This is a genomic window from Candidatus Allofontibacter sp., from assembly GCF_038145245.1.
Lineage (GTDB): Bacteria > Pseudomonadota > Alphaproteobacteria > Pelagibacterales > Pelagibacteraceae > Fontibacterium.
Map to the genome: position 1 here is coordinate 1 of NZ_JAYQPI010000003.1, position 57,671 is coordinate 57,671.

61 protein-coding genes (1 of these 61 running past the window's edge) are annotated in these 57,671 nt (G+C 28.8%); 25 read left to right on the forward strand and 36 right to left on the reverse strand.

The features are described 5' to 3' along the window. The coding region (locus AC8IGH_RS01060) for an AAA family ATPase (RefSeq protein ID WP_507418862.1) at positions 1–2,072 on the reverse strand (2,072 nt) is incomplete at its 3' end. Positions 2,073–2,203: 131 nt separating this feature from the next. Between AC8IGH_RS01060 and AC8IGH_RS01065 the strand changes: the two genes are divergently transcribed. Further along, positions 2,204–2,437, forward strand: coding sequence for a DUF6356 family protein (locus tag AC8IGH_RS01065; protein WP_507418863.1), 234 nt, complete (start codon positions 2,204–2,206; stop codon positions 2,435–2,437). Here the strand turns inward: AC8IGH_RS01065 and AC8IGH_RS01070 are convergent. Continuing rightward, positions 2,425–2,820: an MAPEG family protein gene (locus AC8IGH_RS01070; protein ID WP_507418864.1), complete on the reverse strand. Its 396-nt coding sequence runs from the start codon at positions 2,818–2,820 to the stop codon at positions 2,425–2,427. The two genes, AC8IGH_RS01065 and AC8IGH_RS01070, sit on opposite strands and share 13 nt — an antisense overlap. A gap of 101 nt (positions 2,821–2,921) precedes the next feature. Between AC8IGH_RS01070 and AC8IGH_RS01075 the strand changes: the two genes are divergently transcribed. Beyond that, a complete protein-coding gene (locus tag AC8IGH_RS01075; RefSeq protein WP_507418865.1) occupies positions 2,922–3,158 on the forward strand; it encodes a DUF2061 domain-containing protein in 237 nt (78 codons plus the stop codon). 10 nt (positions 3,159–3,168) lie between these two features. On the opposite strand, the gene AC8IGH_RS01080 is transcribed toward AC8IGH_RS01075, so the two are convergent. The 3 genes from AC8IGH_RS01080 to AC8IGH_RS01090 form a co-directional block, all read right to left on the reverse strand. Further along, positions 3,169–3,579 carry a hypothetical protein gene (locus AC8IGH_RS01080; protein WP_507418866.1) on the reverse strand — a complete coding sequence of 137 codons (411 nt, stop codon included), beginning with the start codon at positions 3,577–3,579 and terminating at the stop codon, positions 3,169–3,171. A gap of 82 nt (positions 3,580–3,661) precedes the next feature. Beyond that, positions 3,662–4,513 (reverse strand): D-amino acid aminotransferase, encoded by an 852-nt coding sequence (locus tag AC8IGH_RS01085; protein ID WP_507418867.1) that lies wholly within the window; start codon positions 4,511–4,513, stop codon positions 3,662–3,664. A 71-nt stretch (positions 4,514–4,584) separates the two neighbouring features. Further along, a complete protein-coding gene (locus AC8IGH_RS01090; protein ID WP_507418868.1) occupies positions 4,585–4,782 on the reverse strand; it encodes a hypothetical protein in 198 nt (65 codons plus the stop codon). Between the two features lie 122 nt (positions 4,783–4,904). Between AC8IGH_RS01090 and AC8IGH_RS01095 the strand changes: the two genes are divergently transcribed. Next, positions 4,905–5,600 (forward strand): alpha/beta hydrolase, encoded by a 696-nt coding sequence (locus AC8IGH_RS01095; RefSeq protein ID WP_507418869.1) that lies wholly within the window; start codon positions 4,905–4,907, stop codon positions 5,598–5,600. A 1-nt stretch (position 5,601) separates the two neighbouring features. On the opposite strand, the gene AC8IGH_RS01100 is transcribed toward AC8IGH_RS01095, so the two are convergent. Genes AC8IGH_RS01100 through AC8IGH_RS01120 form a run of 5 tightly spaced genes read right to left on the reverse strand, consistent with a single transcriptional unit; the run spans position 5,602 to position 8,300 of the window. Then, a complete protein-coding gene (locus AC8IGH_RS01100) occupies positions 5,602–6,138 on the reverse strand; it encodes a cytochrome b (RefSeq protein ID WP_507418870.1) in 537 nt (178 codons plus the stop codon). Position 6,139: 1 nt separating this feature from the next. Next, positions 6,140–6,871 (reverse strand): LrgB family protein, encoded by a 732-nt coding sequence (locus AC8IGH_RS01105; RefSeq protein ID WP_507418871.1) that lies wholly within the window; start codon positions 6,869–6,871, stop codon positions 6,140–6,142. After that, entirely contained in the window at positions 6,868–7,239 is a 372-nt protein-coding gene (locus AC8IGH_RS01110; protein WP_507418872.1) for a CidA/LrgA family protein, read from the reverse strand. Before AC8IGH_RS01110 ends, AC8IGH_RS01105 begins: the two co-directional genes overlap by 4 nt. Positions 7,240–7,291: 52 nt before the next feature. Further along, positions 7,292–7,603, reverse strand: a complete 312-nt coding sequence (locus AC8IGH_RS01115; RefSeq protein ID WP_507418873.1) for an AzlD domain-containing protein — start codon at positions 7,601–7,603, stop codon at positions 7,292–7,294. A gap of 1 nt (position 7,604) precedes the next feature. After that, positions 7,605–8,300: an AzlC family ABC transporter permease gene (locus AC8IGH_RS01120; RefSeq protein WP_507418874.1), complete on the reverse strand. Its 696-nt coding sequence runs from the start codon at positions 8,298–8,300 to the stop codon at positions 7,605–7,607. 183 nt (positions 8,301–8,483) lie between these two features. Between AC8IGH_RS01120 and AC8IGH_RS01125 the strand changes: the two genes are divergently transcribed. Then, entirely contained in the window at positions 8,484–10,349 is a 1,866-nt protein-coding gene (locus AC8IGH_RS01125) for a potassium transporter Kup (RefSeq protein ID WP_507418875.1), read from the forward strand. A gap of 65 nt (positions 10,350–10,414) precedes the next feature. On the opposite strand, the gene AC8IGH_RS01130 is transcribed toward AC8IGH_RS01125, so the two are convergent. From AC8IGH_RS01130 to AC8IGH_RS01145, 4 genes are all read right to left on the reverse strand, one after another. After that, positions 10,415–11,677 (reverse strand): ammonium transporter, encoded by a 1,263-nt coding sequence (locus tag AC8IGH_RS01130; RefSeq protein WP_507418876.1) that lies wholly within the window; start codon positions 11,675–11,677, stop codon positions 10,415–10,417. Further along, positions 11,674–12,012, reverse strand: a complete 339-nt coding sequence (locus AC8IGH_RS01135) for a P-II family nitrogen regulator (protein ID WP_507418877.1) — start codon at positions 12,010–12,012, stop codon at positions 11,674–11,676. The genes AC8IGH_RS01130 and AC8IGH_RS01135 overlap by 4 nt, the downstream gene beginning before the upstream one ends. A 112-nt stretch (positions 12,013–12,124) precedes the next feature. Beyond that, positions 12,125–12,382, reverse strand: coding sequence for a LysR family transcriptional regulator (locus tag AC8IGH_RS01140; protein ID WP_507418878.1), 258 nt, complete (start codon positions 12,380–12,382; stop codon positions 12,125–12,127). A 60-nt stretch (positions 12,383–12,442) separates the two neighbouring features. Then, on the reverse strand, positions 12,443–12,994 hold the full coding sequence (locus AC8IGH_RS01145) for a histidine phosphatase family protein (protein WP_507418879.1): 552 nt from the start codon (positions 12,992–12,994) through the stop codon (positions 12,443–12,445). Positions 12,995–13,203: 209 nt separating this feature from the next. On the opposite strand from AC8IGH_RS01145, the gene AC8IGH_RS01150 reads away from it, so the two are divergent. From AC8IGH_RS01150 to mbfA, 3 genes are all read left to right on the forward strand, one after another. After that, a complete protein-coding gene (locus AC8IGH_RS01150) occupies positions 13,204–13,872 on the forward strand; it encodes a hypothetical protein (RefSeq protein WP_507418880.1) in 669 nt (222 codons plus the stop codon). Between the two features lie 132 nt (positions 13,873–14,004). After that, complete coding sequence (locus tag AC8IGH_RS01155; RefSeq protein WP_507418881.1) at positions 14,005–14,652, forward strand: FTR1 family iron permease; 648 nt, start codon at positions 14,005–14,007, stop codon at positions 14,650–14,652. Between the two features lie 31 nt (positions 14,653–14,683). Further along, positions 14,684–15,661: an iron exporter MbfA gene (mbfA, locus tag AC8IGH_RS01160; protein ID WP_507418882.1), complete on the forward strand. Its 978-nt coding sequence runs from the start codon at positions 14,684–14,686 to the stop codon at positions 15,659–15,661. Here mbfA and argJ read toward each other — a convergent pair whose 3' ends face one another. Further along, on the reverse strand, positions 15,662–16,924 hold the full coding sequence (argJ, locus tag AC8IGH_RS01165; protein ID WP_507418883.1) for a bifunctional glutamate N-acetyltransferase/amino-acid acetyltransferase ArgJ: 1,263 nt from the start codon (positions 16,922–16,924) through the stop codon (positions 15,662–15,664). It lies immediately after the preceding gene. An 82-nt stretch (positions 16,925–17,006) separates the two neighbouring features. Here argJ and secA point away from each other — a divergent pair, with 82 nt between their 5' ends. Next, a complete protein-coding gene (gene secA, locus AC8IGH_RS01170) occupies positions 17,007–19,592 on the forward strand; it encodes a preprotein translocase subunit SecA (RefSeq protein WP_507418884.1) in 2,586 nt (861 codons plus the stop codon). Here the strand turns inward: secA and AC8IGH_RS01175 are convergent. Next, positions 19,578–20,684, reverse strand: a complete 1,107-nt coding sequence (locus AC8IGH_RS01175) for an acetyl-CoA carboxylase carboxyltransferase subunit alpha (RefSeq protein ID WP_507418885.1) — start codon at positions 20,682–20,684, stop codon at positions 19,578–19,580. The two genes, secA and AC8IGH_RS01175, sit on opposite strands and share 15 nt — an antisense overlap. Before the next feature lie 63 nt (positions 20,685–20,747). Here AC8IGH_RS01175 and aceB point away from each other — a divergent pair, with 63 nt between their 5' ends. Continuing rightward, positions 20,748–22,355, forward strand: a complete 1,608-nt coding sequence (gene aceB / locus AC8IGH_RS01180; RefSeq protein ID WP_507418886.1) for a malate synthase A — start codon at positions 20,748–20,750, stop codon at positions 22,353–22,355. Positions 22,356–22,360: 5 nt separating this feature from the next. Here aceB and AC8IGH_RS01185 read toward each other — a convergent pair whose 3' ends face one another. Then, the gene (locus AC8IGH_RS01185) at positions 22,361–22,519 is read right to left on the reverse strand and encodes a hypothetical protein (RefSeq protein WP_507418887.1); all 159 of its coding nucleotides are present in this window, start codon (positions 22,517–22,519) and stop codon (positions 22,361–22,363) included. 59 nt (positions 22,520–22,578) lie between these two features. Here AC8IGH_RS01185 and AC8IGH_RS01190 point away from each other — a divergent pair, with 59 nt between their 5' ends. Further along, complete coding sequence (locus AC8IGH_RS01190) at positions 22,579–23,103, forward strand: shikimate kinase (RefSeq protein ID WP_507418888.1); 525 nt, start codon at positions 22,579–22,581, stop codon at positions 23,101–23,103. Beyond that, positions 23,084–24,190, forward strand: a complete 1,107-nt coding sequence (gene aroB, locus AC8IGH_RS01195) for a 3-dehydroquinate synthase (protein WP_507418889.1) — start codon at positions 23,084–23,086, stop codon at positions 24,188–24,190. Before AC8IGH_RS01190 ends, aroB begins: the two co-directional genes overlap by 20 nt. Here aroB and AC8IGH_RS01200 read toward each other — a convergent pair. Continuing rightward, entirely contained in the window at positions 24,183–24,440 is a 258-nt protein-coding gene (locus AC8IGH_RS01200) for a BolA family protein (protein ID WP_507418890.1), read from the reverse strand. The genes aroB and AC8IGH_RS01200 overlap by 8 nt on opposite strands. A gap of 35 nt (positions 24,441–24,475) precedes the next feature. On the opposite strand from AC8IGH_RS01200, the gene AC8IGH_RS01205 reads away from it, so the two are divergent. Genes AC8IGH_RS01205 through AC8IGH_RS01215 form a run of 3 tightly spaced genes read left to right on the forward strand, consistent with a single transcriptional unit; the run spans position 24,476 to position 27,885 of the window. Further along, a complete protein-coding gene (locus AC8IGH_RS01205; protein WP_507418891.1) occupies positions 24,476–25,123 on the forward strand; it encodes a J domain-containing protein in 648 nt (215 codons plus the stop codon). Further along, positions 25,113–26,108, forward strand: coding sequence for an AAA family ATPase (locus AC8IGH_RS01210; RefSeq protein WP_507418892.1), 996 nt, complete (start codon positions 25,113–25,115; stop codon positions 26,106–26,108). The genes AC8IGH_RS01205 and AC8IGH_RS01210 overlap by 11 nt, the downstream gene beginning before the upstream one ends. Next, positions 26,098–27,885: a cobaltochelatase CobT-related protein gene (locus AC8IGH_RS01215; RefSeq protein WP_507418893.1), complete on the forward strand. Its 1,788-nt coding sequence runs from the start codon at positions 26,098–26,100 to the stop codon at positions 27,883–27,885. Before AC8IGH_RS01210 ends, AC8IGH_RS01215 begins: the two co-directional genes overlap by 11 nt. Here the strand turns inward: AC8IGH_RS01215 and AC8IGH_RS01220 are convergent. Together AC8IGH_RS01220 and rpmB are read right to left on the reverse strand one after the other, a co-directional pair. Further along, positions 27,882–28,412, reverse strand: a complete 531-nt coding sequence (locus AC8IGH_RS01220) for a queuosine precursor transporter (protein ID WP_507418927.1) — start codon at positions 28,410–28,412, stop codon at positions 27,882–27,884. The genes AC8IGH_RS01215 and AC8IGH_RS01220 overlap by 4 nt on opposite strands. Positions 28,413–28,436: 24 nt before the next feature. Beyond that, entirely contained in the window at positions 28,437–28,772 is a 336-nt protein-coding gene (gene rpmB / locus AC8IGH_RS01225) for a 50S ribosomal protein L28 (RefSeq protein ID WP_507418894.1), read from the reverse strand. A 138-nt stretch (positions 28,773–28,910) separates the two neighbouring features. Here rpmB and AC8IGH_RS01230 point away from each other — a divergent pair, with 138 nt between their 5' ends. Continuing rightward, positions 28,911–29,969 carry a sulfite exporter TauE/SafE family protein gene (locus tag AC8IGH_RS01230; RefSeq protein ID WP_507418895.1) on the forward strand — a complete coding sequence of 353 codons (1,059 nt, stop codon included), beginning with the start codon at positions 28,911–28,913 and terminating at the stop codon, positions 29,967–29,969. Positions 29,970–29,971: 2 nt separating this feature from the next. Further along, on the forward strand, positions 29,972–30,421 hold the full coding sequence (locus AC8IGH_RS01235; RefSeq protein WP_507418896.1) for a DUF3429 domain-containing protein: 450 nt from the start codon (positions 29,972–29,974) through the stop codon (positions 30,419–30,421). Here AC8IGH_RS01235 and AC8IGH_RS01240 read toward each other — a convergent pair. Genes AC8IGH_RS01240 through polA form a run of 8 tightly spaced genes read right to left on the reverse strand, consistent with a single transcriptional unit; the run spans position 30,389 to position 40,876 of the window. Then, on the reverse strand, positions 30,389–31,435 hold the full coding sequence (locus AC8IGH_RS01240) for a quinone-dependent dihydroorotate dehydrogenase (protein ID WP_507418897.1): 1,047 nt from the start codon (positions 31,433–31,435) through the stop codon (positions 30,389–30,391). The two genes, AC8IGH_RS01235 and AC8IGH_RS01240, sit on opposite strands and share 33 nt — an antisense overlap. Before the next feature lie 8 nt (positions 31,436–31,443). Then, positions 31,444–33,012, reverse strand: a complete 1,569-nt coding sequence (locus AC8IGH_RS01245; protein ID WP_507418898.1) for a lysine--tRNA ligase — start codon at positions 33,010–33,012, stop codon at positions 31,444–31,446. Next, on the reverse strand, positions 33,002–34,030 hold the full coding sequence (locus AC8IGH_RS01250; RefSeq protein WP_507418899.1) for an aminoglycoside phosphotransferase family protein: 1,029 nt from the start codon (positions 34,028–34,030) through the stop codon (positions 33,002–33,004). The genes AC8IGH_RS01245 and AC8IGH_RS01250 overlap by 11 nt, the downstream gene beginning before the upstream one ends. Further along, positions 33,990–34,445 carry a tRNA (adenosine(37)-N6)-threonylcarbamoyltransferase complex ATPase subunit type 1 TsaE gene (gene tsaE / locus AC8IGH_RS01255; protein WP_507418900.1) on the reverse strand — a complete coding sequence of 152 codons (456 nt, stop codon included), beginning with the start codon at positions 34,443–34,445 and terminating at the stop codon, positions 33,990–33,992. Before tsaE ends, AC8IGH_RS01250 begins: the two co-directional genes overlap by 41 nt. A 10-nt stretch (positions 34,446–34,455) precedes the next feature. Further along, on the reverse strand, positions 34,456–35,745 hold the full coding sequence (gene ahcY / locus AC8IGH_RS01260) for an adenosylhomocysteinase (protein ID WP_507418901.1): 1,290 nt from the start codon (positions 35,743–35,745) through the stop codon (positions 34,456–34,458). A 53-nt stretch (positions 35,746–35,798) separates the two neighbouring features. Further along, positions 35,799–37,334 (reverse strand): sensor histidine kinase, encoded by a 1,536-nt coding sequence (locus AC8IGH_RS01265; RefSeq protein WP_507418902.1) that lies wholly within the window; start codon positions 37,332–37,334, stop codon positions 35,799–35,801. Positions 37,335–37,339: 5 nt separating this feature from the next. After that, the gene (locus AC8IGH_RS01270) at positions 37,340–38,041 is read right to left on the reverse strand and encodes a response regulator transcription factor (protein ID WP_507418903.1); all 702 of its coding nucleotides are present in this window, start codon (positions 38,039–38,041) and stop codon (positions 37,340–37,342) included. Positions 38,042–38,080: 39 nt separating this feature from the next. Beyond that, positions 38,081–40,876, reverse strand: a complete 2,796-nt coding sequence (gene polA, locus AC8IGH_RS01275; protein ID WP_507418904.1) for a DNA polymerase I — start codon at positions 40,874–40,876, stop codon at positions 38,081–38,083. A 48-nt stretch (positions 40,877–40,924) separates the two neighbouring features. Between polA and AC8IGH_RS01280 the strand changes: the two genes are divergently transcribed. Genes AC8IGH_RS01280 through AC8IGH_RS01290 form a run of 3 tightly spaced genes read left to right on the forward strand, consistent with a single transcriptional unit; the run spans position 40,925 to position 42,869 of the window. Then, positions 40,925–41,857, forward strand: a complete 933-nt coding sequence (locus AC8IGH_RS01280) for an ABC transporter ATP-binding protein (RefSeq protein WP_507418905.1) — start codon at positions 40,925–40,927, stop codon at positions 41,855–41,857. After that, a complete protein-coding gene (locus AC8IGH_RS01285) occupies positions 41,850–42,422 on the forward strand; it encodes a biotin transporter BioY (RefSeq protein WP_507418906.1) in 573 nt (190 codons plus the stop codon). Before AC8IGH_RS01280 ends, AC8IGH_RS01285 begins: the two co-directional genes overlap by 8 nt. Before the next feature lie 21 nt (positions 42,423–42,443). Then, entirely contained in the window at positions 42,444–42,869 is a 426-nt protein-coding gene (locus AC8IGH_RS01290) for a DUF6314 family protein (protein ID WP_507418907.1), read from the forward strand. Here the strand turns inward: AC8IGH_RS01290 and AC8IGH_RS01295 are convergent, their stop codons facing one another. Then, positions 42,870–43,436, reverse strand: a complete 567-nt coding sequence (locus AC8IGH_RS01295; RefSeq protein WP_507418908.1) for an ActR/PrrA/RegA family redox response regulator transcription factor — start codon at positions 43,434–43,436, stop codon at positions 42,870–42,872. 169 nt (positions 43,437–43,605) lie between these two features. Here AC8IGH_RS01295 and AC8IGH_RS01300 point away from each other — a divergent pair, with 169 nt between their 5' ends. The 4 genes from AC8IGH_RS01300 to AC8IGH_RS01315 are packed head-to-tail and all read left to right on the forward strand — an operon-like array spanning position 43,606 to position 47,790. Then, on the forward strand, positions 43,606–44,796 hold the full coding sequence (locus AC8IGH_RS01300) for a type III PLP-dependent enzyme (RefSeq protein ID WP_507418909.1): 1,191 nt from the start codon (positions 43,606–43,608) through the stop codon (positions 44,794–44,796). Further along, entirely contained in the window at positions 44,796–45,842 is a 1,047-nt protein-coding gene (locus AC8IGH_RS01305) for a 1,9-bis(guanidino)-5-aza-nonane synthase (RefSeq protein ID WP_507418910.1), read from the forward strand. Before AC8IGH_RS01300 ends, AC8IGH_RS01305 begins: the two co-directional genes overlap by 1 nt. Before the next feature lie 3 nt (positions 45,843–45,845). Continuing rightward, a complete protein-coding gene (locus AC8IGH_RS01310) occupies positions 45,846–46,727 on the forward strand; it encodes a carbon-nitrogen hydrolase (RefSeq protein WP_507418911.1) in 882 nt (293 codons plus the stop codon). Then, the gene (locus AC8IGH_RS01315) at positions 46,720–47,790 is read left to right on the forward strand and encodes an agmatine deiminase family protein (RefSeq protein WP_507418912.1); all 1,071 of its coding nucleotides are present in this window, start codon (positions 46,720–46,722) and stop codon (positions 47,788–47,790) included. The genes AC8IGH_RS01310 and AC8IGH_RS01315 overlap by 8 nt, the downstream gene beginning before the upstream one ends. Here AC8IGH_RS01315 and AC8IGH_RS01320 read toward each other — a convergent pair. From AC8IGH_RS01320 to mutM, 7 genes are all read right to left on the reverse strand, one after another. Then, entirely contained in the window at positions 47,783–49,075 is a 1,293-nt protein-coding gene (locus AC8IGH_RS01320; protein WP_507418913.1) for an ActS/PrrB/RegB family redox-sensitive histidine kinase, read from the reverse strand. The genes AC8IGH_RS01315 and AC8IGH_RS01320 overlap by 8 nt on opposite strands. A 4-nt stretch (positions 49,076–49,079) precedes the next feature. Then, a complete protein-coding gene (locus AC8IGH_RS01325; RefSeq protein WP_507418914.1) occupies positions 49,080–51,632 on the reverse strand; it encodes a DNA gyrase subunit B in 2,553 nt (850 codons plus the stop codon). 62 nt (positions 51,633–51,694) lie between these two features. Then, the gene (recF, locus tag AC8IGH_RS01330) at positions 51,695–52,774 is read right to left on the reverse strand and encodes a DNA replication/repair protein RecF (RefSeq protein WP_507418915.1); all 1,080 of its coding nucleotides are present in this window, start codon (positions 52,772–52,774) and stop codon (positions 51,695–51,697) included. Positions 52,775–52,778: 4 nt separating this feature from the next. After that, on the reverse strand, positions 52,779–53,894 hold the full coding sequence (gene dnaN / locus AC8IGH_RS01335) for a DNA polymerase III subunit beta (protein WP_507418916.1): 1,116 nt from the start codon (positions 53,892–53,894) through the stop codon (positions 52,779–52,781). Then, positions 53,894–55,288 (reverse strand): chromosomal replication initiator protein DnaA, encoded by a 1,395-nt coding sequence (dnaA, locus tag AC8IGH_RS01340; protein WP_507418917.1) that lies wholly within the window; start codon positions 55,286–55,288, stop codon positions 53,894–53,896. Before dnaA ends, dnaN begins: the two co-directional genes overlap by 1 nt. 152 nt (positions 55,289–55,440) lie before the next feature. Then, positions 55,441–55,701, reverse strand: coding sequence for a 30S ribosomal protein S20 (rpsT, locus tag AC8IGH_RS01345; RefSeq protein WP_017969648.1), 261 nt, complete (start codon positions 55,699–55,701; stop codon positions 55,441–55,443). A gap of 46 nt (positions 55,702–55,747) precedes the next feature. Further along, positions 55,748–56,611, reverse strand: coding sequence for a bifunctional DNA-formamidopyrimidine glycosylase/DNA-(apurinic or apyrimidinic site) lyase (gene mutM, locus AC8IGH_RS01350; protein ID WP_507418918.1), 864 nt, complete (start codon positions 56,609–56,611; stop codon positions 55,748–55,750). Between the two features lie 42 nt (positions 56,612–56,653). On the opposite strand from mutM, the gene ubiE reads away from it, so the two are divergent. After that, complete coding sequence (gene ubiE, locus AC8IGH_RS01355) at positions 56,654–57,370, forward strand: bifunctional demethylmenaquinone methyltransferase/2-methoxy-6-polyprenyl-1,4-benzoquinol methylase UbiE (RefSeq protein WP_507418919.1); 717 nt, start codon at positions 56,654–56,656, stop codon at positions 57,368–57,370. Positions 57,371–57,376: 6 nt separating this feature from the next. Beyond that, positions 57,377–57,671: the beginning of a 2-polyprenylphenol 6-hydroxylase gene (ubiB, locus tag AC8IGH_RS01360; protein ID WP_507418920.1), read on the forward strand. It continues 1,274 nt past the right edge of the window; 295 of the gene's 1,569 nt are visible here — the first part of the coding sequence; it begins with the start codon at positions 57,377–57,379; its stop codon lies beyond the right edge, outside the window.

Here is a 57,671-nt window from a genome sequence, read left to right on the forward strand (position 1 = left end):
TGAAGAAAAATATTAAATACATCTGGATGAGCTTTTTCAACTTCATCAAATAAAATCACTTGGTAAGGTCTACGTCTAACAGCTTCCGTTAACGCGCCACCTTGATCATAACCCACATATCCTGGAGGGGCACCAATTAATCTGCTGACAGAGTGCTTTTCCATATACTCTGACATATCAATTCTAATCATTGCGTTTTGATCATCAAATAAGAATGATGCAAGGGCTTTGCTTAGTTCTGTTTTACCAACCCCTGTTGGTCCTAAGAAAAGGAATGAACCAAGAGGTCTGTTTGGATCTTGAATACCAGCTTTTGATCTTCTTACCGCATTACTTACAGAAGTAATTGCCTCTTTTTGACCAATCACTTTTGTTGAGATGACTTTTTCCATTGATAAAATTTTTTGTCTTTCTCCTTCTAATAATTTATCAATTTGAATTCCTGTCCATTTAGAAACCACAGCTGCAATTTCATTCTCGCCCACTTCTTTATTTAAAGTTTTATACTGACCCAAAACTCCTTTATCTTGTTCTTTTAATTTCTTTTCTAATTCAGGAAGTTTGCCATACATAATTTCACTGGCTTTTGTTAAATCACCTTTTTTTTGATAATTATTTAATAAAACTCTATTACGTTCAATTTCTTCTTTGATCTTTTGAACCGATTGAATCTGATTTTTTTCTTTTGCCCAAACCTCTGTAAGAGAGGCTGATTTTTTATCTAATTCAGCAATTTTTTCATCTAGTTCTTTTAATCGAATTTTTGAAAGTGAATCGTCTTCTTTTTTTAAAGCTTCTCTTTCAATTTTTAACTGAATAGCTTTTCTATCAATCTCATCAATATTCTCTGGTTTTGAATCTATTTCCATTCGAAGCTTACTTGATGCTTCATCCATTAAATCAATTGCTTTGTCGGGTAAGAATCTATCAGTAATGTAACGGTTCGAAAGCACCGCTGCTGATACAAGCGCATTATCTGAAATGTGCACCCCGTGATGCATTTCATATTTTTCTTTAAGACCTCTTAAGATTGAGATTGTATCTTCAACAGTTGGCTGCGTTACAAATACTGGTTGAAACCTTCTAGTTAATGCTGCATCTTTTTCTACATACTTTCTGTATTCAGCAAGTGTTGTAGCGCCAATACAATGCAACTCTCCTCTTGCAAGGGCTGGCTTTAACATATTGGATGCATCCATAGATCCATCGCCTGCGCCTGCACCAACTAATGTGTGCATTTCATCAATAAATACGATGACTTCACCCTGCTGCGCTGTTATTTCTTTAAGAACAGCTTTTAATCTTTCTTCAAACTCTCCTCTAAATTTTGCACCCGCAATTAACAAACCTAAATCTAATGCTAATAATTTTTTACCTCTTAAACTTTCAGGAACATCATCATTAATAATTCTAAGTGCTAGTCCTTCAACAATAGCTGTTTTACCAACGCCAGGCTCTCCAATTAAGACTGGATTGTTTTTAGTTCTTCTTGAAAGAACTTGAATAGCGCGTCTAATCTCTTCATCACGGCCAATCACCGGATCTAATTTTCCATTTTTTGCTTTTTCAGTAATATCAATTGTATATTTTTTTAATGCTTCATAATTTGCATCGTCATTGGCATTGGTCACTTTTTGACCTTTTCGGGTAGTCTCCAGTACAGATTTAAATTTACTTAAGTTAAATCCATTATTTTGTAATAATTTTAATAAACTTTTTTCAGTTTGCAGTATTGCCTCTAGTATATTTTCAACTGGAACATATTCATCCCCTTTTTGCTTTGAGATCTTTTTAGCTTCTTCAAGGGTGACCACGAATTCTTTTGATGCGCTAATCCCACCTGAATTTCCAGTGACGGAAGGTATTTTTCTTAATTCTTTTTCAATAGCTACCTTGGTAGTTTTTAAATCTAATCCTGCAGGTTCTAATAATAATGATGCAGTATCATCATCCTCAATAATACCGCTTAATAAATGAACAGGTTGTAATAACTGATGATTTTGCATCATCGCTAAAACCTGCGCTGAATTTAATATTTCTTTTGATCGTTCTGTAAACTTGTTCAAATCCATAACCAACATATGGTCATGATTTTAAGAGTTTCAATGTTTTATAATGAAATAAAAATTCTTAATGACCCTTGAAATTGTGTGATTTGATACAGATAAATAATTTAAGTATATAATATAGGTATTAATTAAATATGCTCAATAAAATCAAAAGACATTTAGAACTTGCTAATAAAGGTTACTTTGAACATATGTTTTTTGCCATGAAAATTGGTCTTAAATGTTTATGGTCATTTGTTACAGCGTTTGTGCACGCCATAAACCCAGCTTGGTTTGAATACACAACAAGTAGAAGAATTAAAAGAATGAATGATTTATTTCAAAAACCGAAAACTAGCACGGAAGACAAAACTTCTTATTCCAAATGAGCAAAATACTGCCAGTAAAGATATAGTAAATAAATGCAGTTAATTGCGTAAGAGAATAAAGTTGCCATCATCCCAATCGTTCTAAATAATAATTTTTCTTTTAACATGCTGTAAGCATGTGAAATTCTGCCCATTAAAAATATAATATTTATAAGAAGAACATAAATTTGATTGGCATCTAATATTTCTAATAAAAAAGAAGAAATTATAAAAAAAACTGTAAATTCATAAAAATTTCCATGGGCTCTAATGGCTTTAGTTAAGTCTTTATTAAAGCCATCACCGTAGGGAACTCCAGCTGACTTTCTTGCCCTAATTGTAATAATAGTAAGGACTAAATAAAAAATTATAAAAATTATTGTAAATAAAATTGAAATATTCATCTAATTTAATGATTATCATTTTTATTTAATTTCTAAAGAACTTAAAACAATTATTTTTAACTCAGCTTGAATTCCGGCTTTATAGGTTTATATTCCTTGTCATGTCAGAAATTGATAAAGGATTTTTCAACGCAATAAAAAACCAATTGGTAAGCTCAAGCATAGCAAGAGCAATCGTTTACACTATAGGTCACATTATCATCGCTGCTACTTGTAATGTCATGATTACTGGATCAACTTTAGAACTTGCTGCAGTTGATGCAATTGTAGAACCATTGATAAATGGTGTCTGGTATTATTTCTTAGATAAATTTTGGGCTAGTAAAATTAGCAAATAGTAAAAAATTATTATTTATTCTTTTGATAGTCTAAATAAGAACCATAAGTGAGAGCTAAAGAGGAAAATAAGAATAAATAACTTCCAGATCCTGATAAATTAACATTATGACCAAGTAAGTTAGTAGATCGAGTCAAAATAAATATAATCGTAAAAAAACTCGCTAAAACCCCAGATCCTACCTCCACAATAAAATTATGAGTTGGATCTACAAAAAATTTTTTTCTATTAAATACCTGATAAACAGGCAAAATATAAAGAAGCATAAATAAAAAAGTATTCATTTGAAATGAACCTGCAGTGATGAATGCAGCATTTACCCACGGTAAGAATAAAGAAATAAAAGCAAAAAAAGTTGATACTAAAATAATTAATTGTCCCTTATCAAGATTTTTAGAATTAATTTTAATATCAATTTTCATAAGTGTTCTTAAATAAATTATATTAAAATTAATGTAAAATGTTTTAATAAATGTCTAATATTTAACAAGGTGTCACTACAATTTAAATGGCATTTTCTATTGCTTGCTTAATATATTCTGCTCGAAGTGCTGTCGTAAATTTTCCAGGTTTACCATCACCGATTTGATTAGAATTAATTCTTACAACTGGCATAACAAAAGCTGTTGCTGATGTAATAAAAGCTTCATGGGCTGATTGCGCATCTTGCAATGAAATATTTTTAGTTACTACCTCATAACCTAAATCTTTTGCACATTTAAAAATTGCATCTCTTGTGATCCCACTTAAAATTAAATTATCGGCATGTCTGGTCATAATGATTTTACCTTTGATAATCCAAGCGTTATTAGAACTGCCTTCGGTAATATAACCTTGTCTAATCATCCAAGCATCGTCAAAACCTTTTTTTGTGGCTTCTGTTTTTGCCATACTTGCATAAAGTAATTGCGTTGTTTTAATATCGCAGCGTTTCCACCTCAAATCATCAAGAGTCATAACTTTAATTCCATTTTTAGCTCCTTCAGACTCAATAATCTTTTTCTCTTGCGTGAACGCAAGAACCGTTGGTTTAATTTCATCTTTTGGCATATCAAAACTTCTATCGACTACTCCTCTAGTTACTTGAAGATAAATCATTCCTTCTTGTAGATTATTTAATTCAATTAATTTTCTATGAAATGCCAATATGTCTTTATGATTTAACATCTTTTTAAATTTTAACTCAGTCATAGAACGATCTAATCGTTTCATGTGATTATTAAAATCTATTAGTTTTCCATTTAGTACGGATGTTACTTCGTATAAAGAGTCTGAAAATAAAAGACCTCGATCAAAGACTGAAACTTTCGCTTCATCTTCTTTTTTAAATTCTCCGTTTATGTAAACTTGTCTCATAACAATTGGTATCTATTAAACAAAAGTTCTTAAATAATAAATAGAAAACTTATAATTAAATTTAAAAAGATTTATTGAGGAACTGAGCAACTCATATCCTGCCCACAACACAATGGACTTTTAATTTTTCCATGACCGTTTGGGCATTCACAAATCTGAACTTTTTGTCCATTGTCTAGTTTTAATGAAGCATCTTTAAGAGGTGCATCACATTTTCCACAAGTAACATTTGCGGACATTTTACATTTTGGACACTCATATGTTGCCATATAAATTAAACTTAATATTATATTTTAAAAAAGCAATAGATATGAAATTCATTTTGAGCATTTTTTTTCTACTTACTCTAACTATAAATGGGAAAGCCGGTCAAAATTGTGCTGTTATTTTAATGCACGGTAAATGGGGTCTTCCTTCTTCCCCTTATTTAAAAATACTATCAGAAAAAATTGAAAAATTATGCGTAGTTGAAAGACCTGAAATGCCTTGGAGTAGAAATAGAAATTACGATCAAACTTATGAAAGTTTATTAAGTGAACTTCAAAAAAAATCAGAAAACTATAGAAAAAATGGTATTAAAAAAATAATTTTTGCAGGTCATAGCTTTGGAGCGAATGCATCTATGGCATATCAAGCTTATATCGGTGATGCAAACGCCTTAATTGCTTTAGCTCCTGGTCATTCTCCTAACGACATGTACTATAAAATACAAGGTCATTCATGGATTATAAATCAGGCAAAAAAAAACTTTGATGAAGGCAAACCTGAAACTTTAATGAAATTTACAGATTATAATTCTGGACGAAAAAAAGATTTTGATCATATAAGAGCGGATGTTTTATTTTCCTATTTTAATCCTGATGGATTAGGACACATGGCAAAGACTGCAAAAGAATTCAAAAAAGCAATTCCATTTTTATATATTGAGGGAGAAAAGGACCTTATAAAAGTTGGTAAAAACTACTCATTTGAAAAAACTCCTTTTCATCCAATGAGTAAATATCAAACTGTAGTGGCAGATCATGCTATGACGCCTGAAGTGGCAAGCGATCTTGTAATTGAGTGGCTTAAGGAAATAATCAAATAGTCTAATACCACATTCTTTTTAATGTTTTATCTTTTAAAAAGTAATGGTGATATAAAGTTGCTAAAATATGTAACGCCACAAAAGCAATAAATATATAGACAGATATAGTGTGAATATCTTTAGCAATCTTTCCAATTTCTTCATTCTTTTCAACAAGCGCTGGCACTGAAAACAGTCCAAAGACATTAAAAGGCCCTCCTCTAGCTGATGAATAAGTCCAACCACTAAAAGTCACCACTAATAAAATAAAATAAAAAAAATAATGAACAAACTTTGATATTTTATTTAACAAATTATTTTGCGATAAAGGAGTTGGAACTAAATTAACAAGTCTCCAAAAAAATCTTAGAATAATTAAAACTATTACTAAGATTCCTGTGGATTTATGAAAATTAAATAAAAAAGAACGAAAAGGTCCTTTATCTAAATCTCCCATGAAAGAACCTAGGATAAAATTAAATAAGATAATAAAAGCCATAATCCAGTGAAAGTTTTTACTAACTACACCGTAATTAGATAAAGTATTTTTTAAAGCCATCTCAAAAAATATTAAATAATTTAAATAAAAGTGGAACTAAAATTGAGGTTGCAATACCATTAAGTCCAAGCGCTAAAGCTGCAAAGACTCCTGCCGTTTCATTTCTGCTCATTGCTCTTGCTGTACCAAGTCCATGTGATGCCAGGCCTAAACCAAATCCACGTGCAGACATATCTTTTAATTTTAAAAAATCTAATGCAAAAGTTCCAAATGATGCGCCCATAATTCCAGTTAAAATTGTTATAATTGCAGTCAGTGAAGGAATTCCACCAATCAAATCTGCAATACCCATAGCGATTGGAGCGGTTGCACTTCTTGGAAGCATACTAAATATAACTTGATCATCTATTTTAAAAATTTCGCACAAAATAAACGTGGAAATAATAGCAAATAAACTTCCAATAATTAACGAAACTGAAATGCTCAGCGCTTCTTTTTGTATAACTTTAAATTGTTTATAGATTGGAATTGCAAGAGCAACGGTTGCCGGCCCCAACATAAAATGAATAAATTTTGCACCATCGAAATATCTTTCATAAGAAATATTTAAATTAATTAATACCAGTGAAATAATTAAAATTGAAATTGCAACTGGATTAACGAGTGGAAATAATTTTGATTTTTTATAAAGATAATCACCTATTAAATATGAACCTATGGTCAACGTTAACCAAAATAAAGGTTCAGCCTGTAAATAAACCCAAATGCTATAAAGTTTGTCTTTTTGAATCATTTTTTGTTAATCCGCTTATTAATTTTCTCCATTAAAAATGCGGTAATCCCGATGGTTAGAATAGTTGAGATAAAAACAATCACTAAAACTTTAAATAAGTTACTCTCTAAGTAAGAAAGATGCATCACAACTCCAACGCCGATAGGTACAAATAAAAGTGACAGATATCCTAAAATATAATTTGAAGTATTTACGACATCCTTTTTTAAATTAGCTACAGCTGCGGTTTTAAATTTTTTTAGAAATATTAATGTAACAAGAAGAAGAATAAGTCCTATCACTGGACCTGGTATACGCATTTCAAAAAATTTTTTTAAAGCTTCTCCTAAAAGCTGATAAAAGAAAATAACAAATATAGCACGAAGCATTAGATTAAATCTTTAAGCTATCTTGAAATACTAAGCAATATGATCAAAATTATTAAGTCAAAAAAATTAATAACCACAAAACAGCAAGACCTGAAAAAATAGTAGCAATTACATTCTCTGTTAAATAACCAATTAACACCGCAATTAAAGCAGCTAAAATTTTTGGATTATCTACAAATGTTAACTGACCTGTGGAATTTAAAAATATAGCTGGAAAAATAATTGCTGGAAATACTGCGCTTGGAACATAGCTTAGAACTAATTTTATGCGTGGTGAAAAATAATCTTTTTTTAGTAATGCAATCATTGAAAAACGAGTAAAGAAAGTAACAAAACCTGCAGATATTAATGCTAACCAAATCATTTTATTTTTTAAAAAATTTTGTATGAGTTAATCCATAAGCAACTAAAATTCCAGCAGCTGCAGCTACAATAATGTAAGTTCTAAGAGGTAAATTAAAAAAAATTACCGCAAAAACACCTGATGTGATCGCAACAATTAAATGATCTATTTTTTTCATATCTACAATAATTAATGAAATAAAAGTTAATGGGATCGCAAAAGCTAAATTTAATTCTTTTGGAATAACCTCGCCAACAACAATTCCAGCAATTGTTGACAATTGCCAAATAAACCAAAGTGTAAATCCTGAACCTAATAAATGATAATGTCTGAATTTATTATTTAATTGATTTTTAAAATATTTTTGAGAAACAATAAAAGCTTGATCTGTTAGAAAATAAGATAAAATAATTTTCCAAAATAATTTCAATTTTGTCAAATATTGCGCGATTACGGCACTATATAAAAAATGTCTTGAATTTATAATTGCAACAGAACTTACAATAACAGGAATTGTTGCTCCGCTAGTAAAAAGTTGTGCAAAAGCAAGTTGTGATGATCCTGCAAAAATTATCATCGACATTAAAAAAGTAATAGTCGCTCCTAGTCCAGACTCAATACCTATAACTCCAAAAATTATTCCAAAAGGAACGACCGGGATTAATAAAGGAATAACATCCTTACATCCCAATATAAAAATTCTAAGTTTGATTTTCATTAATTTTAGTTAGACCGCAAATTTATAAATTGTTCGTGCTTAAGTTGAAATATTTATAATATAAATTTACTTGATTGAGAAAAAGACATTTTTACTACATTTTTTCATATATTGTTTATTGAATTTATAATTAAGAAACAATTCATTAGAGATTTATAAAATTTATATATAAATAAAACCCTCATGAATCTTAAAAACGGTAGAAGTCTACCTCTTTTAATTATTGCAGCTCTTGGTGTTGTGTTTGGAGATATTGGAACATCTCCACTTTACGCTCTTAAACTATCAGTAGAAGTAGCAAAACAAAGTGGCACTGGAACAGCTAACTCTGTTTTTGGAGTCTTATCTTTAATTACTTGGTCATTAATCATTGTGGTTAGTATCAAATATGTTTTTATAATAATGCGTGCAGATAACCATGGTGAGGGAGGAGTATTTGCATTAACTGCATTATTAATTAGAAAAATTGGCAAAAAACCTTACGCAAAATGGATTGTAACTATCTTAGGCACAGTTGGTGCGGCGTTATTTTTTGGCGATAGTATCATCACTCCCGCAATTTCTGTTTTAAGTGCAGTGGAGGGATTAAAGGTTTTATCGCCTGAATTAGGTCCTTACGTTATTTATATTTCTTTAGGACTTATCTCTATTTTATTTGCAGTTGAAAGATTTGGAACTGGAAAAGTTGGTGCAGTTTTTGGACCGATAATGCTAGTTTGGTTTGTCACAATAGCATTGTTAGGATTGTTTGAAATAATAAATAAACCGCAAATCTTAAAGGCTTTAAATCCCATACACGGTTTAGATTTTTTATCTAAACATCAAGGAATTGCGATTACAATTTTGGGTTTTGTAGTACTTGCAGTTACTGGTGCGGAAGCTCTCTATACAGACATGGGTCACTTTGGAAGAAAACCAATTCAAACTTCATGGTTAATAGTTGTCTTTCCTGCTCTTTTATTAAACTATTTTGGACAAGGAGCATTATTAATCTCTGATCCTAAAACAATTGACAATCCTTTTTTTAGATTGGGACCCGACTGGGCATTAATTCCATTAATTATTTTAGCATCTACAGCAACGATCATCGCTTCACAAGCAGTCATATCAGGAGTCTTTTCAGTAACAAGCCAAGCAGTTCAATTAGGTTATATTCCAAGACTTAGAATTAAACATACTTCTACTAATGAATTTGGAGAGGTTTATCTGTCTAAGATTAATATACTTTTATTTATTGGAGTAGCTTTACTTATAATAGCTTTTAAAAGTTCAGAAAAATTAGCGGTTGCTTATGGAATTTCTGTAACTGGCGCTATGTTAATTGATACTATTCTTGCAACATTCTTACTAATTTTTGTAAGAGGTTGGAATAAATTAATTTTTATTCCAATTTTTGTTCTTTTATTAATTTTAGATATTGTTTTCTTCTCTTCTAATTTATTTAAATTTTTTGAAGGCGGATGGGTTCCAATTTTTATAGCATTAGGAATAATTATAATGATGCTAAGTTGGATAAACGGTAGAGAACGAATGCTTAAAGCGCGATGGGACGGATCAATAAAGATTAAAAAATTTTTTTCACAAATTAAAAAAGATCCTCCTAAAAGAGTTAATGGGACTTCAGTATTCTTTGTACCAAATACTGAGGTTGTTCCTATGGCGTTACTTCATAATTTAAAACACAATAGAATCCTACATAAACGTGTTGTGTTTATGCATTTAAGTTTTACTAATTTTCCAAAATTAGGAGACGATGAAAGGGTAATAATTAAACGTTATTCAAATAATTTTTATAACATTATTGTAAGATATGGTTTTCAAGAAGAACCAAATATCCCGAGAGTTCTAGCGCATATTAGAGCAACTGAATTTAAATTTAGCATGTTGGATACCTCATTCTTTATTGGAAAAGTTAAGATAATTACTAAAGACTCAAATATATTTTCAAGATTGTTTATTATTATGCACCGAACAATGCTTGGTGCTACAGAGTATTATAAAATTCCAAAAGATCGAACCCTTGAAATAGGTGGAGTTATAGAAATTTAAATAAAAAGGGCCCAGATTAAATCTAGGCCCAAATTATTTAAGTAAAAACTATAGGGGGATATAATTTAACTTATTTGTTCTCCATGCTGAGAAAGATCTAAACCATCTCTTTCTTGAACTTCAGAAGCTCTCAATGGAGTAATAAAATTAATTACTTTTAATATGATGTAAGTTGCGACAGTTGTGTAAAGTACTGTTACACCAACACCTAACAATTGTAATTTAACTTGATCAAAACCACCTTCAACTCCGCCAATTGCTTTTGTAGCAAACACACCGGTTAGCACTGCACCTACAGCGCCACCAAAAGCATGTATACCAAAAACATCTAAGGCATCATCATAGCCAAGTGCACTCTTTAATTTTGTGCAAGCAAGGAAACATAAAACACCAGAAATTAAACCGATGAAAAATGCTCCAACTGGATTAACAAACCCAGCAGCTGGAGTAATTGCAACTAAACCTGCAACCGCACCTGAACATAGACCAAGAAGACTTGGTTTTTTCTCTCCTGTAAACCATTCTGCTAACATCCAAGCGATACCTGCGCTTGCTGCAGCAATTTGAGTTACTAACATCGCCATTCCTGCGCTACCATTTGCAGCAACAGCCGAACCAGCGTTGAAACCAAACCAACCCACCCAGAGCATAGACGCTCCGATCATAGTTAATGCAACATTGTGAGGTCTAACTTTAGATTTTCTTTTGCCAATAATAATTGCAGCAACTAATCCTGCAATTCCTGAATTAATGTGAACTACAGTTCCTCCGGCAAAATCTAAAACACCCATTTTAGAAAGATAACCGCCACCCCAAACCATATGACCAATCGGTGCATAAACTAAAACAATCCACAATATTACAAACACAAATAAAGCACCAAAATTTATTCTCTCAACTACTGATCCACAAATAAGTGCTACTGTAATTATTGCAAAAGTTAATTGGTAGACAACGAATACCGACTCTGGAATTGTCATGGTCAAACCAGCAACTTCTATTCCTTTAAGGAAAGTTTTTGAAAGATCACCAATAAATAAGTTTCCTTCACCAAATGTTAATGAGTATCCACATATAAACCACATAAGTGTTACAACACATGTGATCATAAATGATTGACTTATCGTCGACACAACATTCTTTTTACCAACTAATCCTCCATAAAATAATGCAAGTCCTGGAATAGTCATTAACAGTACAAGCGCTGTACTTGTTAGCATCCAGGAAGCATCACCAGAATTTAGAACTGGCTTAGCTTCAGCAAAAGCTAGACTTGATTGAAATAAAATTACTAAAAAAAATGAAACTTTTGATACTAGTTTAATCATATTGCTTTATCTCCTTTTTCACCTGTTCGAACGCGAATAACTTGGCTCAAATTAGTCACGAAAATTTTTCCGTCCCCAATTTTTCCAGTTTTCGCAGTTTTAAGAATGGTCTCCAAAGCTTTTTTATATTTTTTACTTGAGACCGCTATTTCTAGTTTAGTTTTTGGAAGAAAAGCAACTTCGTATTCAGAACCTCGATAAAATTCTGTATGACCTTTCTGCCTCCCATATCCTTTAACATCTGTCATCGTCAACCCATCAACGCCGATTTTGTTAAGAGCTTTCTTAACATTATCAGCCTGTTCGGGTTTTATGATCGCAGTAATTAGTTTCATAACACTCCCTGTTTTGATTTGTTTTAATTATTTATGAAGTAACAAATTTTTTTTTTAAAATGAAATGATCATTAAATGATTCAGATATGATCGAAATGCATAACCAAAAAAATTATTTTTTTTTGATATCGTTTTTAAAATGATTTAATTTATTAGAAAAATCATCAACTAAATTTAAAAGTACGTTGCCATGCAAAGTTGGTATAACTCCTTTGCTTGTTCTGTTAAAAAGTTTTTGATTTATTTCTTTCTCAAGATCCATTACCGCTCTTGAAAAAGTTGATTGAGATTTATTATCTTGCTTGGATGCTGTTAAAAAACTCCCTGCATTAGCTACTTTTTTAAATATTTTTAGCTTTTCCCAATTCATACAAAAAATGTATATGCAAAATGCATAACTAACTAATGCAATGTTGGAAAATGAGGTATGCTAGTTAACTTTAAAGCTGCCAATAATTTTATATTTTCTATCAACTATGATCATCTCACCAGAATTTGCAAATTTATTAACCAAACCATCAATTGTAGTGTGGTGAGCAACAAATATGTAATTTTTATTTTTATCTAATTTTTCAATAAATTCTTTAGTTCTTTTTATATATGCTGGCGTTTTGCTTGGGTCTGCAAAAGTAGAATTTAACCCAGAAAAAGTTTCAAAATTTTTAAATGCATATCTCGCTGTATCTTTACATCTACAATATTCAGATGAATAAACTTTTTCAAAAGGAATATTATTCTTTTTAAAAAACTCTCCTAGTCGTTTGGCTTGTTCAATTCCTTCCGCTGATAGATTTCTTTGTGTTTTACAATCATTTAATTTAAAATTTGCTGGATCACCTGTTCCTGGAGCTTCTGAATGACGAATAAGAATTAATTTTCCGCCTTCTTTTAAATCTTTAATAATCTTTTTTTCATCTCCAAAAGCTGGAAAAAAACTTATTATGCTTAAAAGACATATAAAAATTATTGATCTTATTTGCATTTTATTAGTCTAGCAGTTGACCTCGAATAGTCATAATTATTATTTAATTTATAAAATAATGACTAAATATTTAATTACTTTAATAATTTTTTTGATTGTAACAGTGCTATTTCTTTATTCACGCAAAAAAAAAGAAAACCAGGTGAGAATATTAAAAAAAGATCCTAGAACCGGAACCTTTACAGACATTTAAATATTATTATTTTTTAATGCTAATTCAAAGATTAAGTCTTGGATTATTTATAATTCCATTAATAACAGTTTTTGCGTGTCTAAATATTGCGATAGCTCTTAATGTTTATGAGCCGTGCAACCCTTTTATCAATGGTTGTTTCACAATTAGTAGAATTGGCAGAAGTCATCCTGGCGTCCTAATATTTAAACCAATGATGTTAATTACAGTTATTCTTATATTTGTTTATTGTTTTGAAAATATAAAAATTTTTAAAAAATTTTTAATTTCAAAAATTTATTTAAATTTAATTCTATTTTTTGGTTTTATTTCAGCTAGTTGCTTATTAATTTATATTCTTTTTCTTGGAATTGAAGGATCAGAAGTTTGGAAGTTTATGAGAAGAGGCGGAATTTTTATTTATATTATTAGCTTAGTATTTACTCAGTTTATTATTGCATTGTCTTATATGAAAATAAAAGAAGATTATCAGACTATAGTTTCTTCAAAAGCAATTAAAATCACTTTTTATCATAGTTTGACGGTTGTTATTTTTGGCTTTGTTTTATTTTTATTTACCAATCGTTTCTTACAATTAACAACTTGGAATACTAGAATTATAATTGAATGGAATTATTTTCTATTTGTTAGTTTATTTTTTTTAAATAATTATTTTATTTGGAAAAAAAATAATGCGACAAATTGAGTTTGAGCTTATTTTTCTCTTTGAAAAATAAAGACTATTCCTACTAAAATACTCAGAATTAAAGGTTGTATTTATTTTATTAATGTTTGACATTAAATATAAAAATAATTAATCATACACCACCCAATCAAAATGACTGAAGCACTAACTCCTTATTTAAGTTCTTTTTTTATTCTCTTTAGAGAAGGTTTCGAAGCTTTATTAATTGCTATTTTAGTATTTACATATTTAGACAAAATGAATGCGAGACATCAACGTCCTGCTGTTATGTGGGGATTGGTTGCTGGAGTAGTAGTATCTATATTAGCTGCCTTAGCAGTTAAAAAAATCTCTGCAATCACTCATGCTCATCAAGAATTATTTGAAGGCTCAGTAATGCTCATTGCATCTGGAATGCTAGCTTACGTTGCTTACTTTAGTCACAACGCAAAGCAACATGTGGAAGGAAAAGTTGATAAAGCAATTTCTACAGGTAACGCCTTTTTTTTATCACTGACAGTTTTTTTTGCAATTATTCGAGAAGGTTTTGAAGTAGTTTTATTTTATGCTGCTTTATTCACTTCTACTATTTACAGCGCAGTACCAGTAATTGCTGGTGCGATTTCAGGAACATTAGCCCTAGTTTTTGTTTACTTTGGTTTAAATAAAATTACTAAAATCATTCCTATGGGAACTTTCTTTAGAATTTCAAGTGTTCTTCTATTGTTACTTTCAATTTATTTTGGTTATGAAGGTGCAAAAGATTTTTATGCTGGTTTACGTGAACTAAAAGTAATCTAATTTATAAATTTAAAATTAGTAATTAATATTAATGATACCTGGTTTCAGTTATAGAAAAAGATTTTCAGATCTTTCAGAAAAAGAAATATTAGCATTAGCTATCTCTTCTGAAGAAGATGACGCTTCTATCTACAGAAGTTATGCTGAATATTTAAAAAAAGATTATCCTGATTCTGCAAAAATATTTACAGATATGGCTAGAGTTGAAGATAATCATAGAAAGATTCTAATTGATAAATTTCAGTCAAGATTTGGTGAAAATATTCCTCTTATAAGAAGAGAACATGTTTCAGGTTTTTACGCACGAAAACCAGTATGGCTCATAAAAAATCTAAGCATTGATAGGATCAGACTAGAATCTGAGATGATGGAAAAAGATGCTTATAATTTTTATATGAAAGCAGCCCAAAGAACTACCGATGCAGGAACTAGAAAATTACTAGGAGATCTCGCTGCTGCTGAAGCTGGTCATACAACTGTTGCAGATAAATTAATAGAATCACATGCAAGTGGAGATGCAAAAGAAGTGGAGGCAAGAACTTCTAAAAGACAATTCATATTAACATGGGTGCAACCCGGTTTAGCTGGATTAATGGATGGCTCTGTTTCAACCCTAGCTCCTATTTTTGCAACTGCATTTGCAACACAAAATACTTGGACAACTTTTGTTGTAGGTTTAGCAGCTTCTATTGGTGCTGGAATATCCATGGGATTAACCGAAGCTGTGTCCGATGATGGAGCAATTTCAGGAAGAGGCTCTCCATTAAAACGTGGTCTTGCCTCAGGAATAATGACTGCGATTGGTGGGTTAGGTCATGCTTTGCCATATTTAATTCCTCATTTTTGGACAGCCACTATTATTGCAATGGTTGTTGTATTTTTTGAATTGTGGGCGATTGTTTGGATTCAAAATAAATATATGGAAGCACCATTTTTTAGAGCAGCCCTACAAGTTGTTGTTGGTGGAGCGTTAGTATTAGCTGCTGGGATTCTTATAGGTTCAGGCTAGTTAAGATCTATAATCTGCATTAATTGAAATATATTCTGCATTAAAATCACAAGTATAAGCAGTAAATTTTCCCTTACCTAAATTTAAATTCACATCAAAAACAATATCGTCCCCAAGCATATAATTTTTAACTTTTTGCTCATCATAACTTGGTACCTGCATTCCGTATTTTGTAATTAAAGAATCTCCAATTTTAATTTCAATTTTTTCTTTTTTTACTCTTTCGTTAGTTTTGCCAATTGCCATTAAAATTCTACCCCAATTTGGATCGCTGCCTGCAAGCGCTGTTTTTACAAGTGGCGAATTTGCAATAGACATGGCAATTTCTTTCGCAAATTTTACATTTGATGCTCCTGTTACATTTATAGTAAGAAATTTCTTAGCTCCCTCTCCATCTAAAACAACTTGTTTTGATAGATCTAACATTACTTCATATAATGCTTTTTCAAAATCTTTTGCAGCTTTAGAATTGATATCATTAATAATTCTATTTTTAGCTTTTTTAGTTGAAAAAACTAAAACCATGTCATTTGTTGAAGTATCTCCATCTACTGTAATTGCATTAAATGTATTTTCGGTATTTCTTTTCAACATTTTATTGAGAACTTCTTGAGAAATATTTGCATCTGTAAAAATAAAACCAAACATTGTTGCCATATTTGGTGCTATCATTCCTGATCCCTTAGCAATACCTGCTATATTTATAAAATCTTTATTAGTTTGCACAACGGCACAGCTCATTTTTCCAAATGTATCTGTAGTCATAATAGATAAGGCCTGCTTAATCCAAGTTAACTTCATTGGTCTTTTTAATTTTTCAATTAAGTTGGGCAATACACCTTTAACTTTTGCAAGTGGAAAAGGTTGACCAATTACACCTGTGGATGCAAATAAAATTTGCTTATTTGAAATTTTTTTTTTATCTGAAAAGAATTTTGATAATTCAATAATGCTATTTAGTCCTTGTTTGCCTGTATATGCATTTGCATTTCTAGTATTAACTAATAAGGCTCTAACATCCCTTTTATTTGCTTTAACATTCCAATCTATACAAACAGATCTTGTTGAGGACTTTGTATAAACTCCTGAAAATATCGCTCCATCTGGAAAATAAAATAAACTTACATCATCTCTATCTGTATTATACAAACCCGCGCTTGCAGTCGAAATTTCCAATCCATCAATACTAGGCATCTCGGGAAAATCTTTGGTAACTCTATTAAGTTGTTTTTTCTTAAAAAAATTCTGAAATAGCGTAGTCATGTGTATTTTATTTAGTATTTTTTCAGTTATAAGGTAGTTGCTAAATTTATACTATTTAATTTATCTGTAATAATATCTCAAAATGATACCCGGTTTAAACATTTTAAAAAAATTATTTAAAACATCTAATGAACGTAAGCTTGCTGAATTAAAGCCAATAGTTCAAAAAATTAATTCATTAGAAACAGAAATCCAAAAGCTCTCAGATCAAGAATTAAAGAATAAAACACAAGAATTTAAAAAAAGAATTAAAAATGGAGAAAATTTAAATAAAATTTTACCTGAAGCATTTGCTTGTGTTCGTGAGGCAAGCATCAGAACTACAGGACAAAGGCATTTCGATGTGCAGTTACTGGGTGGGATCATTCTCCACCAAGGAAATATTTCAGAAATGAAAACTGGGGAAGGAAAAACATTAGTTGCAACTTTACCAGCCTATTTAAATAGCTTAACAGAAAAAGGTGTGCACGTTGTAACCGTCAACGACTATCTTGCAAAACGTGACTCCGAGTGGATGTCAAAAATTTATAACTTTTTAGGAGTTAGCGTTGGCTGCATCATAAACGGAATTGATGATGTTAATAGAAAAGCACAGTATGAATGCGACATCACTTACGGAACTAACAATGAATTTGGTTTTGATTATTTAAGAGACAACATGAAATATTCCGTTGACGAGATGGTACAACGAAAACATTACTTCTGTATAGTTGATGAAGTGGATAGTATCTTAATTGATGAAGCACGAACTCCTTTAATTATTTCTGGACCAACTGAAGACAATTCTTCTCAATATTTTTTATGTAATAAATTAGTTAATCAATTAAACAAGGAACACTATGATATTGATGAAAAAGATCGAAGTGCTTTACTAACAGAAAAGGGAATAGATTTTATCGAAGATAAATTAAAAAAAATAAATCTATTAAAAGGTTCTAGTTTTTACGATCCGCAAAATTTATCAATTGTTCACCATATCAATCAATCTTTAAAAGCAAATATGCTCTTTACTAAAGATAAAGATTATATTGTTAAAGATAATCAAATTTACATTATTGATGAATTTACTGGTCGAATTATGGAAGGCAGAAGATACTCTGACGGCTTACATCAAGCAATTGAGGCAAAAGAAGGTGTGCAGATTCAAAATGAAAATCAAACCTTGGCTTCAATAACATTCCAAAATTATTTTAGATTATATGAAAAACTTTCTGGCATGACTGGAACTGCTTTGACAGAAGCTGAGGAATTTTATGAAATTTACAAATTAGATGTAGTTGAGGTGCCAACAAATAGACCAATGATTAGAAAAGATTTTAATGATAAAATCTTTAGAACTGAAAAAGAAAAATTTGATGCAATTATAAAAGAAATTATTTCTGCTAATGAAAAAAAACAGCCTGTTTTAATTGGAACTACTAGTATTGAAAAATCTGAAAGAATTTCAAAAATCTTAAAACAAGAATCAATAAAACATAATGTTCTAAACGCAAAATTTCATGAACAAGAAGCAAATATTATAGCTCAAGCTGGAAGAGTTGGTGCTGTAACTATTGCAACTAACATGGCAGGTAGAGGAACTGATATTCAACTTGGTGGCAATTTAGATCTAAAAATAAAAGAAGGTGGAACAAATGATAAAGTTTTAGTTGAAAAAACTAAACAAGAGCATGAAGAAGAAAAAGCAAAAGTATTAGCTAACGGCGGTTTATTTGTTGTTGGAACTGAACGTCATGAAAGCAGAAGAATTGACAATCAATTAAGAGGTCGAACAGGAAGACAGGGTGATATAGGAGCTTCTATTTTTTATTTAAGTTTACAAGACGATTTAATGAGAATTTTTGGATCTGAAAAAATTGATTTTATGCTGCAAAAACTTGGACTAAAAGATGGAGAATCTATTGACCATCCTTGGATTAATAAGGCTTTAGAGAAAGCTCAGCAAAAAGTTGAGGGAAGAAATTTTGATATTCGAAAAACTTTGTTGCAATTTGATGATGTCATGAATGATCAAAGAAAAGTAATTTTCGAACAAAGATTAGGGGTAATTAAAAACCCAAATATTTACAATGTAGTAAATGATATTTTTGATGAAATTGTAGAAAATCTAATTAATGAAATACATAATTATCGAGATAATGCTGACTCAAACACTAAAAAATTAATTAAAACAAAAACAGAGCGTTTATGTGGAACTAAAATTGAAGATAATGATTTTAATAGTTGGATTTTAAAAAGTAGTTCTGAACAAAAAGAATTCCTTAAAAATTATTTTGATCAAAAAAGAAATGCAAGAATCTCTATCGTTGGAGATGAAATTAATAAAGATGTAGAAAAAAGAATCTTCTTACAAAATCTCGATTATGAATGGAGAAGTCATTTACAATATCTTGAACAATTAAGACAGGTCATTGGTCTTAGAGGTTATGGTCAAAAAAATCCATTAGACGAATACAAGAGAGAAAGTTTTAATTTATTTAAAGATCTACTATCAAAAATTAAAGAAAATTTAATTATGTTCTTAATTAATATTCAAGTAACAAAAGAAGAACAGACTTCACAACCCCAACAACCTGTAGTTCAAGAAAAAATTTCAAGAAATGCCCCTTGTACTTGTGGATCGGGAAAAAAGTATAAAAACTGCTGCGGCGCTTTAAGTAAAAATTAAAGCTAAAATAAATAGAATAATTATCACAAAAACTGTTAGTAATAATCTGCGATTATTTTGAAGTAATAATTTCCAATTAAAAGGATTAAAAGTGACAGTATTAATTTGTACGTCTTTATAAAATTCTTCCTTAGTAATCATCACATCTCTTCCTATACTTAAAAATCTATTTTTTCTTTGATAAATAAGCTCCTCTGCAGAAATTTTAATTAATTCATTTAAATTTTTTTTAATACTGATTGTAACATTTTCAACCATTTCATCATGATTACGATGTGCGCCACCTTTTGGTTCTTTAATAATTTCATCAATAATTTTGTTTTCAAATAAATCTTGAGAAGAAATTTTCATAGCTTCTGCTGCTTCTTTTGCTTTTTTTGGATCACGCCAAAGAATAGAAGCACATCCTTCTGGAGATATTACTGAATAAACAGAATATTCTAACATTAAAACTTTATTGGCAGTTGCAAGAGCAATAGCTCCACCTGAGCCCCCTTCGCCAATAACCACGGAAATCATTGGAACTTTTAAATTAAGACAACACTCAATACATTTTGCGATTGCTTCTGCCTGACCTCGCTCTTCAGCTCCTTTCCCTGGATAAGCGCCTGGAGTATCTACAAATGATATAATTGGAATATTTAATCTATCAGCAAGATTCATTAAACGCATGCTTTTTCTATAACCTTCAGGTCTCATCATCCCAAAATTTCTTTGAATTCTAGATTGAGTATCATTTCCTTTTTCTTGACCAATAACCAAAACTGAAATCCCATCAAGAGTTGCAAATCCCGCAAGCACAGATTGATCTTCTCCGTATAATCGATCTCCGGATAAATTTATAAAATCTGGGAAAATTTTTTTAATATAATCAATAGAACGTGGTCTAAACTCATGTCTTGCAACTTTTGTTTTTTGCCAGCGATTAAGATTTGAATAAATTCTTTCTAATGTTTCATTTAATTTTCTTTCAGCCTCTATCACTGTGGGATTTTCAATGATTGAAATCCCTTTTGCAAGATAAGGAGCTTTTAATTCTTGAATTCTTTGGTCTAATACTTTTATATCGTCTTCAAAATCTAAGTAATTCATCTAATAATTTTATTATTATACATATTGAGTTCGGATAAAGTTTATATATAAATTGTGGCCTATATGAAATCTTTTCCAAAAAATACTACTATTACAGGGAAAATTTCTAAAGAATTTGAAGAAATTTTAACTTTAGATTGTTTAGAATTTGTAACAGATTTACATCGAAAATTTAATTCTAGAAGACTTGAACTATTAAAACGTAGACAAGAAGTCCAAAAAAAAATTGATGGGGGTTGGCGACCAAATTTTTTAGATGAAACAAAATCTATTAGAGAAAAAGATTGGAAAATTCTAGGTGTTCCAAAAGACTTACAAGATAGAAGAGTTGAAATTACAGGACCTACTAATCAAAAAATGATCGTCAATGCTCTTAATTCTGGAGCCAGCTGTTTTATGGCAGACCTTGAAGATTCTGCAACTCCGGCCTGGAATAATGTTATTGAGGGTCAAATTAATTTGAAAAATGCAGTTAATAAAAAAATTAATTTTACAGATAAGGCTTCTGGCAAAGAATATAAATTAAATAATAAACATGCAGTACTTATTGTTAGACCAAGAGGATGGCACTTAGATGAAGCTCATTTTTTAGTTGATAATGAAAAATGTTCTGGGGGTATATTCGATTTTGCTATTTATTTTTATCATAATGCAAAACAACTTCTACAAAATGGAACAGGTCCTTATTTCTATCTACCAAAAATGGAAAGTCACCTTGAAGCTAGACTTTGGAACGATGTATTTACAGAAGCGCAAAAAAAATTAGGCATTAAACACGGAACAATTAAAGCAACAGTTTTAATTGAGACAATTCTTGCCTCTTTTGAGATGGATGAAATTTTGTTTGAATTAAAAGATCATATCGTAGGTCTTAATTGCGGAAGATGGGATTATATTTTTAGCTACATTAAAAAATTCAAAAATTTTAAAGATTTTTTATTGCCAGATCGGTCTATTGTTAAGATGACTTCCCATTTTTTAAGATCGTACAGTTTATTATTAATTAAAACATGTCATCGTAGAGGTGCTCACGCCATGGGTGGTATGGCTGCTCAAATTCCGATTAAAGACAATGAGGCTTTAAATCAAAAAGCAATGGATGCTGTAAAACAAGATAAATTAAGAGAAGCCAATGACGGCCATGATGGCACCTGGGTTGCTCATCCTGGTTTAGTAAAAATTGCAAAAGATGTATTTGATGAAAAAATGCCACAAGCAAATCAAGTTAATAAAATTCCTAGTAATGCGGACATTCAGGCTAAAGATTTATTACTAGCTGAAAAAGGAGACATTACTGAAGAAGGTATTAGAAAAAATATTTCTGTTGGAATTCAATATTTAGCTGCATGGCTTGGTGGAAATGGTTGTGTACCACTTTATAATTTAATGGAAGATGCAGCTACTGCCGAAATTTCAAGAGCACAAGTTTGGCAATGGAATAAACATCAGTGCAAAACTGTTGATGGTCAAACTATTGATCCAGCTTACGTAAAAAAAATTGTTAAAGAAGAAATGGTTCAAATAAAAAAAGAAGTTGGAGAACAGAAATTTGATAAAGGTAATTACGAGCGTGCTGCTAAAATGTTTGAAGATATGTCTATTGCTAATCAATTTGAAGATTTTCTTACCGTGCCAGCCTATAACGAAATTGTTAGATCAGAATCTAGATAAGTTTATTATTTAACTATATTTAATTTTTCTACGGGTATCTTTTCGATAATTTTTGTTTTTTCCAAAACTATATCTTTTGAACCAAAATAATAAAGAATGGAAAGGATAGCTATCACTACAACAATAGCACCTAAGATTATTTGTATTGAGGTTCTAAATGGCATAACTGATTAATTATATAATATTTCAAGCAAAATTATGTTAATAAATTATTCATTCAATAATGGCAACGCATAAAAGCTTAGTATTAGTTGGAATGATGGGTACTGGAAAAAGTACTATTGGTAAAGAAGTTGCAAAAAAATTAAAAATTGAATTTATTGATACCGATTCATTAATAGAAGATGAGGCTAGTCTCACCATTGCTGAGATCTTTAAAAAGAATGGAGAAAAATATTTTAGAGAATTAGAAGAAAAAGTCTTTTTAAAAATCAAAAATGATAAAGAAAAAATAATTTCTATAGGTGGTGGAGCATTTATTAATGATACTATTAGAAAAATAATCTTAAAAGAATATCTATCTATTTGGCTTAATATGGATGAAGATTTGATTATTAATCGTATTAAGCGTAATGCTAAAAAAAGACCAATGATAGATCAAAATAATATTGAAAAAAGTATTAAAAATTTAAAAAAAAATAGAGATCCAATATATAAACTGGCCAACTACGAAATAAATTGTAACTTAAATAGCAAAAATAAAATTATTGAAAAGATTATTGATTTTTATGAAAAAAATAACAATTAAAGTTAATTTAAATAATAATAGTTATCCCATTATTATTTGTAAAAATTTACTAAAGAATACAGGTGCTGAAATAAAAAAAATTATTCCAAAGGCAAAAAAGTTTTTATTGATAACTGATAAGAACATTCCAAAATCTTACATTCGTTCAATATTTTCCTCATTAAGATCTAAAAATAAATACCTATTCACATTAAGTGCCGGGGAAAAATCAAAAAACATGAATTCTGCAAACGCAATTATAAAAAGGTTATTTAAACATAATTTCAATCGCGATGACTGTGTAATCGCTCTTGGAGGCGGAGTTATTGGTGATTTATCAGGATTTGCTGGCAGTATATATAAAAGAGGTGTCAATCTAGTTCAAATACCTACAACCTTATTAGCTCAAGTAGATTCATCAATTGGTGGAAAGACTGGGATTAACTCTAGTGAGGGCAAAAATATGATTGGCACATTTTATCAGCCTAAACTTGTTTTGATTGACCCTATAACTTTAAAAAGCTTACCTCATAGGCACTTGGTTGCAGGTTATGCCGAAATTTTAAAATATGCCTTAATCATGAATTCAAAATTCTTTACATGGTTAGAAAAAAATTCGCACTCAATAATTAATTTAACCAATATAAATTTAGCTATGCACGCAATTAAAGAAAGTTGCAAAAGCAAAGCAATTATTGTCCAAAAAGATGAGAAAGAAAAAAATCTAAGAGCAATACTTAACTTTGGTCATACATTTGCTCATGCTTTTGAAGCTGTAAAAAAATATTCAAATGCTCTCATTCATGGCGAAGCAGTATTATATGGAATGATAATTGCATCATCATTATCTGTAAAAATGAAAATGCTAAATATAAAGGATCATCAGCGCATCAAGGATTTATATCAAAAATTAAATCTTAATTATAAAATTAAAAATATTTTTAATAAAAATGATGTAAGTAAAATTTTTAATTATATGAAACATGATAAAAAAATATCAGGCTCTAAAATTAATCTAATATTACTAAGTAAAATTGGAGCGGCAAAAATTATACCTTCCGACTTAAATAAGAATATTAAACCTATATTAATTGAACAATTCAATTAATCTTTATTTCAAGAGAATGAATAACGTTTTTCATCTCTTCATCTAAAATTTCATAAATCTTTTTATGTGCATCTATTTTCTTTAATTTTTTAAGTTCTACTGAAGAAATTATAACTTCAAAATGACTATTGTTATTTTTTGGTGATTGAGAATGATGTCGGTGCAAATGAGATTTATTATTCACTTCTAAATTCTCACATGCGATATTTTGTTTAATTTTATCTAAGATAATATATTTTAAATCGTGCATAAAATAATTTTAATCAATTTAAAAAAATTACGCAAATGAGAAAGATCTGTGAATGGAACAAATGCAAAGAAGTAGCTTCTGGCCAGGGTCTTATAAAAAAAGATATTAATAAACAGTATAAATGGTTTTGTGGTGATCATTTAAAAATTCACAACAAAACTAACGATAATTCATGTGATTGGAAAAGATGCAAACATCCAGGTGAATTCAAAGCACCTTCTAAAACTTCAGGTGAATATAAATGGTTCTGCTCTGAACATATAAAAATTTATAATCATGAGTGGGATTTTTTTTCTGAAATGTCGCAAGATAAAATTGAAGAATTCATTCATTCAGATATTACATGGCATAAACCAACATCTAAACTTGGTTCAAAAGATAATTTTTTTAATAAAGTATGGAGAAATATTTTAGAAGAACAAGATTTTTTTCCTGCAGATTATTTTAAACAATTTGAAAAAAAGACAATTTATAGCTCTAAGGAAATAGAGGCTCTAAAAAAACTAGATTTAAAAAGTAATGTAAAATGGAGCGAAATTAGAGAGCAATTTAAAAAACTTGTAAAAAAATATCACCCAGATACTAATTCTGGTGATAAAAAATTTGAGAATAAATTAAAAGAAATAACAATAGCTTATACTCTATTAAGAAATAATCAAAAGAACGTAAATCATGGAAAATAATACTTTCGATAGTACTCCCGATATAAAGATTTCTGTAAAACAAGTTTTTAATATTGATACCGATATGACGGTTGAGGGTTTTTCAAAAAAAAATCAATTTGTTCCTGAATTAGACAACGCTTATAAATTTGATCGTGACACAACATTAGCAATTCTTGCGGGTTTTGTTTTTAATAAAAGAGTCTTAATTCAAGGTTTTCATGGAACAGGAAAATCAACTCACGTTGAACAAGTTGCAGCAAGATTAAATTGGCCTTGTATAAGAGTAAATTTAGATAGTCACATCAGTAGAATTGATCTTTTGGGAAAAGATGCAATTGTAATAAAAGATAACAAACAGGTCACTGAATTTAGAGAGGGGATACTACCATGGGCGTTACAAAATCCCGTAGCTTTGGTATTTGATGAATATGATGCTGGAAGACCTGATGTAATGTTTGTGATTCAAAGATTGCTTGAAAGTGAAGGAAAATTAACTTTGCTAGATAAAAACAAAGTTATTAAACAAAATAAATTTTTTAGATTATTTGCAACAGCAAATACTATTGGACTTGGTGATACCTCTGGACTTTATCATGGAACCCAACAAATTAACCAAGGTCAAATGGATAGATGGAATATTGTAACTACTCTAAATTACTTGAAACAAGAAAATGAACTCGAGATCATAATATCAAAATGTCCTCACTTAAATAATGCGGAGGGAAAAAAAATTGCACAAAAAATGATTCAAGTAGCCGAACTAACGAGATCTGGACTTGCTAATGGAGATATTTCAACAGTAATGAGTCCAAGAACAGTGATGACTTGGGCAGATAATTATAAAATTTTTAATGATATTGGTTATTCATTCAAAATATCATTTTTAAATCGTTGCGATGAATTAGAAAAAGCAATTATTGCGGAATATTTTCAAAGATGTTTTGCTAAAGAGCTTACAGAGACATCAGCAAGTATAAAAATAAATCTTAAAAATGGAAAATGAAAAACAGGCTGAAAATTTCAAAATAGCCATATCGTCAACCATCAAGGCATTAGCTAAAAAACAAGATCTTAATATTTTATTCTCAGACTCACCAGCTAAAGAAAGTAACGTTATTAATCTTCCTAAAATTAATTTTGATTCTATAGACGAATATCAAAATATTAGAGCTATTGCAGATTCTGAGGCTTTAAAAATAAAATATAGCGATTCAGAACTTTTAAAAAAATTTGAACCTAGAGGAATAATTGCCAAAAATATTTATAAAAGCGCTGAAAAAATTCGTTATGAAAAACTAGGTTCAGAGAATTTTGCAGGAATAAATTTAAATTTTAAAAATTACTATCAAAAAAGATTTAAAGAACAAAATGATGATATGTTCAATAGTATTGAAAAAGCTTTTGATATTATTTTAGCAAATCATCTCCTTAATTTAGATCTAAACCTTGAGGATAAAAAAAGTTTAAAAAACTGGAATAAGATTGTTGATGAGCAAATCAAAAATAATTTAGATTTATTAAAAAAAAATATTTCAAATCAAGAAAAGTTTTCCAATATTTTAAACTCTATTATTCAAAATCTAAAATTAGAAGAAAAGTTAAGTCCTAATAATAGTGATAATGATAATGAACAAAAAAATGACAATAAACTAAAAGATCAGAATGATAACGAAATTAACCAAGATAAAACTTCTAACAAACAAGACTTTAATATTGAAAGTATAATTCCTGATATTGAGATTGACGCAAATCAAAGTGAATTAGAGTCATTAATTGAAGATGAGAATAATTCAAATGACGAAATAAAATCTTCTGACATTAAAAAAAATAACAATGAAATTAAATATAAAATTTTCACAAACAAATTCGACAAAATTATTAATGCTGAAGAAATGGTTGATCCTAGTGAAATGATTAGATTTAGAGAGAATCTAGATAATCAGTTAAAATCATTTCATAATTTTATTTCAAGACTTGCAAATAAATTACAAAGAAAACTACTTGCATTCCAAAATAGATCTTGGGAGTTTGATCTTGAAGAAGGAATGCTTGATACAGCTAAACTAACTAGAGTAATTATCGACCCCTATAACTCACTTTCTTATAAAAAAGAAAAAAATACAAACTTTAAAGACACAGTAGTAACTTTATTAATTGACAATTCTGGATCAATGCGAGGTAGGCCTATATCTATTGCGGCTATTTGTGCTGATATTTTATCTAGAACTCTTGAAAGATGTTCTGTGAAAGTTGAAGTTTTAGGTTTCACAACCTTAAATTGGAAAGGTGGAAAAAGTAGAGAGTTATGGTTAAAAAATAAAATAAATAATCCTGGAAGACTAAATGATTTATCTCATATCATTTATAAATCTGCAGACACACCATGGAGAAGAGGAAAAAATAATCTTGGACTAATGCTAAAAGAAGGAATCTTAAAAGAAAATATTGATGGAGAAGCAATTTTATGGGCTTACCAAAGATTAATAAAAAGAAGTGAAGAAAGAAAAATTTTGATGGTAATCTCTGATGGGGCTCCTGTTGATGATTCAACTCTTTCTGTAAACCCAGGAAACTATTTAGAGAAACATCTAAAAAATACTGTAAAATGGATTGAAAATAAAAAAGATGTTGAGATTAATGCTATAGGAATTGGTCATGACGTTACCAACTATTATAGCAAGGCTTTAAAAATTGCAGACGTTCAAGAACTTGGGGATGCTTTAATTGATCAGCTTGCAGATTTGTTTATTGAAGAACCAAAAAAGAATAAGTTAAATTAAATAATCTTATACTTTGCTATTGCGAACCTAAAAGGAAGTAGCATCACAAAATCTACTAATAATTTAACTGCAAAATCACCAAAAGCCAAAGTTACCCAGTTAATATCTGTTCCATAAAAAGCAATACTAAAAAATAATATAGTATCTAAGAGTGAACATAAAAGTGATGAGACTAAAGGAGGAATAAACCAGGACTTATTTCTTAAAGAATCAAAAACTTTAATATCCAATAATTGCGCAGCAAGAAAAGCTATGCCTGATCCAATGACAATTCTCGAAAGAATAAATTCTTGAAGGCTTAAAATAAAAGATAATATTAGTCCTGTAAGGAATCCTGTAAATACGATTTTACGAGCAAATGTTTTTCCAAAAAAACGATTTGCAAGTTCTGTAATAAAAAAAGATACTGGATATGTAAAAGCTCCCCAAGTTATAATTTCTTTTAATTCAAAATGATTAAAAGGAAATTGCACTAAATAATTAGATGAGCAAATAACTGCTGCCATGGCAGCTGTATACCAAAATATTTTTTTTGAAAAAATCAAGCTCAACTAAACTTTTTTAACTTCTTTTTTTACTTTTATTTCTTTTTTAACTTTTTTTACGTGTGGGACAATTGTTAATAATAGTTTTCTTATTTTTTTAACTCTAGGTGATAAATTTTTATTTTTAGCTCTTAATAAAAATTCATCAATACCCCCTCTAAAATCTACGGCTTTTATAGCACGAGTGCAAATCTTAATACGGATATCACGATTTAATTTCTCACTCTTAAAAGAAACTTTTTTAAGATTTGGAAAAAATCTTCTTTTAGTTTTATTATTAGCATGACTAACATTATGACCTGTTTGAGGTCTTTTGCCTGTCAGTTCACAAAGTTTAGACATATTTACTCCTGCAAGGGATATAGTTAGATGATGAATTTACGTCAAGATATTTCTTATAAATCCTAGATTATTTGCATTAATTGATTTTCTTGTTTTTACAAGATTAGTCCAATAATTATTAGTTAACTTAAAATTCTCATGTTCCAAGTTTATCTGCCAATTGTAGAGGTTCATGTTAACATTTTCTATTTATTATTAATTAGCGGCTTTATAGGTTTTTTAAGTGGTCTACTAGGCATTGGGGGAGGATTCTTAATGACTCCTATTTTAATTTTTTTCGGTATTCCCCCAATGCATGCCATAGCTAATGGATCTAATAATATTTTAGCGTCTTCTGTTTCAGGTACATTTGCACATTGGTATAAAAAACAAGTCGATATTAAAATGGGTTTTTATATCTTAATTGGGGGTTTTTTTGGTTCAGTCATTGGTATTTATTTTATTAAATTATTAATTCAAATCGGAAAAATTAATACAATAACTTCAATCTTATATTTTGTATTACTTACTAGTTTTGGAATTTTAATGTTTATAGAAAGTCTTGCTGAATTCCAGAGGATAAGAAATAAAAAATTTATAAAACGAAAATTTCGAAAACACACATGGATTCATGGACTACCTTTTAAAGTTAGAATGAATTCATCAAGACTTTATATTAGTATTATTCCACCTATATTTTTTGGTTTCTTAATTGGGATTATTTCATCTATGATGGGTATTGGGGGTGCATTTATTTTAATCCCTGTAATGATTTACGTTTTTGGTATGCCTTCTAAACTTGTTCCGGGAACATCTTTATTTGTAATGATTTTTGTTATGACATTTATAACTTTTTTTCATGCCATCACTAACCATAACATTGACCTCGTTTTAGTTTTTATTCTTATGTTTGGTTCTGTTATTGGAGTGCAGTTTGGAACTAGACTTGGAATGAATTTAAAAAATGAAGAACTTAGAATCTTAATGTCAATTATCATTATTATTTTTGGATTAAAATTTGGTTATTCTTTATTTATAGAAGAATTAAAATTTATAATTTTTAAAAAATTAGAAAATCATGATCAGCTAAATTTTTTTCAAGATTTTATTTATCAATTTGTACATACAAGCCCAATATTATATGCATTAACAGCTGTGGCGCTTGCTATATTAATTGGATACTTCAGTTCATTTATCTTTAAAAAATTACAATATTAAATATGCAAATTGAGAAAAAAAAATTAGCAAGTATATTGGGATACCTTGGGCTTATTCCTTTTTATGTACTTACAATTATTTTTTTTATTTCTAACTTTAATAACTATGTAATTGATATATATTTATTTTACGCCATTATAATTTTATCTTTTCTCTGTGGCAGTCAATGGAGCAAAATATTAAATAGCAATATTTCTAATAATAAAAATTTATTACTAACATTAAGCGTTTTAGTCCCAGTTTTTAGTTTTATTTTAGATTTTTTTTCAAACCAAGATATAAAAATTGCAATTTACATAGTAGTTTATTTTGCAATTAACTTAATAGATAGCAGAATATTTTTCGAAACTAGTAACGCTTGGTATTTAAATCTTAGAAAGCGACTAACTTTTTTTGTAATTTTAACTTTGGTAATTAATTTATTCGCTGTCAACGCCTATCGCTTCTTGTAAGGACGAAAACCCATCTCTTCTCAAAAGTTTAGCTAATTCATTTTTAATATCCAATACTACAAAGGGTCCCTTGTAGACCAATCCTGTGTAAAGCTGCAATAAAGAGGCTCCTGCTCTTATTTTTTCATAAGCAGAAATTCCTGAATCAATTCCACCCACACCAATTATCGGTACTTTTTTTTTGATTATTCTAAAAAATTTTTTAATAATTAAGTTAGAAATTTGCTTAATAGGTGACCCAGACAATCCTCCTAGTTCGTCTCTTTGTTTGTTAATTAAATTTTCTCTTAATCTTACCGATGTATTAGTCAAAACTAATCCATCAAGATTAAATTCTAAAATATTTTTACAAATTGTATTAATTTCAGAATCATTAATATCTGGTGATATTTTTAGAACAATGGGTGTTTTACTGTTTAAAACTTTTTTTATATTTAAAATCTCACTTAATAATTTTTTTAAATTTTCTTGTTCATGAAAATTTCTTAAATTTTCAGTATTAGGTGAGGAAATATTTATACATATATAACTACATAAATTATGCAAATTTTTAAAACACTCTATGTAATCATCAATCCGTGACGTACTATCTTTATTTGGTCCTATATTAATTCCTAATATTCCTTCTGAACTTTTACTTTCAATTCTACTTTTAACTTTAATTAAACCCTGGCTTGGAAAACCCAAACGATTTATAATCGCTTCATCTTCTAATAATCTAAAAACTCTTGGTTTTGGATTTCCATCTTGTGGTTTAGGAGTAATTGTTCCAACTTCTGCAAAACCAAATCCAAGTTCTAATATCTTATTATATACTTCAGCATTTTTGTCGAATCCTGCTGCTAGACCTATTGGGTTTGAGAATTCTTTTCCTAAAACATTAATTTTTAATATTTCATCATCTTTTGATTTAAATATTGGAATGTAGAGATTTTTTAAAAACTGAATAGCAATCGAATGAGTAAATTCTGGATCAAACTTATTAATAAAAAAATTAATAATCTGATAATTCATTTTTGCATTTAATCATTAATAGATTTATTAATTAAATTTACTGTTTCTTTAATACCATAAAAACTTATAAATGAGCCCATTCTAGGACCTTGTTCATCACCAAAAAGCACTTCATAAATCATTTTAAACCAATCCCTTAATCTTTCTTTTGAGTAATGAGTTTTGCCAACAGAATAAACTATAGTTTGCATTTCTTCTGGTTGTAGAGTTGGACTCATTTTAGAAATCTGCTCAGCGAGGTCTTGCAAAGCTTTTTTTTCTGCTGGGTTAGGCTTTCTAAATTTTTTACTAATTTTTACAATATCATTAAAATAATTAATCGCATTTAATATAAGTTTTGCAAGGATTGGATGTTTTTGTTTATCTAAATCTGGACTAAAATTCTTAATAAATTTCCAGATAACGTCTTCTTTGTCTGTATTACTGACGCTGACTAAATTAAGTAAAATATTAAAAGAAATAATTATATCTTCTTTCGGTGGATTTCCATTATGTACGTGCCAAACTGGATTCCCAAGTTTTTCTTTTTCTTCTTGTTTTTCAAATTTTTCTAAAAAAGAAAGATACTCATCCACTGCTTTTGGAATAACTTGAAAATATAATTTTTTAGCTCTGGTAGGATTTTGATACATATATAATGACAAACTTTCTGGAGATGCATACTTAAGCCATTGTTCAATCGTAATTCCATTACCTTTTGACTTAGAGATTTTTTCCCCATTTTCGTCTAAAAATAATTCATAAGCAAATCCGGTTGGTGGTGTACCTCCTAAAATTTTACAAATTTTACTAGATAATTCAGCGCTTGGTATTAGATCTTTTCCATACATTTCAAAATCAACTCCAAGAGCAAACCAACGCATAGCCCAGTCTACTTTCCACTGTAATTTACATGCTCCTCCTGTAATTTTTGTTTCAACTTTTTTATTTCCATTCTGATAAATAATAGTTCTGGAATCTAAATTTTTATCAACTACAGCAACTTCTAATACTTTTCCTGTTTCTGGACATATCGGTAAAAATGGACTGTATGTTTTCCTTCTTTCAGGACCAAGTGTTGGTAAAACAACTTCCATAATTTTGTCATAGTTTTTTAATACTGCAGTTAGTGCATCATCAAATATACCTTTAGTATATAATTCGGTTGAACTTTTAAATTCATACTTAAAATTAAATTCATCTAAAAATTTTTTCAACATACTATTATTATGTTCTCCAAAGCTCTTAAATTTTTTAAAAGGATCAGGAATTGCTGTTAGTGGTTTATTTAAGTTATCTTCTAAAATTGATTTATTTGGTATGTTGTCTGGAACCTTTCTAAGTCCATCCATATCATCCGAGAATGTAAACAATTTAACAGGGATATTAGACAGTCTTTGAAAAGCATTCATAACCATAGTGGTTCTGCAAACTTCTCCAAAAGTTCCAATATGAGGTAATCCACTTGGACCGTAGCCAGTTTGAAATAAAACGTAACCTTTTTTTTCGATTATTTTTATTCTTTTTTTTAAAATCTCTCTAGACTCTGCAAAGGGCCAAGCTTCCGAATCTTCAAAAAACTTTTTATCAATTAACATTTTTAGATCTTAATTTAATTTGCTGATTCATGATAACTCTTACTTCTTTAAATATTGGATCTTCTAACCTTTTATTAAGTATTGTCCAAGTATAGGGAATTAATTTTAAATATCTAACTTTCTTATCTCTTTTAAAAAGTCTTGAAAATATTCCTATAATTTTCATAGCTCTTTGCACTGAAAGGATGGAGAATTCTTTCTTAAATTGTTTAATATTAAAATTCTTTTCTTTTCTCGCTAACAATAAATAATAATTTAATAATTTCTTCTTCAAATTAGAACTAGTTTTAATCCTAACATCATCTATTAAGGAAAGTATGTCGTAAGCTTTTGAACCAATCAAAGCATCCTGAGTATCAATAATCCCAATTTTATTTTTTGAACCATCCTTATATTCCATCATATTTGAAACATGAAAATCTCTATGAACAAAATAATTATTCTTAATAAAATTATTTTTTAAAATTGACAGTAATAATTGTCTTAATTTTTTAATCTGGGAATTACTCTTTATTTTGATTATATGAGGTAAGTACCAAATAAAAAATAAATCTATTTCTTTTTTTAGAATACTAAAGTTATATTTTTTAAATCGAAATATATTATTTTTGAAATTTATTCTTTGTAATTTAATTAAATATTTAATTAACGATTGATAAATATAAAATTTATTTTTAGATTTCTTAATTAATTGAAGATAAGTTTTATCGCCAAAATCCTGTAATAAAGCTAAACCATTTTTATAATCATAATCTATTACTTTTGGTGCACTAATTCCCTCTTTATTTAAAAACTTGTTAATTAAAACATAATTTAAAATGTTAGACTTTTTTTCCTGTTCTGCGGAAGCAAGGATATAGGATTTGTTCTTTAAATAAATTCTAAAATATTTTCTAAAAGAGGCATCTCCTTTTATTTTATTTATTTTATATTTCTCTATAGAATTCTTTTTAAGAAAAATTTTTATTATTTTTAATCTATTCATTAATACTAAATCCTGACCACTTTCCTTTTCCATCAAATTTTAAAGATCTAAAATCTTTATTAGGATCATAAATAAATTTAATTTGTAAAAAATCATTCAAAGAATTGATAATAATTTCAGGCCACTCAATAATATTAATAAAATCTTTTGCTGTATCAAATAAACCTATATTTAAAATTTCTTTTTCTTTTTTTAATCTATAAAAATCATAGTGAGCAACCTTCAAATCTTTTCCTAATTCATAATATTGAACTATATTAAAAGTAGGACTTACTATTTCTTCTAAAGGATGTTGATGTTTTTGCTGCAAATAATGTATTAAAAATCTAGTAAATGTCGTCTTGCCGGCTCCTAAATTACCACTGAGTAATATAAAATCATTTGGTTTTAAATTAGTTGCAACAGCTTCAGCAACTTTTTTTGTGGAATCTAAGAATTTTAATTCCATTCAATTGAAATTAATAACGATATGTATCTGGTTTAAAAGGTCCTTTTTCAGATACGCTAATATAATCAGCTTGCTCTTTTGTTAATTTAGTAAGCTTAGCACCCACTTTAGCGAGATGTAACGTAGCAACTTTTTCATCTAAATGTTTAGGTAAAACATAGACTTTATTTTGATATTTTCCATGATTATTCCATAATTCAATCTGCGCAATAACCTGATTTGTAAATGAGGCACTCATAACAAAACTAGGATGTCCTGTCGCACAACCAAGGTTTACTAGTCTTCCTTCGGCTAATAAAATAATTCTTTTTTTATCTGGGAATTCAATTTCATGAACTTGTGGCTTTACCTCATTCCATCTATAATTTTTTAATGCACTTACTTGAATCTCATTATCAAAATGTCCAATATTACAAAGAATTGATCTATCTTTCATCTTTCTCATATGTTCGATTGTAACAATATCTTTATTGCCGGTAGCTGTTACAACAATATCGGCTGTTGAGATAGCTTCATCCATTAGTACAACTTGATAACCTTCCATTGCTGCTTGTAATGCACAAATAGGATCTGCCTCGGTAACTAAAACTCTTGCGCCACTTTGTCTAAGAGATGCTGCACTTCCTTTGCCAACATCTCCAAATCCTGCGACTATAGCAATCTTTCCTGACATCATAACGTCTGTTGCTCTTCTGATTGAGTCGACTAAACTCTCTCTGCAACCATAAAGATTGTCAAATTTAGATTTGGTTACTGAGTCATTTACATTAATTGCTGGGATTAATAATTTAGCTTCTTTTTCTAATTTTTTTAACGCTTTAACTCCAGTAGTTGTTTCTTCAGAAACCCCCCTAATATTTTTTAATAAATCTTTATATTTGCTATGCATTAACATTGTTAAGTCTCCGCCATCATCTAATAAAAGATTTGGCTTCCAATCTTTCTTTCCATTGATAGTTTGCTCGATGCACCACCAATACTCCTCTTCAGTTTCACCTTTCCATGCAAATACTGGTATCCCTTTTGCAGCAATTGCAGCTGCGGCATGATCTTGTGTTGAAAATATATTGCAAGAGGACCATCTCACCTCCGCTCCAAGAGCTACTAATGTTTCTATCAAAACTGCAGTTTGAATTGTCATATGAAGACATCCAATTATTTTTGCATCTTTTAAGGGCTTGGCAGATTGATACTCGCTTCGGATTGCCATTAAACCGGGCATTTCAGTTTCTGCTAAGGAAATTTCCTTATTACCAAATTCTGCTAGTTTCAAATCTTTTACTTTAAAATCTTGTGTCATTTGAAAAGTTAATTAACAGTAAAACTTAGGTATATCAAATTTATTTATAATCTTTAATCTACTATTGGCAGATCAATCTCGACCACTGCCCCTCTTTTTTTTTCATCTTTTAAATTATAAGCTTTAATATAACCTTTGTGAGACTCAACTATGTTCTTAACTATGTTTAATCCTAACCCAGAGTGTAAACCAAACATTTCCTTTGGTCTGTTACTGTAAAATCTCTCAAATACTTTTCCAATATTACTTTCATTAAATCCTGGACCTTCATCAATAATAATTATTTTTGCATAGTTATTAACTCTTTCAATCTTTATTTTTAGAATGCTTTTTTTAGGACTAAAAGAAACAGAATTCTCTAATATATTAGAAATAACTTGCTCAATTCTACTTTCAAAACCAATAATAAAAGTTTTTTTATTTATCAAATCATCAATTTCTATCGATATATTCTTTTTTAAATTATTAATAACTTGCTGATATTCATTTGCAACTTTTCTAATTAGTTTAATCAAATCAAATTTAGTTAATTTTAATTTTGCTTCTGACGCTTCGCCTTTAAGCATATTAGAATAATCTGTTATTAATCTTTCAATTCTTACAACATCATCATTTAAAATTCCGAGTAATCTAATTTTTTTTTCTGAGTCTTTTGCATTAGGTAATAATTCCGACGCAGCCTTCAATGATGCTAAAGGATTCCTAATTTCATGAGTAAGATCAGATGCAAATCTTTCTGCAAACTCAATTCGTTTGTATAAATTATCTGTCATACCTGAAAGAGATCTTGATAAATTACCAATTTCATCTGGCCTTGAATTAATTCTGTTAATGATTTTATTATCAGGATGATCAGAACTTGCTGAAGACGCATAACGCCCTAAAATTCTTATTGGTTTAATAATATTTGCATTTAAAAATATTGAAAAAATTAATATAATCACCGCAACACTTAATGCAGTTCTAATAACAAAGTTTTTTCTTTCGATAACAGCATTTTCAATGTCATTTGCTACTTCTTTTATGACAATAAAACCTTTATTTTCGTTATTTATATTTAATGAAGACATGCTAACCACAAAAAAATTTTTTTTAATTTTTCTTGAAAAAGTTAAGACCTTATTGGATCCCAATATATTTAAATTTTCATTTATAATTTTATTAATTAATTTTTCTTCTTGTCGAGTAGTAAGATCAGGTGTGTCAGGTATATTATCTGTTTGTAATTTTTTTTCTTCGACATCAGGTATTTTATAAAGTGGCCTAGTATTAATATCTAAAGAGCGAATATCAGCTAAAATTTCTTTTTTTAGATCATAAATCCTAATTTGATCGATATTAGGTAATAAATATTTATAATTTGCTAAAAAACTTTTAAGAGTATCTTTTTTGTAAGAAATACGCTGTAGCTCCATGTTTAAGGAGATATTTTTAATAAGTTTAGAATGCTCTTTTTTTTTGTTGCCTACAAGTTCAGGTTCGATCGATTCAAGATACGAATAAGTTGCTAAAACTAAAATTGAAAAGAAAAATAAATTAATTAATAAAAATCTTGCTAATAAAGATTTAAAATTAATAGAAAACTTCATTCTATTTAACTAACATTCCAGCGGTAACCACTTCCGTATCTTGTCTCAATAGCTGAAAATTTTGGATCAATCTTTTTAAATTTTTTTCTTATTCGTTTAACATGACTATCTATAGTCCTATCTTCAATGTCATTATCTTGCTTATAAGCAATATTCATTAAGTATGCTCTTTCCTTAACAACTCCGGGTCTTTTTGCTAATTCATATATAATCTTAAATTCAGTTGTAGTTAATTTATCTGGTAAAGTCTTTCCTCCCCACTCACATTCTAATTGTTCAGAGTCTAAAGTTAATCTTCCAACTGTTAAAATATTTTTTGGTTTAGAATCCGTTTTTGGTTCAAGTTTTCTAAATTGAACTCGAATTCTTTCTATTAATACCTTAATAGAAAAGCCTCCAGATTTTTTAACATAATCATCTGCGCCAAGTTTTAGTCCTAATAATTCATCTACCTCATCATCCTTAGAGGTTAATAAAATTACAGGTATAGATGATTTTTTTCTTAATTTTTCTAATAATTCTTCCCCATTCATTTTGGGCATTTTTAAATCTATAACTGCAAGATCTGGAGGGTTACGAGTCATACCAATATATGCACTTTCTCCGTCAAGATAAGTTTGAACTTTAAATCCCTCATTCTCAAGGGCCATTGATACGCTTGTTAAAATATTTCTATCATCATCGACAAGAGCGATTGTTTTATTCATATAAATTATTTTATAATAATATTCGTATAATCAAAAGTTTTAATGCGCTGTAGTCCAATTTAACCCTTCTTTTATATCTACGCTTAATGGAATGGAAAATTTGTAGTCCGGTTCCGAAGCTTTTGACATTATTTCGACAATATCAGTTTTTGATTTTTTAATATTATCAGCCGAAGATTCGAATACTAACTCATCATGAATCTGCAAAAGCATTTTACATTTTAAATTTTGATCTTGAATTTTTTGATCTATCTTTATCATTGCAAATCTTAAAAGATCTGCTGCCGTTCCTTGTATTGGAGCATTAATAGATGCTCTTTCTTGAAAAGTTCTTAAAGTATGGTTTTTGTCATTAATATTTGGAAAGTTACACTTTCTACCAAATATTGTTTTTACATAACCATATTTTCTGCAACTTTTTAATGTTTCGTTCATATAATCTTTAATTTCTGGAAATTTCTTAAAATAAGATTTTAAAAAAGATTCAGCTTCAGTATTAGAAACTGAGATTTGTTTAGCTAGACCATATGATGAGATTCCATAAATAATTCCAAAATTTATTGCCTTTGCTTTTCTTCTCATCTCCTCATTAATTTCATTTTGATTTACTTCAAAGATTTGAGCTGCGGTAATGTTGTGAATATCTTCAGAGTTTAAAAAACCCTTCTTAAGCTCTTTAACATCAGCGATGTGTGCAAGTATTCTCATTTCAATTTGACTATAATCTGCTGAAATTAAAAAATTACTTTTCTCTGCTATAAATGCAGAACGTATTTCTTTCCCTTCCACAGATTTAATTGGGATGTTTTGAATATTAGGATCGCTAGATGCAAGTCTACCTGTATTGGTGGCGGCTAGTAAAAAAGATGTATGAATTCTTTTAGTTTTTGGATCAATAAATTCTTGCAAACTGTCAGTATAGGTATTTTTTAATTTAGATTTTTGTCTCCAATCTAAAATGAGTTTTGGCAAATCATGCCCTTGGAAAGCTAAATCCTCTAAAATATTAACATTTGTAGCATAATTGCCTTTTTTTGTTTTCTTAGTGCCAATAATTTTTAGTTTTTTATAAAGAATATCACCAAGTTGTTTTGTAGAAGCAATATTAAACTCTTCACCTGCAAGTTCATAAATTTTTTTTTCTAAAACTTTTAAATCTTTTTCAAATTTAAATGATAAATTTTTTAAAATTTTTTCGTCAATTTTAATTCCGTTTTCCTCCATCTGTGATAAAACTTCAACCATTGGCTTTTCGAGTTCTTCATAGACTTTCAACACTTCTTCTTTAAAGATTCTATTATTAAAAAAATTATACAATCTTAAGGTAATATCAGCATCTTCAGCTGCATATTCTGTTGCCTTATCAATATGAACTTTATCAAAAGTAACTTGTGATTTTCCAATGCCAGCAACATCTTTGAATGAAATGGTTTTATGATTTAGATGAATTTCAGAAAGTAAATCCATTCCATGACGATTTATTCCAGCATCCAAAACATAAGACATTAACATAGTATCTTCTATTGAATTTAGATGAATTCCGTATTTTTTTAATATTCGAAAATCATACTTAATATTATGTCCAATTATTTTTATACTTTTGTCCTCAAGGAAAGGCTTAATCTTTTTAATAACAACATCAGTATCAAGCTGAGATTTAATTTGTTTATCCTCTTTATTAGAATGATTTAAAGGCAAATAATATGCATCACCTTCTTTTACGCATAAAGAAATACCCACTAGATCGGCCTGTTTAATATTTAAAGAATTTGTCTCAACATCAACAACAACTATCCCTTTTTTATCAGCTTCTTCTAAAATTTTTTCTAGTTCGGATAATTTAAATACTGTTTTATAATTTTCTCTAGAAACTTTTGCGCTTGAAGAAGTGCTGTTTATTGTTTTCTCTAAAATAATTTCCTTTTTATCAGTTTGTCCTCCATAGGCCTTTTCAATTCTTTCTAAAAGTCTCGTAAATTCCATTTTTTTTAAAAATGAAATAATTTTTTCTTTATCTAAATCTTTAACTATAAAATCTTCAATTTTCTCAACTATAGGAACATCATCTTTTAGGGTTACTAATTTTTTACTAATAAGCGCATTCTCTTTATTGTCAAAAATTGTTTGTCTTCGTTTTGGCTGTTTAATTTTATCTATATTCTTTAATAAATTTTCTACTGAACCAAATTCATTAATTAATTCTGCGGCAGTTTTAACTCCTATACTTGGAACTCCAGGTATATTATCTGAACTATCTCCCGCTAATGCTTGTACTTCAATAACTTTATCTGGTGTCACACCAAATTTTTCTTTAACCTCTTCAATGCCTATATTCTTATTTTTCATTGAGTCAAAAAGAGATGTTTGATCATCAATTAATTGCATTAAATCTTTGTCGGACGAAATAATCTTTACTCTTATGTTTTTTTTTAAAGCTTGTTTTTTATATGTAGCAATCAAATCATCAGCTTCATAATTTTCCATTTCTATACTAGGTAAATTAAAAGCTTTTACAGCTTCACGTATAAAACTAAATTGTGGAATTAAATCTTCTGGAGTTTCGGTTCTGTTAGCTTTGTATTCGGAGTAAATATTATTTCTAAAATTTTTTCTAGCACTATCAAATATTACAGCTATATGGGTTGGTTTTTCATAAGAGTCTTTTGATTTTGCATCTTCTAAGAATTTATAAAGCATATTACAAAATCCACTGACAGCTCCTACTGGCATTCCATCGCTTTTTCTTGTGAGTGGCGGAAGAGCATAAAAGGCTCTAAAAATATAACCAGAGCCATCAATTAGATAAATAAGTTCTGTTTTTTTAGAATTGGTCATTAAATAAATATTATCTTATAAATACAAAAATTATATTACATAATATTAATGGAAAACTTTTTAGCACTAGAAATTAATAACCTTTCAAAAGAATTTAGAACAAAAAAAAATACAATCCACGCTTTAAAAAACATTAGTTTAAATGTTAATAAAGGAGAAATATTTGGTTTGTTAGGTCCAAACGGTGCTGGCAAATCTACATTTATAAATATTCTTGCAGGTACAGTTATAAAATCATCTGGCTCAGTAAAGGTATGGAACTTCGATTTAGATAAAAATTCTAGAGAAATAAGAAGCTCTATAGGAATAGTTCCTCAAGAAACAAATCTTGATCCGTTTTTTTCTCCAAGAAAGTTGCTAGAGATCCAAGCTGGCATGTATGGAATAAGAAAAAATGAAAGGATCACTGATAAAATTTTAGAAATTACTATGCTTAAAGATAAAGCAAATTCTTATGCGCGAAGTTTGTCTGGAGGAATGAAAAGACGATTATTAGTTGCAAAAGCACTCGTTCATCAACCTCCCATTTTAATTCTGGACGAACCAACAGCCGGGGTTGATGTAGATCTTAGACAACAACTTTTAGAAAATATTCAACAGCTTAATAAACAAGGAGTGACAATTATTTTAACAACTCACTATCTTCAGGAAGCTCAACAATTATGTGATCGAATTGCAATTATAAATCACGGTCAATTAATAGCATTAGATAAAACTGAAAATTTATTAAATAATATTTTAACCAAAAAAATTATTTTTAAATTAAAAATACCTAAAAATATTGGCGAAAAACTTAAGTCCGGTCTTACAATTAATTATCCAAAACCTGATCTTATTAGTGTTATCTATAATAAAAATGAGAATAAAATTGAAGAAATCATATCGGAAGTTAAAGAAAAAAATATTGAAATTTTAGATATTTTAACAGAAGATGCGGACTTAGAGGATGTTTTTTTAAAATTAACAAAAAAAAATGTTTAATAACAAAATTCAAAATAAAAAACTTTTTTTATTAAAAGAAATTATGTGGTTACTACCCATAATCATTTTTGCAACTTTTATAATTACTTTATCTGCAAAGACTAAAGTTCCATTTTATCCAGTGCCAATGACAATGCAAACATTTGTAATTATGGCAATTGGAGTTTTTTTTGGAAAAAGAACAGGTCTTTTAATACTATTAACTTATTTTTTAGAGGGACTATTTGGCCTACCAGTATTTGCTGGCACACCTGAAAAAGGAATTGGACTAGCTTATATACTTGGGCCAACTTGCGGATACATAATGGGATATTTTATTACTGTATATCTGTCTGGAAATATTAAATATGAAGATAAAATTATAACAAGAATTACAAAACTAATAATTGCAATTATTCCAACATATTTATTAGGAGTTATTTGGCTTGGCATAATATTTGGATGGAATTTTTCAATCATAAAACTAGGAGTTACTCCTTTTATATTTGCTGAGTTATTTAAAATAACTTTGCTTGCATTATTAATCCCAAAGATTCTTAAATTAAAAAAATTTATTAAATCTTAAATTCTTAATAATTAATTATTAATGTTCAAAAACCTTTTAGGTTCTTGGTATCTAAAAAAAAAAATATCAAATGGTTTTTTAGGTGAAGGCTTGATGTCTTTAAGATCTAAAAAATTAAACAACTTTTATTACGAAGAAAAAAGTTTAATTCATAAAAAAGGTAATGAAAATATAATATCTGGATATCAAAAGTTTGATATAGTTGAAAATAATAACTTTATAAAATTTTATTTCTTATTAGGAGATAAAAAGAATAAAATTTATCAAAAATTTAATAAAAATTTTAAAGATAATCTCGTTTCTAGGTATTTTTGCAAAAAAGATATCTACAAAACGTACTTAAGAATAATAAATAATAATTTATTTAAAATAGATCATTTAATTATAGGACCAAACAAAAGAATATTAATACAGAACACTTATTTTAGGTCTTGTAAGAATAATTAATTATTTTGGAGATCTTTTTGAAAGAATTCTTTGAAGAGTTCTTCTATGCATTTTAAGTCTTCTAGCCGTCTCAGAAACGTTTCGATCGCATAATTCAAACACCCTCTGAATATGTTCCCATTTTACCCTATCAGCAGACATTGGATTTTCTGGAGGAGTTGCCTTTTTATCTTTATCTGCCAATAAAGCGGCCTCTAAATCTTCAGCATCAGCAGGCTTTGCAAGGTAGTCTATAGCTCCCGACTTTACTGCAGCTACAGCTGTGGGAATGTTTCCATAGCCTGTTAAAACTATAATTCTACTATCAGTTCTTACCTTATGGATCTCTTTCACAACATCAAGACCGCTTCCATCGTTTAATCTAAGATCAATGATAGCAAAAGTCGGAGGTGAGGCTATAACTTTTTGGTTCGCCTCAGCAACACTAGAAGCTGAAACAACAGAAAAACCTTTATTTTCCATAGCTTTTGAAAGCCTATTTCGAAACGGATCATCATCGTCCACTATAAGCAAAGATTTGTTCTCAAACTGATCTAGATTCGCTTTTGAGGTTAAGCTTTTATTCATCGGTATCCGATTATAGTCCTTCCAGAACCCAATCTCAAGCTAAGGACACAGTGTGGAAAAAAAATTTCTTACCTAAAATAAATACTTTACAGAAATTAAAAATAGCTTTAATTGCCGACTCAATTGGTTAATTAATAATAATTTTTTTAACAAAAGGACATAACAAGAATTGAAAAAATTTAATTCTGTTTCTGATTTAGTCAGAGATCTTCAACCAGTAAACCCTGTATATTGTATTCGGCCAGAGAGTATAAAACTGGCTTGTAATTTTTTTGTAAATAATTTTCCGGGGAAACCCCTATATGCTGTAAAAACAAATCCTCATAAAAGTGTTATCAAACACATCTATCAAAATGGAATCACAAATTTTGATGTAGCCTCTATAGAAGAAATTAAATTAGTTAAGTCGATTGCAAAAGATGCAAAGCTTTATTTCATGCACACTGTAAAAAATAGAAAGAGTATTGAAGAAGCATATTTTAATTACAATGTAAGAGATTTTTCTTTTGATACAAAAGATGAGTTAATTAAAATTTTTGAAGCAACAAAAGATGCAAAAGATTTAACTTTATATCTAAGAATATTTGTTTCTAATGAGCATTCTGAAATTGATCTTTCTAAAAAATTTGGAGCATCTCCTGCTGAAGCTATTAATTTAATAAAATTAGTAAGACCACTTGTTAAAAAACTAGGTGTAAGTTTTCATGTTGGATCACAATGTATGCACCCTGTGTCTTATTCAAAAGGAATCAAAGAAATTGGAAATATAATTTTAAAATCAGGAATTACTCCTGATATTATAAATGTTGGCGGAGGATTCCCGTCCAAATACCCAGATCTATATCCTCAACCATTAGAAAACTATATGGAAGAAATTAAAAAAGCTGTAAACAAATTAAATTTACCTAAACAACCTGAATTAATTTGTGAACCTGGAAGAGCTATCGTTGCAGAAAGCGGTTCTACTATTGTTAAAGTTGAGCTTAGAAAAAAACAAAGTTTATATATTAATGACGGAACATACGGATCTTTGTTTGACGCTGGCTTTCCAAATTTCATTTTTCCAACAAAAGTGGTTGATACTGGAAAAGATTTAAGCAGACGCTTAACTCCTTTTAATTTCTACGGACCTACATGCGATAGTATGGATTTTATGAAAGGTCCTTACATGTTGCCAAATAATTTAAAAGAAGGTGATTATATAGAAATTGGTCAATTAGGTAGTTATGGCTTAACTTTCAGAACTAAATTTAACGGTTTTTACTCAGATGACATTTTCGAGATCGAAGACAAACCAATAATGTCCGTTTATCAAAATGAACAAGATGAGGAATACAAAAGCAATTATCTTGTTGCTTAATGAGCAAATCGTCAAATCCAACTATAGGTCACAACAAATCCAGCTTTTTAAATAAAGCAATAGAACACATAGACATTACCTCTTTTGATGCAAGACCAATCATTGATGGTATGTCTAAAATGTCTTTTACATCAAGAGAAACAGCTAATGCAGCGCAAATTTATAACGAAATGTTAAATGATAAAAACTGTACTATTTTCTTAACTTTGGCTGGTTCAACTTCTGCTGCAGGATGTATGAAAGTTTATGCTGATTTAGTTAAAAATAACATGGTCGATGCTATCGTTTCAACTGGGGCATCCATTGTTGATATGGATTTTTTTGAAGCTCTTGGCTTTAAGCACTATCAAGGGTCTCAATTCCAAAACGACAATATATTGAGAGAACACTATATTGATAGAATATATGATACATATATTGATGAGGATCAACTTCAAGCGTGTGATAAAACAGTTGGTGAAATAGCAGATCAATTAGAACCTAGACCCTATACTTCTCGTGAGTTTATAAAAGAAATGGGAAAATATTTAACAAAAAATTCGAAGAAAAAAGAATCTTTGATTCAACTTGCCTACGAAAATGATGTACCAATATTCTGCCCTGCATTTACAGATTCTAGCGCTGGATTTGGTTTAGTAATGCATCAAGAAAGAAATCCTAAAAAACATTTAACAATTGACTCTGTAAGAGATTTTAGAGAACTTACAGAAATTAAAATTAAATCAAAAACTTCGGGTTTATTAATGATCGGTGGTGGCGTTCCTAAGAACTATATTCAAGACACAGTAATCTGTGCTGAACTTCTAGGAAAAGAAGTTGATATGCACAAATATGCTATACAAATTACTGTTGCTGACGTTAGAGATGGAGCGTGCAGTTCTTCTACATTAAAAGAAGCAAGTTCATGGGGTAAAGTAGATACAGCGAGAGAACAAATGGTTTTTGCTGAAGCAACTAGTGTTATACCTTTAATAGCAAGCGATGCATTTCATAGAGGCTACTGGAAGAATAGACCAAAAAGGAGTTTTTCTAAATTATTTAAATAAAAGATGTCTTCACTAACTAAAGTAGCTTTGGTGCAGATGAAGATGGACGATGATCCAGAAAAGAATCTCTCTAAAGCCATTGAAAAAATTAAATTAGCAAAAAAAAAGGGGGCACAAATTGTTTGTTTACCCGAGCTATTTCTAACTCATTATTTTTGCCAAGAAGAAAATCACGATAACTTTGCGATAGCAGAAAAAATACCTGGGAAGACTACTGATATATTATGCGAATTAGCAAAAAAAATAAGTGTAATAATAATTGTTCCACTTTTTGAAAAGAAAGTTTCAGGTCTCTATCATAACTCATGCGTTGTGATTGATGAAAAAGGAAAGATTTTTGGTCATTACAGAAAAATGCACATCCCTGATGATCCTCAATATTATGAAAAATTTTATTTCACACCAGGGGATTTAGGTTTTAAAAGTTTCAATACAAAACATGGTACAATTGGAACTTTAATATGCTGGGATCAATGGTTTCCAGAAGCTGCGCGCCTAACGGCTTTAAAAGGTGCAGAAATTATATTTTATCCAACAGCAATAGGATGGCATTTACGTGAAAAAAAAGAGTTTGGTAAATCACAATTAAATGCATGGCTTACAATTCAAAGATCACACGCTATAGCAAATGGTGTATTTGTTGTTTCTGTTAACAGAGTAGGTATTGAAGGCAAAAAAGATAAATCTATAGAATTTTGGGGTAATTCAATCGTTTTTGACCCTAATGGAAATATTATTGCTGAGGCTAGTAACAACAAGGAAGAGATTATTATCACTAACATTGATCTGAGCAAAGTTGAGAAAGTAAGACAGCATTGGCCTTTCCTAAGAGATAGAAGAATTGATCAATATCACGGTCTATTAAAAAATCCTTCCGATGAATGAAAATCTGGCATCCTTGGGTTATAGAATGCCAGCAGAGTGGGAAAAGCAAAGCTCTACATGGTTAGCATGGCCACATAATAAAAATGACTGGCCTAATAAATTTGAAAATATTCCATCAACTTTTGCAAAAATAGCTTCAGCATTATCTAAAGTTCAAAACGTTGATATTTTAATTCAATCAAGATCAGTTAAAAATAATATTAAGAAAATTTTAATTAAAGAAAGAACGAACCTTAATAAAATTAATTTTCATATTATTAAGACAAATAGAGTTTGGACTAGAGATACTGGACCTATTTTTCTAGTAAACGATCTTTTAAAAAAAAAGATTATGACTAATTTTCATTTCAATGCGTGGGCAAAATATAAAGATTACAATTTTGACAATAATATTAAGCCGCAAATAGCAAAAATTAAAAATATAGATTTAATAGACGTAAAAGCAAAAATTAAAAATAAAATTAAAGATGTTATATTGGAAGGTGGGGCAATTGATGTGAATGGAAAAGGAACATTAATCGCAACAAAAGAATGTTTATTAAGCAAAGTTCAAGAAAGAAATCCTGGATTAAGTAGAGAAAGACTAGAAACAATCTTAAGCGAAAGTTTAAGTATAAAAAATTTTATATGGCTTAATAAGGGTATCGTTGGTGATGATACTCATGGTCATATCGATGACATCACAAGATTTTTTGATGATGACAAAATATTTACAGCAATGGAATATAAAAAAAGTGACGAAAATTACTCAGCTTTAAATGAAAATTTAAAAATCTTAAAAAAATCTAGAAATCATTTAGGTAAACAAAATACAATTGTAGAAATACCTATGCCATCACCTTTAATTATTGAAGACACAAGAGTGCCTGCTAGCTACTTAAATTTTTATATAGCAAATAAAATTGTGTTACTTCCAATCTTTGAAGATAAAAATGACGATAAAGCTTTTCAGATTTTGGAAAAGCATTTTAAAAATAGAAAAATTGTTCCAATTAATTGCCGTGATCTTATTTGGGGATTTGGAGCAATTCATTGCATGACTCAACAAGAGCCAGCTATATAAGCTTTAAATTAATTAAATCTTTTTTCTGCCAAGATATATCAACCGTGGCCCCTTTATCTTCTAAATTATAAAAATTAATAATTGCAGATAATCTTTCTAAAAAAACTTTTGCTATAAAAATACCAAGACCCAACCCCTCTTTATTATTACCAAGATCCTTTTTATTAATATAAGGATCTCCTAAAAATCCTAATATTTGCTTTGAAAAACCTACTCCATCATCTTCTACTTTTATTCTCAACTCATCTTGATTAGATAATAGAAAAATCTCAACTTTATTTGATGAAAACTTTAATGCATTATCAATGATATTCTTAAGACTATAAATAATTTCAATTTTCTTTGTAATTAAATAATCTTTTTTATAGTTTTCTTCATTAATAATTATTTTTTTCTTACTTAAATCTTTAAATGAATCCACAATCTCATGAATAATAATTTTAAATGATGCTTTATCAAAAAATTTATCTTCTTTTTCAGAATAGGGATTTTTTGATATCTGCTTTAATATATCGCTACATCTTTTAGATTGAGAAATAAGCAAATCTAAATCTTGATTAAACTTGTTATTTGATCCTATCTCTTTCTTTAACTCTTTAGCCACTAAAGATATGGTATTTAAAGGCGTTCCCAATTCATGTGCTGCTGCTGCTGCTAGACCTCCTAAAGATTTCAATTCTTGCTCTCTTAAAAATATTTGTTGCAAAAAATTAAATGCCTCATTTCTTTGTGCACTTTCTATTGCTAATCTTTGTGAATAAATAGCTAAAAATATTATTGTCGTACATAATGCCAATACTAATCCTAAAATGTAAAATTTTGGAAAAAGATAATTATTTTCAAGTCCTGGTAATTCAAAATAAAAAAGAGATAAAATAATAATTAATACAATTGATAAAAAACCTATCAGAATACTGCTTCTTAAATTTAAAAATCCTGCAGCAATTGTAATTGGAGCAACAATTAATATTGAAAATGGATTTGTTAGCCCGCCAGTTAAAAATAGTAATCCAAATAACTGAAACAAATCATAAAGGATGCTAAAAGTAGCTTGTTTATTAGACAATAGATCTGTTTTTTTTGATCTAATTTGGAGAACGATATTAAGAAAAGAAGAAAATAAAACTAATAAATAACAATACTCAATATTAAAAGTAAAATTAAAGTAAAAAAATACGATTGATATTGTTACAAACTGACCAAAAATTGCAACCCAACGAATATTAATTAGTGTTAAAAGTTTTATCTGATTATCATTTAGCTCTGGTAATTTTGCTAAATTCATTAAACTAGATATCTAGATTATTTACATTAATTGCGTTTTTATTAATAAAATCTTTTCTTGGAACAACATCTTCGCCCATTAAAATTTTGAAAATTTCTCTATCTCGATCACCTGGATTAGTAGTTTCATTATCAACATCATTTCCAGAATAATTTACTTTTAACAATGTATTGTTTTCTGGATTTAGAGTTGTTTCCCACAATTCTTCTGGGTTCATTTCTCCTAGTCCCTTAAATCGCTGTATAGAGATAGATTTTTTTCCTTCTTCTATTATTTTTTTTAGAAAATCTATTGGAGAATAAATATCGATTTTTTCATTAGCAGAATTAATCATGTGGCAATTTTTTCTGAAAACTTTCAGCATATCACCTAATAGACTTAATTCTTCTACATGCTTGGTATTTAAAAAATCTAAACTTAATTTTTTAACAATAGTTTCTTCATAATATTTTTTTTCTAAAATAAATGAATTTTCTTTAAACGAACCTGTCCATAAATTATTTTCTGCATTATTACCAAATCTATTTAAATATTCTGCTGCAGCTTGTATGGCGCCATTTTTTTTCTTACCATTAGAATCATCTCGAATTAAAAAATCTTTTTTATCTTTATAAAAACTTCCAACGACAGTTAGAGCTTCGACTAACTCTTTATCAAAATCTTTTCCTAAATTTTTTACTCTTGAATCAAATCTTCTGCAGTATTCTATGATCTCATCGAAATTTTCTTCTTTTACTTTTCCATTTTCTTCTGAGAAAAATTTAATATTATCTTTGGCTGTATCAATAGTGATATCAAAAAGATCTTCATCGTTTTTGATGTAAGAGATTTTTTTTCCTACTTTGATTTTATATAAAGGTGGTTGCGCTATATAAATTTTTCCATTTTTAATAAGTTCATTAAATGGTTCATTATTAAAAAAAGTTAATAATAAAGTTCTTATATGAGATCCGTCGACATCCGCATCGGTCATAATAATAATCTTTCCATATCTTAATTTCTCTAAACTAAAATCATCAAATCCAGTACCAATAGCGTTAATTAAAGTTATAATTTCGTTTGAAGAAAGCATCTTGGCATAAACCTTTTTTGCCTCTGCAGGATCTAACTTGCTTGACCCGTTATTTTTTGAATCAACATAGGTATTTAAAATCTTTCCTCTTAAAGGCAAAACCGCCTGAAATTCCCTATTTCTTGCCTGTTTAGCAGATCCACCCGCTGAATCCCCCTCTACTATAAATAATTCGGCTTTATCTTTATCCTTTGTCTGACAATCGGCCAATTTACCTGGCAAACTAGAAATATCTAATGCGCTTTTTCTTCTAACACTCTCTCTCGCTTTTCTAGCAAGTTCTCTGGCTAGAGCGGCTTGTGAGATTTTATTTACAAGGGCTTTTGTAATTTTATTATTTTGATCAAACCAGACTTCAAGTTTTTCATTAACTATTCCTTCTACTACTGGACGGACTTCTGATGAAACTAATTTTTCTTTAGTTTGGGATGAAAATTTAGGATCCTTAACTTTTACTGATATTATTGCAGTCAATCCTTCTCTGACATCGTCTCCAGTTACAGAAATTTTTTCTTTCTTTAAAATGCTATTATCGACAACATATTTATTTATAGTTCTTGTTAATGCATTTCTAAAACCAACTAAATGTGTTCCGCCATCTTTTTGCGGTATGTTATTTGTAAAAGTTACAATTTGTTCTTGGTAACCGGCATTCCAAACCAGAGCCACTTCTAATTGAATGTCATTCTTACTTCCTGAAATATATATTGGTTTTGTAAAAAGATTTTCACCCGTTTCTGACTTAAGCTTTTCTTTATTTTTATCAAAATCAATTACAAATTCTGCAATACCGCCATCAAACTTATATTCAGATCTTTTTACTTTTTCTTCTCGCTTATCTTCTAGAATAATTTGAATACTCTTATTAAGGTAGGCTAATTCTTTAATTCTTTTTTTTAAAATATTGATATCGAATACTGTGGTAGTAAATATTTTTTTTGAAGGCAAAAAAGTTACTGAGGTACCATTTGCTTTCTTCGCATCACCAATTTGCTTTAAAGATTTTATAGTAACTCCATCTTTAAATTCTGCGAGATATTCTTTATTTTTTCTAAAAATATTTAATTTTAAATTTTCAGACAAAGCATTCACCACGGAAACTCCTACTCCATGTAATCCACCTGAAATTTTATATGAATCGTGATCAAATTTTCCACCAGAATGTAACTGGGTCATAATTACTTCTGCCGCAGATATTCCTTCTTCTTTATGCATATCAACGGGTATACCTCTTCCATTATCTTCAACAGTAACACTTTGATCTTTATTTAATGAAACATAAATTTCATTACAGTGACCTGCTAAAGCTTCATCTATAGAGTTATCAATGACTTCAAAAACCATATGGTGCAGACCAGTGCCATCATCTGTGTCACCAATATACATTCCCGGTCTTTTTCTAACCGCATCTAAGCCTTTTAAAACTTTAATTGAGTCTGCTTCGTATGAATTATTTTGAGGTTTTTTTTGTAAATTTTCTGGCATTTATGAATTTTTTTTGAAGCCTTTTATAACATTTTTTACCCCTAATTAAGACAAGGTAATTGTTATAATTTTACAAAAAATGCTTTATTTTCAATAGTTTGGAACTGTTGTATATTGTTTCCTGTATACCAAGTTTGCATCCCTATTTTTGCAATTTCATTGAAAAAAAGTTCAAGATTTTTGCCATCAATATGGGACACAATTTCATCAAATAAAAGTATCGAATTTATATTTTTAGATTTCATTAACAAAATAAATGCCAATATTAATGATATTAATATTTTTTTTTGCTCACCTGTTGAACAAAAGTCAGAATTTAATTTGGTTTCCTCATTAAAAAATTCAAAAATATCAAACTGCGGACCTACACTATTTCTTTTTATTATTTGATCAATCTCACGTTTTTCAAAATATTTATTTTCAAAAAATTTATAAAAGTCTTTTTTGCTTATATTTTGATCTAAATCATAAGAATTTTTTATATTTAATTTAATTTTTAAAAAATTATTTAATTTTTTTGAAATAATATTATTAATATCTTTAATAAACACTCTTCTATAGGTAAAAATATTCCACAATTCATTTATCATTTTCTTTTCTAAAATATTCAACCATTGTAAATCTTGATTTTCTTTTAATAATTGAATTCTCTCTTCTGAAATTTTTTTAAAGTTACCTAAATTTTTTTTATAATCTAAATTGTAATTAGAAATAATTTTGTCTAGAAATTTTCTTTTAATACTATCTCCTTCATACATAATTTTATCCATTTGAGGAGTTAACCAAGTAAAATTTATATTCTTGAAGACTTCAGTTAAGCTGGATTTGTTATTATCAATATTTAAATATTTTTTTACTTTATCTTCTTTTGATTCAAAAATTACGTCGACTTTGTAATCTTTTTTTTCATAACTAATAATTGTGGAAATAACTGTTTTGTCTTTAGAATCTTTTTTTATACAGTCCTCTATTAATGTTCCCCTAATTCCTTTTTTATCTGCAATGAGTGACATAGCCTCTAGTATGTTGGTTTTGCCACTACCATTTGGACCAATAATGCAAATGATCGGATGATTAGTTTTGAGCTCGGTAAAAGAATGTGATCTAAAATTCTGTAATTTTATATCTTTAATCAGGAACATTTAATCATGCCACTCTCATTGGCATAATAACATGTAAAGTATTAATATCTGCTGGATCGTGAACTAATACTGGTGATGAAGGGTCTTTAGCATAAATCATTACATTTTTGTCTTCGATAACGCCTCCCACATCAATTAAGTATTTAGAATTAAAACCAATTTCTAAATCTGGTCCGCTGTAACTTAGAATAATTTCTTCAACACCGTCACCTGCGCTAGGATCATTAACTAACAATTTTAAAATATCTTTATTCACTACAAGTTTTAATGTTCCCTTACGATCAGAGGACAATGAGTTAATCCTATCAATAGTAGAAATAAATGATGATAAATTCACTGTTATTTTGTTGCTATTATCTGTTGGTATTACTTTTGAATAATCCGGGAATCTGCCGTCAATAACTTTAGAAATTAAAGTTATATCATTTATAGAAAATCTGATTTTAGTTTTGCTTGCAGTAATTTTTAGTTCTGAATTCTCTTCTTGAAGTATTGTAACTAGCTCAAATAATGTTTTTTTAGGTAATATAACAGACTCGAAAGTCACATCTTTATCTAATACTAATCTGCTTTTTGATAATCTGTGACCGTCGGTAGCAACTGCCGAAAGGTATAATTGATTATTTTCATTTGTTTTGTGTAAATATATTCCATTCAAATAATGTCTAGTTTCATCATTTGAGATTGCAAACTTAGTCTTATTAAGTAATTTTAAAAATATAGAAGAACTAATTGCTAGAGCTTCTCCTTCAACATCATCTTGGGTAATAGGAAAATCTTTTGGTGGTAAACATTTTAAATTAAAATTTGATTTTGCTGAAATCAAAGAAAGTTGCCCATCGGTCTTTTGCGAAATTAATATTTCTGATCCTGATGGTAATTTTCTAACCAAATCATAAATAACTTGGGCTGTTGTAGTTGTTGAGCCTTCTTTTATGATTTCACCTTTAATAACTTCAATAATAATAATATCTAAATCTGTAGCAGAAATAGTAATTTTTCCATTTGATGCATCTAATAAAACATTAGATAATATTGGAATAGTATTTTTTTTCTCAACTATACCCTGTATATGAGAAAGACTTTTAAGAAATAGGTCTCTATTTAACTTAAGTTCCATTAAATAGTTTTAGTTAATTTTTGATTAAGATCTTTAATTTCATTTTCGAAATTTTTATCTTGGATCATTAATTCCTCTACTTTTTTAATAGCATGGATAACAGTTGTATGATCTCTTCCAGAAAATCTTCTACCAATGTCAGGTAAAGATTTTGTAGTCATTTTCTTTGATAAATACATTGCAATTTGCCTTGGCCTTGCAACAGATCTGGATCTTCTTGATGACATAAAATCGTGCATCGAAATATTATAATAAGAAACGACTGTTTTTTGTATATCTTCTACAGTGACATTAGTTTCAATTTTATTCAAAGAATCTCTTAAGATATTCTTAGCTTCGACGACAGAGATTTTTCGATTATTAATATTTAAATGAGCAGCTATTCTATTAAATGCACCTATCATCTCTCTAACGCTAAGCTTTAATTCATTCGCAATAAAACTAATAACTTCATCATCTATAACAATATTTTTTTCTGAGGCATGAAATTCTTTTAAACATCTTTGTTTTAAAATTTTAACTCTTTGTTCGAAATCTGGACTTTGAATATCAACAACTAAACCACCTGATAGTCTCGATTTAATTCTATCTTGTATTCTGTCCAGTTCGTTTGGTGGTCTGTCGCAAGAAATAACTATTTGCGAGCCAGATTCTATTAACGCATTAAACGTGTGAAAAAACTCTTCTTGAGTCACATCTTTTCCACTTACAAATTGTATATCATCTATAATTAAAACTTTTGCACTTCTAAAAATATCCTTAAATTTTACTACATCATTGTTTTTTATAGATCTAACAAATTGATACATAAATCTTTCAGCAGACACGTAAATAACTTTATCTATCTTTTTTAATAATTTATTTCCAATAGCATTTAATAGATGAGTTTTTCCTAAACCAACTCCTCCATAAATATAAAGTGGATTATATTTATTTAAATTATCAACAATTCTATTGGCTGCTGTGAAAGCAAGTTCATTACTTTTTCCAACTATGAAGTTATCAAAAACTAATCTTTCATCAATTTTTGAAAGTCCATAACTACCACTATCTTGAATTAGATCTTTCTTTTCAAAATCAATTACGTTTGATTTATTGTTGTTTTTTATCTCAACTCTTTCTGAAATCTGAAACTCTATACGTGTAATATTTGTGTCTAGTTTTTTATATAAATCTAAAATTTTGTCAGCATAATGAGCAACGATCCAATCACGAATAAATCGAGTTTTTACATTAAGAACTAAAGTATTAAAATTTATTTTAGTAAAATTAATGTTTTGTAACCAGCTTGTGTATACATCCTTGCCATAAAGTCCTAATAGAGATTGTTGTAATGAGTCCCATCTCGCTTTATCACTATTAAAATTATCTTTAAAATTTATTTGGTTTGGCATTTAAATTATTTTTAAAAAAACAATGTGTTCTATTTTTTTTGCATTGTAAACACAAGTAAAGAATTTATTTTTTTTTAATTTACAACTTAAAGGATCAAACTTTTTAGTTGTCAAAAAATTATAAGATCAACTAATAATTGATAAAAAAAATTTTATAATTTAGAGATTTGTTTTGAAATACGAGAAACTTTTCTTGAAACAGTAGTTCTTTTTAAAGAACCTTTTTTGGAAGCTTTCATAACCTGAGATTGAAAATTTGAAAATAATTTCAGAGCTTTTGCTTTATCTTTTGATTTAATTGCTTCTTCGATTATCTTTACCGCAGCTTTATATTTCCCAACTCTAATTTTATTAACTTGAGTTCTTTTTTTTATTTTTTTTACTGCGCGAATAGCAGAGACTGTATTTGCCATATTTTTAGGGCATTATATATAAGTTGAAGATATTAGGGTCAATTACTTAATTTTGACATTCTCTACAAAAAAAACTTGCTCTCCCATGAGATACAACCCTTGCTATTAGACCAGAACATCCTGACCTAGAACATTTCAAACCTTCCCTATCATAAACTTTAAATTCATTTTGAAAGCGACCTTTTTGACCAACTGAAGACTGAAAATCTTTTATGCTTGAACCACCTAATTTAATAGCCTTTTTAAGAACTCTTCTAATAGAAAAATAAAGCCTATCAATATCTATTAAGTTTAATTTAGAAGAAATTTTACTAGGTTGTATTCTTGCTAAAAAAAGAATTTCATTTGCATAAATATTTCCAATTCCAGCGATAAAACACTGGTCCATTAATAAAGTTTTTATCGTTCTTTGTGTGGCTCTAGCTTTTAATACTAAATAATCTTTCGTTAAATTTTTACTGAGTGGCTCAGGCCCCAATTTACTTAAAAATTTATTAGCATCTAATTTAGAGATTTTATCTAATAAAAAAAAACCAAATCTTCTAGGATCATTATAAACCACTTTTAAATTATTAGAAAAAAAAAATTCTAAATGATTATGCTTTATTGAAAATTCATTAGAGTAGTAACTAGTTTTTAAAAAATCTTTAGAATAACTATTCTTAATTAAAAACTTTCCTGACATTCCTAAATGAGCGATCACTACATAATTATTCTTTAGATAAATCAAAATATATTTAGATCTTCTTAAAACCTTAATAATCTTTTGATTAATTACAATCTTTTTAAAGTTTGCAGGAATTTTAAATCTTAAATTAAAATTATTTATTTTTATATTCTTAATAACTTTATTCTCAATAAATTTTAATAAGGTTCTTTTAGTTACTTCTACTTCTGGTAATTCTGGCATTAACTATATGACTATTGATTGTAAATGTTCTATATTTAAAGAATGCAAGATACTAATACAAAACAAGATTCAAAAAAAGACTTCGTCAATACAGTTTTCAATTCTGTATTTAAAAAATATGATCTTATGAATGACATCATGTCATTTGGTATTCACCGTCTATGGAAAAGTAATTTGATTGATTGGATGCAACCTAAGCTAAATTCAAAATTAATTGATATGGCTGCTGGAACTGGAGATATGACAAAACTTTTTATTGAACGTACCAACTTTACTGGTCAGGCAATGATGGTTGATCAAAATATTGAGATGCTAAATGAAGGTAAAAAAAAACTTGAGCATTATAAAAATATTGATTCTTTACACGCTAGTGCAGAAGAAGTTCCTTTAAAAGAATCTAGTTTTGATTACTACATAATCAGTTTTGGTATAAGAAACGTAACAGATATAAAAAAAACACTAAGTGAGGCTTATCGACTACTTAAACCAGGCGGAAGATTTATGTGTTTAGAGTTTTCAAAAATTAATAATGAAATTATTGAAAAATTTTATTCTGTTTATTCAAGTTTTATTCCTCATATTGGAAGAGTAGTTGCTGGCGATAAGAAACCCTATGAATATTTATTACAAAGCATCAAAGATTTTTATAACCAAGAACAATTATTAAACCTTATGAAAGAGGCTAAGTTTATAAATACGGAATATAGAAACTTAACAACTGGTATTGCTGCAATTCATTCGGGTTGGAAAATACAATAATTTAAAATGCTATCTAATTTTTTTACTCTTATTAAAATTGGCAGAGCTTTAGCAAAATCTAATAGTTTATCTATTTTTGAAGAATTTTATAAACCACCACTATCTATTAAAGTTTTAATAAAAATTTTTGGCTTTACTACTTTTAATAAAGACTCTGTAAACAAAAGTGCTGGTGAAAGATTAAAAAATGCTTTTTTAACTTTAGGTCCTGCTTTTATAAAACTGGGTCAATTTCTTGCAACCCGTCCTGATATTGTTGGTGAAGAATTTGCAAAAGAGTTACAAAAACTTCAAGATCAAA

Coding starts and splice junctions, on each gene's coding strand:
- AC8IGH_RS01065 (WP_507418863.1), top strand. CDS start 2,204: ATGCTCAATAAAATCAAAAGACATTTAGAACTTGCTAATAAAGGTTAC.
- AC8IGH_RS01070 (WP_507418864.1), bottom strand. CDS start 2,820: ATGAATATTTCAATTTTATTTACAATAATTTTTATAATTTTTTATTTA.
- AC8IGH_RS01075 (WP_507418865.1), top strand. CDS start 2,922: ATGTCAGAAATTGATAAAGGATTTTTCAACGCAATAAAAAACCAATTG.
- AC8IGH_RS01080 (WP_507418866.1), bottom strand. CDS start 3,579: ATGAAAATTGATATTAAAATTAATTCTAAAAATCTTGATAAGGGACAA.
- AC8IGH_RS01085 (WP_507418867.1), bottom strand. CDS start 4,513: ATGAGACAAGTTTACATAAACGGAGAATTTAAAAAAGAAGATGAAGCG.
- AC8IGH_RS01090 (WP_507418868.1), bottom strand. CDS start 4,782: ATGGCAACATATGAGTGTCCAAAATGTAAAATGTCCGCAAATGTTACT.
- AC8IGH_RS01095 (WP_507418869.1), top strand. CDS start 4,905: ATGCACGGTAAATGGGGTCTTCCTTCTTCCCCTTATTTAAAAATACTA.
- AC8IGH_RS01100 (WP_507418870.1), bottom strand. CDS start 6,138: ATGGCTTTAAAAAATACTTTATCTAATTACGGTGTAGTTAGTAAAAAC.
- AC8IGH_RS01105 (WP_507418871.1), bottom strand. CDS start 6,871: ATGATTCAAAAAGACAAACTTTATAGCATTTGGGTTTATTTACAGGCT.
- AC8IGH_RS01110 (WP_507418872.1), bottom strand. CDS start 7,239: ATGCTTCGTGCTATATTTGTTATTTTCTTTTATCAGCTTTTAGGAGAA.
- AC8IGH_RS01115 (WP_507418873.1), bottom strand. CDS start 7,603: ATGATTTGGTTAGCATTAATATCTGCAGGTTTTGTTACTTTCTTTACT.
- AC8IGH_RS01120 (WP_507418874.1), bottom strand. CDS start 8,300: ATGAAAATCAAACTTAGAATTTTTATATTGGGATGTAAGGATGTTATT.
- AC8IGH_RS01125 (WP_507418875.1), top strand. CDS start 8,484: ATGAATCTTAAAAACGGTAGAAGTCTACCTCTTTTAATTATTGCAGCT.
- AC8IGH_RS01130 (WP_507418876.1), bottom strand. CDS start 11,677: ATGATTAAACTAGTATCAAAAGTTTCATTTTTTTTAGTAATTTTATTT.
- AC8IGH_RS01135 (WP_507418877.1), bottom strand. CDS start 12,012: ATGAAACTAATTACTGCGATCATAAAACCCGAACAGGCTGATAATGTT.
- AC8IGH_RS01140 (WP_507418878.1), bottom strand. CDS start 12,382: ATGAATTGGGAAAAGCTAAAAATATTTAAAAAAGTAGCTAATGCAGGG.
- AC8IGH_RS01145 (WP_507418879.1), bottom strand. CDS start 12,994: ATGCAAATAAGATCAATAATTTTTATATGTCTTTTAAGCATAATAAGT.
- AC8IGH_RS01150 (WP_507418880.1), top strand. CDS start 13,204: ATGCTAATTCAAAGATTAAGTCTTGGATTATTTATAATTCCATTAATA.
- AC8IGH_RS01155 (WP_507418881.1), top strand. CDS start 14,005: ATGACTGAAGCACTAACTCCTTATTTAAGTTCTTTTTTTATTCTCTTT.
- mbfA (WP_507418882.1), top strand. CDS start 14,684: ATGATACCTGGTTTCAGTTATAGAAAAAGATTTTCAGATCTTTCAGAA.
- argJ (WP_507418883.1), bottom strand. CDS start 16,924: ATGACTACGCTATTTCAGAATTTTTTTAAGAAAAAACAACTTAATAGA.
- secA (WP_507418884.1), top strand. CDS start 17,007: ATGATACCCGGTTTAAACATTTTAAAAAAATTATTTAAAACATCTAAT.
- AC8IGH_RS01175 (WP_507418885.1), bottom strand. CDS start 20,684: ATGAATTACTTAGATTTTGAAGACGATATAAAAGTATTAGACCAAAGA.
- aceB (WP_507418886.1), top strand. CDS start 20,748: ATGAAATCTTTTCCAAAAAATACTACTATTACAGGGAAAATTTCTAAA.
- AC8IGH_RS01185 (WP_507418887.1), bottom strand. CDS start 22,519: ATGCCATTTAGAACCTCAATACAAATAATCTTAGGTGCTATTGTTGTA.
- AC8IGH_RS01190 (WP_507418888.1), top strand. CDS start 22,579: ATGGCAACGCATAAAAGCTTAGTATTAGTTGGAATGATGGGTACTGGA.
- aroB (WP_507418889.1), top strand. CDS start 23,084: ATGAAAAAAATAACAATTAAAGTTAATTTAAATAATAATAGTTATCCC.
- AC8IGH_RS01200 (WP_507418890.1), bottom strand. CDS start 24,440: ATGCACGATTTAAAATATATTATCTTAGATAAAATTAAACAAAATATC.
- AC8IGH_RS01205 (WP_507418891.1), top strand. CDS start 24,476: ATGAGAAAGATCTGTGAATGGAACAAATGCAAAGAAGTAGCTTCTGGC.
- AC8IGH_RS01210 (WP_507418892.1), top strand. CDS start 25,113: ATGGAAAATAATACTTTCGATAGTACTCCCGATATAAAGATTTCTGTA.
- AC8IGH_RS01215 (WP_507418893.1), top strand. CDS start 26,098: ATGGAAAATGAAAAACAGGCTGAAAATTTCAAAATAGCCATATCGTCA.
- rpmB (WP_507418894.1), bottom strand. CDS start 28,772: ATGTCTAAACTTTGTGAACTGACAGGCAAAAGACCTCAAACAGGTCAT.
- AC8IGH_RS01230 (WP_507418895.1), top strand. CDS start 28,911: ATGTTCCAAGTTTATCTGCCAATTGTAGAGGTTCATGTTAACATTTTC.
- AC8IGH_RS01235 (WP_507418896.1), top strand. CDS start 29,972: ATGCAAATTGAGAAAAAAAAATTAGCAAGTATATTGGGATACCTTGGG.
- AC8IGH_RS01240 (WP_507418897.1), bottom strand. CDS start 31,435: ATGAATTATCAGATTATTAATTTTTTTATTAATAAGTTTGATCCAGAA.
- AC8IGH_RS01245 (WP_507418898.1), bottom strand. CDS start 33,012: ATGTTAATTGATAAAAAGTTTTTTGAAGATTCGGAAGCTTGGCCCTTT.
- AC8IGH_RS01250 (WP_507418899.1), bottom strand. CDS start 34,030: ATGGAAAAGGAAAGTGGTCAGGATTTAGTATTAATGAATAGATTAAAA.
- tsaE (WP_507418900.1), bottom strand. CDS start 34,445: ATGGAATTAAAATTCTTAGATTCCACAAAAAAAGTTGCTGAAGCTGTT.
- ahcY (WP_507418901.1), bottom strand. CDS start 35,745: ATGACACAAGATTTTAAAGTAAAAGATTTGAAACTAGCAGAATTTGGT.
- AC8IGH_RS01265 (WP_507418902.1), bottom strand. CDS start 37,334: ATGAAGTTTTCTATTAATTTTAAATCTTTATTAGCAAGATTTTTATTA.
- AC8IGH_RS01270 (WP_507418903.1), bottom strand. CDS start 38,041: ATGAATAAAACAATCGCTCTTGTCGATGATGATAGAAATATTTTAACA.
- polA (WP_507418904.1), bottom strand. CDS start 40,876: ATGACCAATTCTAAAAAAACAGAACTTATTTATCTAATTGATGGCTCT.
- AC8IGH_RS01280 (WP_507418905.1), top strand. CDS start 40,925: ATGGAAAACTTTTTAGCACTAGAAATTAATAACCTTTCAAAAGAATTT.
- AC8IGH_RS01285 (WP_507418906.1), top strand. CDS start 41,850: ATGTTTAATAACAAAATTCAAAATAAAAAACTTTTTTTATTAAAAGAA.
- AC8IGH_RS01290 (WP_507418907.1), top strand. CDS start 42,444: ATGTTCAAAAACCTTTTAGGTTCTTGGTATCTAAAAAAAAAAATATCA.
- AC8IGH_RS01295 (WP_507418908.1), bottom strand. CDS start 43,436: ATGAATAAAAGCTTAACCTCAAAAGCGAATCTAGATCAGTTTGAGAAC.
- AC8IGH_RS01305 (WP_507418910.1), top strand. CDS start 44,796: ATGAGCAAATCGTCAAATCCAACTATAGGTCACAACAAATCCAGCTTT.
- AC8IGH_RS01310 (WP_507418911.1), top strand. CDS start 45,846: ATGTCTTCACTAACTAAAGTAGCTTTGGTGCAGATGAAGATGGACGAT.
- AC8IGH_RS01315 (WP_507418912.1), top strand. CDS start 46,720: ATGAATGAAAATCTGGCATCCTTGGGTTATAGAATGCCAGCAGAGTGG.
- AC8IGH_RS01320 (WP_507418913.1), bottom strand. CDS start 49,075: ATGAATTTAGCAAAATTACCAGAGCTAAATGATAATCAGATAAAACTT.
- AC8IGH_RS01325 (WP_507418914.1), bottom strand. CDS start 51,632: ATGCCAGAAAATTTACAAAAAAAACCTCAAAATAATTCATACGAAGCA.
- recF (WP_507418915.1), bottom strand. CDS start 52,774: ATGTTCCTGATTAAAGATATAAAATTACAGAATTTTAGATCACATTCT.
- dnaN (WP_507418916.1), bottom strand. CDS start 53,894: ATGGAACTTAAGTTAAATAGAGACCTATTTCTTAAAAGTCTTTCTCAT.
- dnaA (WP_507418917.1), bottom strand. CDS start 55,288: ATGCCAAACCAAATAAATTTTAAAGATAATTTTAATAGTGATAAAGCG.
- rpsT (WP_017969648.1), bottom strand. CDS start 55,701: ATGGCAAATACAGTCTCTGCTATTCGCGCAGTAAAAAAAATAAAAAAA.
- mutM (WP_507418918.1), bottom strand. CDS start 56,611: ATGCCAGAATTACCAGAAGTAGAAGTAACTAAAAGAACCTTATTAAAA.
- ubiE (WP_507418919.1), top strand. CDS start 56,654: ATGCAAGATACTAATACAAAACAAGATTCAAAAAAAGACTTCGTCAAT.